At 61.2% G+C, this 57,671-nt stretch carries 32 protein-coding genes (2 of these 32 cut by a window edge); 6 read left to right on the forward strand and 26 right to left on the reverse strand.

The genetic code is table 11. The features are described 5' to 3' along the window. Nucleotides 1-357, forward strand: partial view of a hypothetical protein gene (locus tag ABIC75_RS01830; protein WP_354012160.1) — the 3' portion only. The gene continues 738 nt to the left of window position 1, outside the view; only the last 357 of its 1,095 coding nucleotides appear in the window; the start codon falls outside the window, past its left edge; its stop codon occupies nucleotides 355-357. A 31-nt stretch (nucleotides 358-388) separates the two neighbouring features. On the opposite strand, the gene ABIC75_RS01835 is transcribed toward ABIC75_RS01830, so the two are convergent. Genes ABIC75_RS01835 through ABIC75_RS01850 form a run of 4 tightly spaced genes read right to left on the reverse strand, consistent with a single transcriptional unit; the run spans nucleotide 389 to nucleotide 4,406 of the window. Further along, the gene (locus tag ABIC75_RS01835; RefSeq protein WP_354012161.1) at nucleotides 389-1,264 is read right to left on the reverse strand and encodes a TniQ family protein; all 876 of its coding nucleotides are present in this window, start codon (nucleotides 1,262-1,264) and stop codon (nucleotides 389-391) included. Then, on the reverse strand, nucleotides 1,261-2,166 hold the full coding sequence (locus tag ABIC75_RS01840; protein ID WP_354012162.1) for a TniB family NTP-binding protein: 906 nt from the start codon (nucleotides 2,164-2,166) through the stop codon (nucleotides 1,261-1,263). The genes ABIC75_RS01835 and ABIC75_RS01840 overlap by 4 nt, the downstream gene beginning before the upstream one ends. Before the next feature lie 10 nt (nucleotides 2,167-2,176). After that, nucleotides 2,177-3,949, reverse strand: coding sequence for a Mu transposase C-terminal domain-containing protein (locus ABIC75_RS01845; protein WP_354012163.1), 1,773 nt, complete (start codon nucleotides 3,947-3,949; stop codon nucleotides 2,177-2,179). After that, nucleotides 3,939-4,406, reverse strand: coding sequence for a TnsA endonuclease N-terminal domain-containing protein (locus ABIC75_RS01850; protein WP_354012164.1), 468 nt, complete (start codon nucleotides 4,404-4,406; stop codon nucleotides 3,939-3,941). Before ABIC75_RS01850 ends, ABIC75_RS01845 begins: the two co-directional genes overlap by 11 nt. Before the next feature lie 562 nt (nucleotides 4,407-4,968). Here ABIC75_RS01850 and ABIC75_RS01855 point away from each other — a divergent pair. After that, nucleotides 4,969-5,190: a hypothetical protein gene (locus ABIC75_RS01855; RefSeq protein WP_354012165.1), complete on the forward strand. Its 222-nt coding sequence runs from the start codon at nucleotides 4,969-4,971 to the stop codon at nucleotides 5,188-5,190. Nucleotides 5,191-5,437: 247 nt separating this feature from the next. Here ABIC75_RS01855 and ABIC75_RS01860 read toward each other — a convergent pair whose 3' ends face one another. The 7 genes from ABIC75_RS01860 to ABIC75_RS01890 form a co-directional block, all read right to left on the reverse strand. Next, a complete protein-coding gene (locus ABIC75_RS01860; protein WP_354012166.1) occupies nucleotides 5,438-5,848 on the reverse strand; it encodes a hypothetical protein in 411 nt (136 codons plus the stop codon). Between the two features lie 721 nt (nucleotides 5,849-6,569). Next, nucleotides 6,570-8,405, reverse strand: coding sequence for a hypothetical protein (locus tag ABIC75_RS01865; protein WP_354012167.1), 1,836 nt, complete (start codon nucleotides 8,403-8,405; stop codon nucleotides 6,570-6,572). A 102-nt stretch (nucleotides 8,406-8,507) separates the two neighbouring features. Next, nucleotides 8,508-9,338 (reverse strand): sulfotransferase family protein, encoded by an 831-nt coding sequence (locus ABIC75_RS01870; RefSeq protein WP_354012168.1) that lies wholly within the window; start codon nucleotides 9,336-9,338, stop codon nucleotides 8,508-8,510. 305 nt (nucleotides 9,339-9,643) lie between these two features. After that, on the reverse strand, nucleotides 9,644-23,053 hold the full coding sequence (locus tag ABIC75_RS01875) for an autotransporter-associated beta strand repeat-containing protein (RefSeq protein ID WP_354012169.1): 13,410 nt from the start codon (nucleotides 23,051-23,053) through the stop codon (nucleotides 9,644-9,646). A gap of 42 nt (nucleotides 23,054-23,095) precedes the next feature. Beyond that, nucleotides 23,096-24,913 carry a ShlB/FhaC/HecB family hemolysin secretion/activation protein gene (locus ABIC75_RS01880; protein ID WP_354012170.1) on the reverse strand — a complete coding sequence of 606 codons (1,818 nt, stop codon included), beginning with the start codon at nucleotides 24,911-24,913 and terminating at the stop codon, nucleotides 23,096-23,098. 558 nt (nucleotides 24,914-25,471) lie between these two features. Next, nucleotides 25,472-26,101 carry a response regulator transcription factor gene (locus tag ABIC75_RS01885; protein ID WP_354012171.1) on the reverse strand — a complete coding sequence of 210 codons (630 nt, stop codon included), beginning with the start codon at nucleotides 26,099-26,101 and terminating at the stop codon, nucleotides 25,472-25,474. 238 nt (nucleotides 26,102-26,339) lie between these two features. Then, nucleotides 26,340-26,810, reverse strand: coding sequence for a 2,4'-dihydroxyacetophenone dioxygenase family protein (locus ABIC75_RS01890; RefSeq protein ID WP_354012172.1), 471 nt, complete (start codon nucleotides 26,808-26,810; stop codon nucleotides 26,340-26,342). A 186-nt stretch (nucleotides 26,811-26,996) separates the two neighbouring features. On the opposite strand from ABIC75_RS01890, the gene ABIC75_RS01895 reads away from it, so the two are divergent. Further along, complete coding sequence (locus ABIC75_RS01895; protein WP_354012173.1) at nucleotides 26,997-28,040, forward strand: helix-turn-helix transcriptional regulator; 1,044 nt, start codon at nucleotides 26,997-26,999, stop codon at nucleotides 28,038-28,040. Between the two features lie 283 nt (nucleotides 28,041-28,323). Here ABIC75_RS01895 and ABIC75_RS01900 read toward each other — a convergent pair whose 3' ends face one another. The 6 genes from ABIC75_RS01900 to ABIC75_RS01925 all read right to left on the reverse strand — a co-directional run bounded on the left by ABIC75_RS01900 (nucleotide 28,324) and on the right by ABIC75_RS01925 (nucleotide 34,798). Next, nucleotides 28,324-28,584, reverse strand: a complete 261-nt coding sequence (locus ABIC75_RS01900; protein ID WP_354012174.1) for a hypothetical protein — start codon at nucleotides 28,582-28,584, stop codon at nucleotides 28,324-28,326. A gap of 195 nt (nucleotides 28,585-28,779) precedes the next feature. Beyond that, nucleotides 28,780-29,223 (reverse strand): hypothetical protein, encoded by a 444-nt coding sequence (locus tag ABIC75_RS01905; RefSeq protein ID WP_354012175.1) that lies wholly within the window; start codon nucleotides 29,221-29,223, stop codon nucleotides 28,780-28,782. Nucleotides 29,224-29,337: 114 nt separating this feature from the next. After that, on the reverse strand, nucleotides 29,338-30,150 hold the full coding sequence (locus ABIC75_RS01910) for a hypothetical protein (protein WP_354012176.1): 813 nt from the start codon (nucleotides 30,148-30,150) through the stop codon (nucleotides 29,338-29,340). Beyond that, a complete protein-coding gene (locus ABIC75_RS01915; protein ID WP_354012177.1) occupies nucleotides 30,150-31,211 on the reverse strand; it encodes a hypothetical protein in 1,062 nt (353 codons plus the stop codon). Before ABIC75_RS01915 ends, ABIC75_RS01910 begins: the two co-directional genes overlap by 1 nt. A 131-nt stretch (nucleotides 31,212-31,342) precedes the next feature. Then, nucleotides 31,343-33,625, reverse strand: a complete 2,283-nt coding sequence (locus ABIC75_RS01920; RefSeq protein ID WP_354012178.1) for a ThiF family adenylyltransferase — start codon at nucleotides 33,623-33,625, stop codon at nucleotides 31,343-31,345. 3 nt (nucleotides 33,626-33,628) lie between these two features. Further along, on the reverse strand, nucleotides 33,629-34,798 hold the full coding sequence (locus tag ABIC75_RS01925) for a metallohydrolase (protein ID WP_354012179.1): 1,170 nt from the start codon (nucleotides 34,796-34,798) through the stop codon (nucleotides 33,629-33,631). A gap of 118 nt (nucleotides 34,799-34,916) precedes the next feature. On the opposite strand from ABIC75_RS01925, the gene ABIC75_RS01930 reads away from it, so the two are divergent. Beyond that, a complete protein-coding gene (locus ABIC75_RS01930) occupies nucleotides 34,917-35,825 on the forward strand; it encodes a helix-turn-helix transcriptional regulator (RefSeq protein WP_354012180.1) in 909 nt (302 codons plus the stop codon). A gap of 247 nt (nucleotides 35,826-36,072) precedes the next feature. After that, a complete protein-coding gene (locus ABIC75_RS01935; protein ID WP_354012181.1) occupies nucleotides 36,073-38,589 on the forward strand; it encodes a UvrD-helicase domain-containing protein in 2,517 nt (838 codons plus the stop codon). Nucleotides 38,590-39,680: 1,091 nt separating this feature from the next. Here ABIC75_RS01935 and ABIC75_RS01940 read toward each other — a convergent pair. The 3 genes from ABIC75_RS01940 to ABIC75_RS01950 all read right to left on the reverse strand — a co-directional run bounded on the left by ABIC75_RS01940 (nucleotide 39,681) and on the right by ABIC75_RS01950 (nucleotide 44,751). Beyond that, a complete protein-coding gene (locus tag ABIC75_RS01940) occupies nucleotides 39,681-41,183 on the reverse strand; it encodes an alpha-L-fucosidase (RefSeq protein ID WP_436407864.1) in 1,503 nt (500 codons plus the stop codon). Between the two features lie 353 nt (nucleotides 41,184-41,536). Next, nucleotides 41,537-44,548 (reverse strand): TonB-dependent receptor plug domain-containing protein, encoded by a 3,012-nt coding sequence (locus tag ABIC75_RS01945; protein ID WP_354012182.1) that lies wholly within the window; start codon nucleotides 44,546-44,548, stop codon nucleotides 41,537-41,539. A 62-nt stretch (nucleotides 44,549-44,610) separates the two neighbouring features. Next, the gene (locus ABIC75_RS01950; protein ID WP_354012183.1) at nucleotides 44,611-44,751 is read right to left on the reverse strand and encodes a hypothetical protein; all 141 of its coding nucleotides are present in this window, start codon (nucleotides 44,749-44,751) and stop codon (nucleotides 44,611-44,613) included. Nucleotides 44,752-45,392: 641 nt separating this feature from the next. Here ABIC75_RS01950 and ABIC75_RS01955 point away from each other — a divergent pair. Next, nucleotides 45,393-46,760 (forward strand): alpha-L-fucosidase, encoded by a 1,368-nt coding sequence (locus ABIC75_RS01955; protein WP_354012184.1) that lies wholly within the window; start codon nucleotides 45,393-45,395, stop codon nucleotides 46,758-46,760. 116 nt (nucleotides 46,761-46,876) lie between these two features. Here ABIC75_RS01955 and ABIC75_RS01960 read toward each other — a convergent pair whose 3' ends face one another. The 6 genes in view from ABIC75_RS01960 to ABIC75_RS01985 are tightly spaced (at most 46 nt apart) and all read right to left on the reverse strand, a layout consistent with a single transcriptional unit that may run on beyond the window. After that, a complete protein-coding gene (locus ABIC75_RS01960) occupies nucleotides 46,877-49,462 on the reverse strand; it encodes a glycoside hydrolase family 3 C-terminal domain-containing protein (RefSeq protein WP_436407865.1) in 2,586 nt (861 codons plus the stop codon). 19 nt (nucleotides 49,463-49,481) lie between these two features. Then, entirely contained in the window at nucleotides 49,482-51,806 is a 2,325-nt protein-coding gene (locus tag ABIC75_RS01965) for a family 20 glycosylhydrolase (RefSeq protein WP_354012185.1), read from the reverse strand. After that, complete coding sequence (locus ABIC75_RS01970; RefSeq protein WP_354012186.1) at nucleotides 51,793-52,851, reverse strand: glycosyl hydrolase family 18 protein; 1,059 nt, start codon at nucleotides 52,849-52,851, stop codon at nucleotides 51,793-51,795. The genes ABIC75_RS01965 and ABIC75_RS01970 overlap by 14 nt, the downstream gene beginning before the upstream one ends. Continuing rightward, entirely contained in the window at nucleotides 52,848-54,473 is a 1,626-nt protein-coding gene (locus tag ABIC75_RS01975; protein WP_354013047.1) for an alpha-L-fucosidase, read from the reverse strand. The genes ABIC75_RS01970 and ABIC75_RS01975 overlap by 4 nt, the downstream gene beginning before the upstream one ends. Then, entirely contained in the window at nucleotides 54,473-56,614 is a 2,142-nt protein-coding gene (locus ABIC75_RS01980) for a glycoside hydrolase family 2 protein (protein WP_354012187.1), read from the reverse strand. The genes ABIC75_RS01975 and ABIC75_RS01980 overlap by 1 nt, the downstream gene beginning before the upstream one ends. 46 nt (nucleotides 56,615-56,660) lie before the next feature. Further along, on the reverse strand, nucleotides 56,661-57,671 hold the 3' portion of the coding sequence (locus ABIC75_RS01985; RefSeq protein ID WP_354012188.1) for a glucokinase. The gene runs 9 nt beyond the window's last position; the window shows 1,011 of its 1,020 coding nt (coding positions 10-1,020); the start codon falls outside the window, past its right edge — the gene reads right to left on this strand; the stop codon is at nucleotides 56,661-56,663.

The raw sequence follows: 57,671 nt of genomic DNA on the forward strand, positions 1-57,671 counted from the left end.
CTTTTTCGGTCCTTTGTACATGCCACGGTCGACCAGGTCACGGCACATCCGATGACGCGCCTGACGGCCAGAAAGCGACTCGTTGACTGGGTTAAACGTACGGGGCTACCGACAGAGGGAGTGACGCTTGAGTCCCCCCGCATGGGGCTAGCGACGGATCTCTTCCCTTTGGCCAAGAGCATGGATGATCTTTTGATCAGGACACGTTGGGGCAATCCATCATCCCTGCTCCGCGCCCTGAATGCACCGACAAGAAGTGGCGTCTATTCATCTGGTCAGGTTCAACTGACACCCAGCTCAACGGGGTATCGACGCAAGCCGGGGCTGGGCTCCCCCCAGCAGTCTTTCACCTTCTAGTGTCAGTCGGCTATCACACTTGCCCGACCCTTTAGGGGTCGGGCGGCCATAGAGGACAATAGCGCTCCGGTAGATCCGGCAGGAGCTGCCATCCGAGAAGCCATATCGCAGCGCGCCTGGCGCCGGGGTCTGCCAAGCTCTGAAGGTCGTCCCAGCGCGGCGTTTTCATCGCAGCCACAAGCGCGCAACGCGTATGTACGAACCGGCGCAACGTCGGCGGCACCATGACCCGATCGATCGACAGAGCATCACTACCCACGGGTTGGCCACGGCATGACTCGAGAAGACGCTGCTCGGCCGTGAATCGGTCGAGCAGCCATATGCTCGGCCATGGCGACGCGTTGAAATAAACGTCGTCGAGTGCGCGAGCCAGTCCATCGATCCAGTCGAGCAGTTCACCATCCGATCCGGACGGGCGTCTTGTGGCCGCGCGGCCCTCTGACTGGTGACTTAAAACAAGCGCCGTCACCCAATCGGTGTCGGCGCCCTCAAGGGCATGCGCGTACTGGAGTGGTTGGTTATGCATAGTGCATCGCGTGGCAAAGACGCGAGCCCAGGTCCGGCGATAGCCAAATGGACGACCGGCTGCATGGTCTTCCATCCAGCACGCCGGGCAAAATGCCCGGCGCGCCTCCCTGTTTAACCATCGGGGGCCAGTGTCTAATAAATGGTCTCGTAGCGACGCTGCCGAAACACCTAGTGCTCGCCCCACGCGCTGCAGAGCGGCCGCAGAAGGATGGTCCGGTGTACCAGAAGTGTCGAGCTCCTCGCCGTGCAGCCCCGCCCATAAGGCGTTTGCGTGAGTGTCGTAAAATGCGGCGGCGCGCCCCACGACGGACCACAACGTCTCATCGGGGCCGGGGCCCGGAACGAACCAGCGAGTACCTGTTGCCACAGAAGGCTTCATGCTGCCTTATCCAGCACGGTTTCTGCCTTCACCGCGGCCAGCGGTGGCTCCACATCGGCGCGCTCCAGCAATGTCACCGTGATGCATTCATCCCCCGTCTCCACCGCGTGTGCCGCGGCATAGCAGATGGTCTTAACGATGCGGTCCAGCACGCCACCCGACAACCTGATGATGGCTGCCATCATGGGCATGGAAGAAAGAAGCGATGGTTTGGCCAGAGGGAGAATGGCCTCCAGTGCATCCAGAAAGTTGACTAGGTACCCATCCTGCTTCCACACGGGAAGTTCGCGATAGCGGAAGCGCGCATTGAGGTGCTCATCCAGCTGCATCGCCCTGGGTGCTTCGGCAGTACCCAACGCCACGATGGGAATATGAAGCTCGTTCATAAGGAATTTGATCGTGTCCAGGGCGATACGCTGCTGCCTGGCCGTCGAAGTCAGAATGTCCTGGATTTCGTCCACCAATAGGAGCTTGACGCCGGCTGCCGCGCAGGTCTTTAGCACCATGCGCTCGCGATCACTGCCAACGTAATTCATCGCGTCGGGCACCTCGAGGGCACTCAGCATGCGGTTATAGAGTGTTTTGGCCTCCCTGGCACCGGTCATGCTTATAGTGAGGACGGGAAGGGTCGACGGTGCCTTTTCCGTTGCCGGCTGTGGAGGAAAGCGACGACGCACGGTGGTGGCGAGCATGGTCTTCCCTGAGCCAGGTTTTCCAGACACCACCAAGCCGCTTGCCCGCGTCTGCGGGGGCTGTAGGCAGAGAAAGGATATGTGGTCCATGATGGGCGCCAGTCGCTCGTGACTGATGAAGCGCTCTATCAGCATGCGACGAGCGCGTTCAGCGGGATCGAGGGAAAGCAGTGGCGCGATGTGCGGTGCGAGATGCGTTGTCTTTGTCATGGCGAAATCCTCAAATCCATTCTTCGACAATGAGTGCGGCAGTCTGGGGGCGTACGGCCGGTTGAATGGTTGCCATGGCCGGAGCCACCCTGTCGCTGGCATGTGTCTCGATGGACTTCTGCTTGGCCGCCACACGCCCCTGCCGGCGACGCGCTTTCTGCGTTTCTCGATGCGCCTGCGCTTCAATGGCATCACAGGTATCGAAGCCCTTATCCATCTCGCTGTTCATACGTGCCTTGGTGGCATCGTCCATACGGCGTAGTGCGGACAGGTCATTCGCAGCCACGCCGGCAATGGCGCTGGCGGTTACAAGCACCCCGTCGGGGCGTCGCACCCATACGCTGCCTCGACGGCGCGGGTCGTAGCGTACAATGACGCCCTCCTTCTGGTTGAGTAGCGGCCGGAGGCCGTCGTCCCAGTAGCGCGAGTTGTCTAGTTCAATGCCCGTTCGGCGCACCAACCGGATCACGTACGGAAGAAACGACATACGAAACTCGTCGGGATACGGGACCACAGTCGGCGGCCGGATGTACCCCTCGGCATCGGTATGACCCTCTTCCCACGCCACCCTCGGACTCACGCCCACGCTACGGTGGCGGCGAACGTGGTAGTAACGGCAGATCTTTTCCACGAGCCAACGTTGCAGCTCATCGAGCGTAAAACGCGCTCTCTTCTCGCTGTCGTAATCGGCGCGATCTTTGACATTGCTAAAGGTTGTACCAGGCACGAGATGCGCGATCTTCATGAGCGTACCAATCAGTCGCTCGATGTGCGCACCATAATGGGGCGTCCGCACAGGACGCCATTCGAGTTGGATGCCATGCTCTTCGCAGCCACGTTGCAGCGCCATGCTCCGGAAGTCCTTGCCGTTGTCCACTAGGATCCGCTCCGGCAAACCGTACATGGGCCACATGTCACCCTCTTCCTTCGGCAGGCAGGCGTGCTCGATGCAAAGCGAGACCGACACCGCCGATGGAGCGTCCATGCTGAGGTAGATGCCTAGCACGCAGCGGGTGGCTACATCGATGGCGACAGTTAGCCACGGTCGTCCCAGGACAGTCTGCCGGTCGTCCGTGAGCACGAGGACGTCGACGGGTGTGTGGTCGATCTGAATCAACTCCAGCGGACGATCCACTTTTAGCCGCCCGGGGCGGGGCTCCCAGATCTGTTTGGCACGCTTGGAGCCAAGTTGTGCTTTGCTCACATCCGGAGCCGACCGAGCCGCAATACGGGTTTCCACTGCTTTGCGCGAAGGCTCCGGAAGCGCGAGACGGCGGCAAAGGGATTGTGCACGCTCGACAATGTAGCTTGCCGGTGCCGGCTCTCTCTGCAGGAAGTACTTGTCGATCGCGTGCTGGATGACACGGTCGACCCCAGGCGCCATGTAGCTTCCACCTGGACGACGTCCTCTTTTTTCGCGAATCAGGCTGGATGTCCGAGGGTTCTTTAAATAGCGCGCCCGAGCGCGACGTATTTGGCGCACGCTGATGCGATGCCTAGCGGCAAGTTGACGCGCATCACCCTCCGGTAGCCCTTTTGTGAGCCAAGGACGAAGGTCCTTCGCCAAAGCACTGGCCCGCTTCCACTCAGCCTCTGGAACAAACGATGAGTCCGCAGCGGACGGTGTCTTAGTTATAGGCGTCAGTTGTGTGACGGCATACGACCGAATTTGGCCGTCCGCCATGTCGCGGGCGCGCACATGAGTGAGTGAATCGTAGCCATCAATCTCAACCACGCGTCCGTTGGCGACACAAATCTTTCCCGGCGTGAATTCATTCTTCATGGCCGAATCCTCCGACAACATCACGCTCCGTCAAACAAGCTGTTGCAAGGCCCAGGTGTCTGGCCACGCTGGCCAGTCGGTCGATAACAGCGGTATCCACACGCGACGCGGGCTTCACCTCGATGGCCGTCCAGTGATCGAAACCTCGGCGCCGAAGATGACGTGGTACCTGCTCGAACACCACCAGAAGGTCAGGCGTGTATCGACGACGCCGGCCGTGGTCTTGGTAGTGCAGCGTGAACGGTTGTGCGTGGATAGCCACCAGGTGAGGTTGGCGAGCGAGGTGGCGGACCACCTGGCTTTCCAGGCGACTCTCCACCGCAATGGCGGCTTTCAAGACGAACGGCACACGACCGCATACGTGAGAGGCACGAGACAACGGTATGGTGCGGCTGCCCCAGTCCAGTTTGTAGCTTTGCAATGCCGGTGATACTTGCAGAACGGAAGAATCGGACATATCGGGCTCCTGCTCGCGTTGGCGAGCGTCGACGTGGTCAAGCCCAATGCGCATAGCAACTGGGCGAGGACTCCCCTGCCCTGAGGTGATCTTGGTCAGCCTCAATGACGGAGAGGCTGGACGCTAGCGCCGTAGACAGGCGTAAAAAGATCGGAATGGTTTTGCGCTCGAGTGAAAGCGGCCATTGCGGCAGCTGCGCGGCAGGCAAAAAAGGATTCAGGCGCCGTCGTCTTGCGACCGATCTACTAGAAATGAAAAGTTCGCTGGGAGGCCGTCCGGAGGCGATCGGCGTCTTTGATAGTGGCGGCGTGGCGCTTCTGAGTCCCGTCGGGACTCATAATGACAACCTCTCGGTGTGCAACTAAGCGTTCAAGCGCCAAGCGGTACTTCGCACCGTCCGCTGGCGACAGATTACAGGTCGAGGCAAACAAGTCGCCAAGCCTGCACCTCGTGACCTGAATGCACCGCAGCTTGATGTAATCTGTAGCGAAATATTGGCTGGTATGGGTCGAGGAAGATGCCAGGCTCCCAGCTAAACAGCCGAGAGCCGTTGAGCAAAGACATGCCGCAATTCGCCATAGAAGTGGGTAGCGTTGAATGCTCAATCACCGTCCTGGAGCTTCCAGACGGCGCACTTTGGTATGCGCATATCGCTCGTGCTGGCTCGCTTCCGCGAGATATCAAAGGACGCGTTTTTGCCGCCGATCCAAATGAATTGTTGCGACAAGTAGTGCTTGAAGTGGAAGAAGCAGTGGTTTGGTTCTACGGAAATGCGGTCCACTGATCTCACTGAAAGCTAGGCATGCCTGGTACCGGCGGTGCGGCCACGTCTTCAACGAGAAGACTCTTCAGTTCATTCGGTTCGACTTAGGCCTGGGTTCATAGTAGAGCTGCACATCGCGTCCTGGGCCATTTCGCTCATCTTGCTTTGCTACGGCAGCGATCGAGTCACCTTCGACGATATTGTAGGGAACCCTTGCTGGACTCTTTCATGGGCGCACCAAACAATGGATCTGGACCAGGTACTCCGGTCAGCTCGCCAGAGCTTCTCGGGTGTTTGCGCACAACGTCTTTATATCGATCAAGGAGGTGATCATCCTGCCAGGATCATAAGACGAAAATCGGCACACTGCTTCCTGCGGCAGCTCAAACCTAGCCATCTCTGCCAAGCCACGCGCGGATTCGATTAAATCGGCTAATAGCTGCCGCCTTCGTGAGCCGGCTGGCAAACGACTCAGCTCTGCAATGCCCTGCTCAAGATCTTCGATCCAATCCAACAAAAAACGCTCAGTAATCGACGGCATACGCACTCGAATGTAAGGCTCACAATGTGCACCTCCTCTGTGCGTAACGGTGTCCCATATACCAAATACGTCACTTATTAACCGAAGGAAGACTCTCAGCTGCAAAAACGCCTCTATCGAGGACTTCAGCTTGGACATGCCCTATCAGAGCGTCTTGGTCGACGCAGATACCTGTCAGGAAGCCACGAAACCTACCTTGGCCGAAGATAAATGCTCGCCAAGCAACACCACTACCCTCAAGGCTATTGCACTCGCAATACACGGACAAGGTCTCGTTCCTGTCATCAACAATGTCGAACGTTGGCATGAACACCTCGCTACATCACCATGCGGAATCGTATGGACTGACGCGGTGCATCGACGACTAAAATACGCCCACCCTCATCACGAACACCAGGCAATCATCATGCCGGGTGGATTATTTTCGCGCGCTCTGCATAAGGTCGATGAAAGGAAAGCCGCGCAACGTTAGCCCATCGTCTCCGTCACGGATTGCCATATGACCTTCACGAGAGAGCAGCTAAGCGACATGTTCCAAAAGTTGGATGAGGAATTGAAGAGACTTGTGGCAGAGGGCCAGCCAGAAGAAGCCCTATGGGAGACGTTCGAGCGCATTGTCCAAGTGCCAGCGTCAGCGATTGACCATCGAGACCGGACCTGGTGGTGGGAGCAGCTCTACTCGACCATGGAGCAGCATGGCTTGACCGAGCTGAGCCGTGGCCGGGCTACACGGGAATTTCCCTGACCCCTTTGAAAGTGAGTCCATACCTGAGTTGGGGAGCAAGAACTGCACCTCTTCCCAGTCCTATTCTGTGACGATGCGCTCTAGATTGATGCCTAAGCTGTCAGGAGCCAGTCGCTACAGCAAAGTCTCCAGAGCCTTCCCGAAAAGCTCGGGTTGCCCCTGATAGAACACCTTCACTGCGTCGCTCCTCAGCAACTTCTGCCGCAAAACGATCCGCATCGCGTCATCGGTGATCAGTCGCTTGGCCGCCCTCACGTAATCGTCCGTCGACCTAGCGACCAGCCACTCCGGCAAACCGATGCGGGTAAACAGCGCTTCATCGATATGTTCCAGCACTTCGGGCCCGGTCTTGCACACACCCACCATACCCAGCGCAGTCACGTCCACAATGCCGTTGGTGTTGCCGAACGGAAACGGGTTCAGATACAGATCGCAAGCGTTGATGCGCGCCATGTACTCCGCATACGGCATGATGGGATGGATGAATGCATCGGGTAGAAAGCGGCAGATGAGATCGCGCGCTTCCAGATACACCAGTCCGCGTGCGACGCCCATAAAGAAATGAAACTCGAGCGGCTTGTCCACCTCGCGACGGATACGTGCCAGCATATCGATGAAGCCCGGATTCAACTTCATCGTGGTGGCGGCAACCGCTATACGCACGGTGTCGGGCTGCTCGCGCAGTGTGGGATCATAGGTACTGGTTTGTGCCGACGGAACGAACGGCATGGCAGCCTTCGGCACCGGCAGCAGCTTTTCGCTAAAGCAGCCTGGGTCGCCCACCCAGTCTTCCGGCAAAACGAAGTAGTCGATGAAGGGCGACATCGAGGTGGCGGGATGTCCATAGGAGACAATCTGCACCGGCGCCAATCGCAGGTTGGTCAGGTAAATGCTGTGCGGAAACATGCCAAAGGCCGGGTAATAGACGATGTCTGGCTGCAGCTCTTCGGCTTTGGCACGCACGAACGACACGGTATCACCCGTGACTTCCACATACTCGTCGAATACAGCCTTGCCCAGCGTATCTACCTGCCCTGCGTGACCGATGCCCACGACGTGGAATCGCTCGCTAGCTGCCTTGATCGAAGCTGAGTGGGTGCGGTAGATCGAATGGGAGCCTGAGAACCACTCCAGCACGACCATCAGCAGCGGTTTTTCACCGGCTGCGCGTGTTCTCGGCACATGTGTCACATCACGTATGCCCTGCTCCTCAAGCTTCTTACGCACGAGCCGGTTGATCGGCGCCTTGATCGCATGTCGACGCGGCGTGTCGGCATAGCTGCAATGCATGTAGACATCGTGCAGCACGCCGATCGGAAGTACATTCAGGTCATTGATCTGCTCGAGCTTTAGCGGCAACCATTCCAGTAGCACTTCGCGCTTATCGTGGGCTGCCATCGTGCCAAGGAAGCGCGGCGAGAGCAAAGCGCAGGCCAGCGCCACCGCCAGGTGGCGGTCATACGCCCACAAGGCCTCCATATCCAAAGGAATTTCGGAGTTCGGCGTATAGAGCAGACAGAACTTGGTCAGATCGCGATTGTTTACTTCCACTGCGCGCGCATTCGGCCCCTTGATGTTTAGGGCGCGTAAAATGTGATCTGCGTTCCGAAAGGAGCTGGCGGCAAACAGCGTCGCGATCCAGCGATGGAAATAGAGCAATTGCCGATAGCCATCGAGAGATAGGCCGAAGGCCGAGTCGCTGAACAGCGCCGAGAGCGCCGAACAGATGCGATTGATGACATGTGGATCCTGGTCCACACCCACCATGCTCGCCGTGGGCTGGGCTTCGAATCCACGGTCGAACCCGCCGTAGTTGCGATCCAGCATGGCCAGCAGAGCGACAAACTCCCTAGCCGCCTGCTCATGCTTGCGCGCGTAGCACGCTGATTCAAAGCGGCCGAGCGAGAAAAGCGGTTCGGTGGCTGCTGCCGTTGCTTGGGAACTACTCATGACACCCCCTTCTACCGGCACGGACACGATGCGTACCGAGACAAAAACCTTCCATTGGAAACGGGACGCCTCGTTCTTCTGACTCCCCAAAGGGCAGCAGGCTTAGATAATCCGCGCGCCACGCGGGTTATTGCCAGGCTGGTTCCAGAAACTGTCGCCCGCAAAGCGCTGGAACAGATCCTGAGGTAGGATGGTGGCCCTTGGCGCGGCACGCACTTTTCTGCCGACAGTATGCAGGCCCGGCGTGCCCAGCCGTTCGTCGCAGGCATCGCCTTCGTCGAACACGATATTTTCGAAATCGTGCTCAAACCACGGCTCACCGATGAAGTCGTACACTGCCGCCAGAGCCTTCTTGGGGTTGTTCGCCAGCGTGTCGTACTGTACCAGCAACATGCTTTGCGCTTGCTCCCCATAGAACGCTTCACGCAGCGCATCGTAAGCGAATCCCACCAGGCCGTCGGAACTGGCTAGCCCGGTGGCGCGCGAATACACCGTACCACCGGCGGTGAAATTGAAGATGCCGGACGGCTGCAATGGATTGCGGCGCACCAGGCGCTCGAAGCTATCGATGATCCAGTTCGTATCACGCACGCAGGCGATCAGCTTGGCCTGCGGAAATAGCTGGTGCAACGCCGGCAACTTGCTGCACCACAGACGGTTGGTGTCGAAAATCACCCGAGCGTTGCTTGTGGCGAAGTAGTTCGTTACCAGACCCCGCAGAACGCGTTGCCTCGCGTCGTTATCCAGGAACAGCGACGTCTCCAGCCGGTCACTCATTGCTTCGAGCAACGCCAAGAAGATGCCGCCCACCGGGCTGGTCATGCCAGCATGAAACCGCGGATTCTGCTTCAGAAGCGCCGCCAACAGCGTCGAGCCCGACCGCGGCAGGCCCGAAATGAAATGAAATGCCGGCTCTTCACTTTGCGTCTTCATCAAGTGCGGATCCTTTGTATCTGGATATCTGAAGCATCGATGGTCCTTTCACGACCACCGACAGGTACAAGTGGACTGAACTGAGAGTCCATCCTACATGACGCATCAATATCGGGATTTCATCCCGACCTATGACTATGCCTCACGTTCGCCATCTTCCAGGCACCCAAGCGTCTGGATTTGTGTTCCAACGCACCTCCCGGGCACCCATGAGTCGAACGATCTGTTCGCCCTCCCCTCCCTCAAGGAGAAAGGGGGGACTTCAACTAATTGCAACGCGTGCTTTCTTCTTTACCCATCGGCATTCAGATGCCCCGATGGGGACTGGCGCGTCGAGTGCATTCGCTTACCGGCATCGAATCCACACCCTCTGGCGTACGGATGCTGCCCTGCACGCAGTTCATGGTCATCGACGAGCCCGCCACCGGCACCTGGACCGGACCTTCCGTCGGCAACCCCCCGGTCAGTGCAACCTCCAGCATCTGGAACGATTCGGGGCTTTGCGTCACGGTCAGGCGCACGGCGGGATAGATACGGGTCATGTAGTGGGCGGCCCAGCGTGCGCCACGCCATTCGTCCACGTTGAACGGAGGCACCGTCACCGCCGCCACTGGCATGATTGTCCCGCGACTCGTTACGTAGCTGATCGCATAATCGCTGAGCGTATTGCCGTTACCGCTATTCAAACCGACTCCGCTGCTATCGACCACCAGGGTCGAGCCATTGGTACCCTGCACCTCCGGGCTGTCGTACGCCTGCTTCAGGCCCGTCAGTCTGTCGCCGCCCATCAGCCCGGTAATGTTGGTCACGGCCGCCCCGCTTGCCGTGGTGCCATCGAACACCTTGGTGTCAGTCGAGGCGGTCACCGTCACCAAGGCCGGCGTGATCGTGCCGGTGCCGGCGACGTAACTGATCGCATAGTCGGCGAGCGTGCTACCTATGCCGCCGGTCACAACCGCATGGCTGCCGTCGACCAGCAGCGTGGAACCGTTGGTGCCCAACACGTGGGAGTTGTTGTACGACTGGCTCAGGCCGGTCAGGCTGTCACCGCTCACCAGGCCGGTGATATTGGTCACGGTGGCGTTGCTTGCCCTGGTGCCGTCGAACACCTTGGTGTCAGTCGACGCCGTCACCGTCACCAAGGCCGGCGTGATCGTACCCGTGTTGTTGACATAGGTGATGGCATAGTCACTGAGCGTATCGCCGCTGCCGCTGCTCAGTCCCACGCCGCTGCCGTTGACCCGCAAGGTGGAGCCATTGGCGCCCAGCACGTGCGCGCTGTTGTACGACTGCGTCAGACCCGTCAGCGTGTCGCCACCCACCAGACCGGTGATATTGGTTACCGTGCCGTGGCTTACCGTGGTGCCGTCATACACCTTGGTATCGGTCGAGGCCGTTACCGTTACCGAGGCCGGTGTGATCGTGCCCGTGTTGTGGACATAGATGATGGCGTAGTCGCTGAGCATATCGCCGTTGCCGCTGCTCAGGGCCACGCCGCTGCTGTTGACCAGCAACGTGGAGCCGTTGGCGCCCAGTACGTGCGAGTTGTTGTACACCTGCGTCAGACCCGTCAGGGTGTCGCCACCCACCAGGCCGGTGATGTTGGTCACGGCGTCGCCGCTTACCGTGGTGCCGTCGAACACCTTGGTGCTCGAGGTTGCCGTGACCGTGACCGACGCCGGCGTGATCGTACCGGTGTTGTTGACGTAACTGATCGCGTAGTCGCTGAGCGCGCTACCCGCGGTGCCGGCCACGCCGGCGTGGCTGCTGTCGACCAGCAGCGTGGAGCCGTTGGTGCCCAGCACGTGCGAGTTGTTGTACACCTGCGTCAAGCCCGTCAGGGTGTCGCCGCCCACCAGACCGGTGATGTTGGTCACGGCCGCGCTGCTTGCCGTGGTGCCGTCGAACACCTTGGTGTCGGCCGAGGCTGTCACCGTCACCGAGGCCGGCGTGATCGTGCCGGTGTTGTCGACATAAGTGACCGCGTAGTCGCTCAGCAGGCTGCCGTGGTTGCCGTTCACGCCCGCCCCAGTGCCATTCACCACCAGCAGCGAGCCGTCCGCGCCCAGCACATGGGAGCTGTTGTATGACTGGAACAGCCCGGTCAGGTTGTCGCCCGACAGCATGCCCGTGATGTTGGTCACCGCTACATTGCTTGCCGTCGTGCCGTCGTACACCTTGGTATCGGTCGATGCCGTCACCGTCACTGCTTTCGGTGTGATCGTGCCATTGGTACCGGTGAGCGCGTTGCTGCTCAGGTAGTAGTTGCCGGCGTCCGCGCCGCCCAAGGTGATGTTATTGACCGTATAACCAATGTTGTTGCCCGCGTGCGTGGTGTTGAACGCGCCATCGCCACCGACGGTGACGGTATCGCCGGACAACTCTCCCGAAAGACCCACTGTCAGGCCGGTGATGTTCGTGGTGCCGTCATACACCTTCGACACGCCATTGGCCTGCGGCGCTAGCGCAATCCGGTCCACCGCCTGGTTGCCGACGTAGGTCGCCTGCAGGAAGTTGTTGCCCACGATGCTCGTGTTCGAGCCTGTCAGCCCGTAGTTGCCCGCGGCCAGGAAGCCCGCGCCGCTTAGCACCTCGCCGCTGGGCGTCACAGTAAACGTGACGCTGCCACCGACACTGTCGCTATACGTGAAGGTGTTTCCGTTGTGGCTCGTTTGCGTGAGCGTATGGATGACGTTGCCGCTATCCATGTACTGCGCACTGGTGACGGCGTAGCCCGGCGTCGTGCCATAGGCATTGTTCATGTTCTGGATGTGCACCAGCAACTCTTGCGCGGGCACGATCTGATAGTTGCCGTTGACGTAGCTGACGTTGTAGTTGCTGGAGGTATAGCCCGAAGCCACCAGCACGCCGTTATAGGTGCCGGCCGCCTCGTCGACGCCGACGCCGGTGCGCGTGATCGAGAGCGTGCCGCCCAGGTTGCTGGCGTTTTCGCCACCGACGAAGCCGGTGAAGCTCACGCCGTTGTAACCGGCCGTGTCGCTCTGCGTGACGATCTTGGCATCGTTGTTTGCCGTGACCACGAGGTTGGCGGTGCTGATCAACGCGCTGGCCGAGGCTGGCGAGGCAACGATGTAATCACTGGCCAGTCCCGCGACCTCGTTGCCGGCGCCCACGCCGCTGCCGTTGCCGCTGGCCGCCCCCGTGAAGCCGGCCAGACTACCCGTGCCACTCGCCACCACGTTGCGCGTGCCGGCGTTTGGATTGTCAAAAGCCAGATTGATACCCGTGACGCCCGAGGCGGCATCGTTGCCGACGAGGCCGGAGGGCGACAGCGTCACCGTGGAGGTCGTGCTCGTCGTGCCGTCATAGGTCTTACCCACGGCGTTGATGACCGTGGTGAGCACCTTCGGCGTGATCGTGCCCGTTGTGTTGAGGTAGCTGATCGCGTAGTCGCCCAGCAGGCTGCCGCGGCTGCCATTCACGCTCGCCCCACTGCCATTAACCACCAGCAGCGAGCCATTGGCACCCAGCGCGTGGGCGTTGTTGTACGTCTGGGACAGGCCGGCCAGGCTGTCGCCCGACAGAAGGCCGGTGATGTTGGTCACCGCTGCACTGCTTACCGTGGTTCCATCGTAGGCCTTGGTGTCCGTCGAGGCCGTCACCGTTACCGCCTGCGGCGTGATCGTGCCCGCCGTGCCGACGTAGTTGATCGCGTAGTCGCTCAGCAGGCTGCTGTGGTTGCCGCTCACGCCCACTCCGCTGCCATTCACCGTTAGCAACGAGCCATTGGTGCCCTGCACGTGCGAACTGTTGTATGACTGGAACAGGCCGGTCAGGTTGTCGCCAGCGAGCACGCCCGTGATGTTGGTCACCGCCGCACCGCTCGTCGTGGTGCCGTCATACACCTTGGTGTCCGTCGACGCCGTCACCGTCACCGCCTTCGGTGTGATGGTGCCGCCGCCGTTGGGATTGCTGATGACCGGGCTCGCCATGGAGACGTTCCAAGATTTGCCGCTGAAGCTCGCATTCAAGCTCAGCGATCCGGCCTGCACGGTCACGGTAAGGTTGTTGCCCGCGTGACTGGTGTTGAACACCGCGCTGGTGATGTTCAAGCTGCTGGTGTTGATCGCCACGGAGGTACAACCACCTGCCCCGCCGATGGATCCCAGCACGCTCGAAGAACCGAGATTCAATGCACTCAAAGCATTGTTGCTGCCGTCATAGGTCTTGCTGGCCGTGAAGACGCCCGAAAGATTGGGCTGCGTGCGCACATCGAAATTGCGGGTGCCTGCCGTCACGTTAGTCACGTTGCCAAGATTCGCGTTGTAGGCCAGGTAATCGATGGCGCCTGTGGCACCGACCACGGCGGTACTCAGCTGCGCGACGTTGTCGTTCCCTGTGTAGGCAGTGAAGGTGCCAGCATTGGGCAGAATGATCTGGGCTCCATTGGTGGTCAGCACGTCACCGGCCGTATCCGTGCCGGAGGGAAGCCCGGAGACACCTTGGGCACCGGCCACCAGCGTGACGTTGGCGCCGCTGGAGAGATTGGCGCTCAAGGTGAGATTGCCGGTCGTGTTCGCTGTCACCGAGCCACTGGCCTTCACGCCCGCCAGGGTGATGTTGCCGCTGCCTGAGATATTCGTGAGGTTGGCGGTGATGTTGGCTGCAGTGAAGCTGGTGCCGTTGGCCATCACAACCTGGGCTGTTCCGCTACCGACATTCAACGAGCCGCTGATATTGATCGCGCCGTTGTTAACGGTCGTCGTGCCCGTGTAGTTGCTCGCGCCCGACAGCGTCAGCGTACCCGGCCCTACCTGCGTGAGGTTGCCTGGACCGCTGATGTTGTTCGAAAGGTTCGGCGAACCGGTCACGTTGATGACGGCGGTGCTGCCCGCGTTGAGCACCACGCTGCTGTTGGCGCTTACGCTCAGGTTGGCGCCGGTCAAGGTGCTTGTGCTGGTATTGAAGGTCAGCTTGCCGCCGGCACCGCCCACGGCACCCGAGTTAGCGCCGGCGCCGCCAGCCACGCCGGCCGCTCCACCCGCACCACCGGTTGAATTAGTACCACGCCCGCCCGCTCCACCGGCTCCGCCGGTCGTTCCTGGTGTTCCCGACGAACCATTGCCGCCGGCATAGCCGTACGAACCGCCGCCGATACCGCCGGCACCGCCGCCACTGCCGGTGGCAATGTTGATCACCCCGGTCGTAACCAGGTTCTGGCCGTTGATCGTGACACTGCCGCCCGCACCGCCGACACCGCCGCTGCTGGGGGGAGCAGAGCCATTGTGATAACCCGTGCCGGCACCGCCGCCGCCACCGCCACCGCCGCCCGCGCCGCCATTGAGCGCGATGCCGCCGGCGCCTGCATTGATGGGGCCCGCCACGACAACGTCGCCACCCGCGCCGCCCAAGCCACCGGCGCTACCCGTCTGCATGTTGCCACCGTTGACGCCGCCTCTACCGCCACCGCCACCGCCGCCCGCGCCACCGGTAAGCGCGGTGCTTCCCGTGGCGGCGATGGTTCCGTACACCAGCACCGCGCCACCTGCTCCGCCCGTTCCGCCGACGATATTGGCCGTCGTCGTCTGGCTGGGCTGCGTTCCTCCCACGCCACCTGCTCCGCCCGTAAGCGTCACGTTGGCGGCAGAGATGGTGATACCCGCGTTCTCGATGATCGATCCGCCCGCTCCGCCCGCAACGCCACCGGCTGAACCGTTGGCACCGTTCCCACCCGTCGCCGATACATTGCCGCCGAGGTTGATCGACCGATCGATGGTGAAGTTGCCGACGACATTCGCCGTGAAGTCACCTGTACCGGTAATGCCCGCGGCATTCGCCGCCACCGTGCTTAGATTGAGCGCGGCGTCGGATCGATTGATCAGCAGATTGCTGTTGTCGGTGACGGCCCCCAGCCCCAGAGTGCCGCTTGTCCCGTTGTTGCCCACCTGCAGCGTGCCCGCCGTAATGGCCGTCGTACCGGCATAGGTGTTGTTGCCGGTCAGGACGGTCGTGCCCGTGCCCATCTGGGACACATTGCCCGTGCCACCGATCATCGCGCCGACCGTAGTGCTGCCGCTGAGGTTGAACACCAGGTTGGCGTTGTCGGTGATGTTGCTGGCCGTGCCAAGGCTGCCCGTGGTGCCGCCGTTGCCCACCTGCAAGGTGCCGGCGCTGATCGTAGTATTGCCGCTGTAGCTGTTGTTGGCGGCGAGCACGGTGGTGCCGGTGCCCGCCTGGGTCAGGTTGCCCGTACCGCTGATTGAACCGACCACCGTCGTGGTGCCGCTGACGTTGAAGGTGAGATCGCCGCTGTCGATGACATTGCCGGTGCCCAGGCTGCCCGATGCACCGCCATTGCCAATCTGCAGCGTGCCGTTGGTGATGTTGGTGGTGCCGGTATACGTGTTGTTAGCGGTGAGTATCGTCGTGCTGGGAGCGCACTGCGCGAAGCCGCATTGCACGATCGTCAGGTTGCCGCTCCCGCTTAGCAGGCCTGCTTCCGTCACCGTCAGACCCGGCGCGACGGTGATGTTGGCATTGCCGGTCAATGCCGTCGTGGTGCTGCCCAGGGTAGTGGTGTAGTAAGTCGTTGTGGTGCCATTGTTCAAGCTCCACAGATAACCACCGCCCAGGGTGATGTTGGTGTTGGTCGAAGTCAGCTCGCCACCCACCGCGGCCGTGGCGTTGGCGACCACCAAACCGTCGATTTGCAGCGTGGGCGTGCCCGCGTACGAAGTGTTCTGGGTATTGAAGACCGGGAACGGCGTGAACGATGTGTTGGGATTCGTCTTCGTGACGATCACATCGAACGTATTGCCAGCCAGATTGGTGCCGGTGGGTATGTTGAAGGTCGCGGCAGTGCCGGCGACTTCGTCCGCCAGCGCGGCGTAGGTGCCAGTGAAGCCGGCTACGTTCGTCAGGTTCTGCGTGGTGCCCAGATACACGTTTTCCAACGTGCCGCTGCCGCTGATGGCGTTGGCGATGGTCGTGTTGTCCGAGCGATCGAAAGTCAGGTTGGCCGCGTCAGCCACGCCGCCCGTACCCAGGCTGCCGCTGGTGCCGCCATTGCCGATCTGCAACGTACCCGTGGCGATGGTGGTCGTGCCGCTGTATGCGTTGTTGGCCGTCAGGACGGTCGTGCCCGTGCCCTTCTGGATCAAGTTGCCGGTGCCACTGATCGCCGCGTTGACGGTGGTGTTTCCGCTGAGGTTGAACGTCAGCGTGCCGTTGTCAGTGACGGTGGCGGCCGTACCTAAACTGCCCGTGGTGCCACCGTTGCCCACCTGCAGCGTGCCTGCATTGATCGTGGTGCTGCCGCTATACGTGTTGTTGGCTCCCAGCACGGTGGTGCCCGTGCCCGCTTGCGTCAGGTTGCCGGTACCGCTGATCGAGCCATTGACCATGGTCGTGCCGGTGGTGCTGAAGGTCAGGTTGGCGTTGTCGGTGACGTTGCCCGTACCCAGGCTGCCCGCCGCGCCGCCGATGCCGACTTGCAACGTGCCGCTGCTGATCGTCGTCGTGCCGGTGTAGGTGTTGTTGGCGGCGAGGATCGTCGTGCCCGTACCCACCTGGGACAGGTTGCCCGTGCCGCTGATGACACCTGGGGCCGTGGTGGTGCCGCTGAGATCGAAGACCAGGTTCGCGTTGTCGACCACCGCACCGGTGCCGAGCGTGCCGGTGGTGCCACCGTTGCCAACCTGCAACGTGCCATTGCTGATCCGCGTGGTGCCGCTGTAATTGTTGTTGCCGGCCAGCACCATGGTGCCGGGACCCGTCAGGTTCATGCCGGTGTTGGGTGCACTCGGTGCATTGACCAAGGTTCCGCTAACCAGCAGCTGATTTCCGGCCGCGATATTGAAGTTCGTGCCGCCAGACTGGTCCAGGGTGACGCCCTGCGCCGAGATCGTCGAGTTCGCGGTGACCGTGACGTTCTGGGTGAGATACCAGGCACCGTAGATTGCAGCGCTTCCCGTCACCGGCCCTGGGTTCGCGAGCGTTCCCCCATTCAGAGTCAATCGTCCCAACGTGTCTACCGTGCTGTTGCTGCTGGTGGTCAGCACCGAGCCGCTGTTGAGGATGATCGTGGCGCTCTGCGCTGTACCGACAAGTCCATTGTCGTTGGTACCAGCCTTGAGCGTGCCGCCGTTGTTGACGGTGATGGTCGTGCCATTGCCAAGTGCGCCGTATCCCGTGTTGCCGCCGTCGCCGACCAGCGTGCCGGCGTTGACCGTGATACTGCCACTGAAGTTGTTATTGGTGGAGGTATTGCCGCCGCCAATATCCACCACGCCCGTGCCGTTCTGCGTCAGCGTGCCGTTGCCGCTGAGGCAACCAAGGACCGTGATGTTGCCCGTCGTGTTGAAGATCAGGTTGGCCGTGTCGGTGACATTGCCCGTACCCAGGCTGCCGGTACTGCCGCCATTGCCCACCTGCAGCGTGCCGGCGCTGATATTGGTGGTGCCGCTGTAGTTGTTGTTGGCCGCAAGGATGGTGGTACCGGTGCCCACCTGGGACAGGTTGCCAGTGCCACTGATCGCGCCGCCGACCGTGGTGGTGGTGCTGAGGTTATAGGTGAGATTGCCGTTATTGACGATGTTGCCGGCACCGAGGCTGCCCGTCGTGCCGCCGCTGCCGACCTGCACCGTGCCGTTGCTGATCGTGGTGGTGCCGGTGTACGTGTTGTTGGCGGTGAAGATGACGGTGCTGGCGTTGCACTGCGATACGCCGCACGATTCCTGGATCGTCAGGTTGCCGCTGCCGCTGAGCGCGCCGCTCTGCGTCACCGTCAAGCCCGGCGCCACGGTGATGTTCGAATTGCCGCCCAGCACATAGCTGTTGGCATCCGTCAGCGTGTTGAAGCCGGTAGTCGTGGTGCCGTCGAACAGGCTCCACAGATAACCGCCGCCCAGCGTGATATTGGTGTTGTACGAGGTCAGCGTGCCGCCGACGGCCATGGTAGCGTTGCTCACCACCAGACCGTTGATTTCCAGAATGGGCGTGCCGGTGTAGCTGTTGTTGAAGACCTTGTACGGCGTGAACGAGCTGTTGGGATTGCTCGCCGTGATGATGGTGTTGAAGGTGTTGCCGGCCAGATTCGTCCCGTTCGGCAGACTGATGCCGGCAACGGCAGCGTTCACCTCGTTCGTGCTCACGGCGTAGGTACCGGTGAAGCCGGTGACATTGGTCAGCGTCTGCGTCGTTCCCAGAAACACATTTTGGAACGTACCGCTGCCGGTAAGCGGGTTGGCGATGGTCGTGCTGCGCGACAGGTTGTAGACCAGCGTTCCGCTGTCGGCGATGGCGCCCGTCCCCAGGCTGCCGGCGGCGCCGCCGTTACCCACCTGCAATGTGCCCGCCGTGACGGTAGTGGTACCGCTGTAGGTGTTGTTGGCGGCAAGGATCGTTGTGCCGGTACCTGCCTGCGTCAGGTTGCCGGTGCCGGTGATGGTCGCGCTCACCGTCATGTTGCCGCTGAGGTTGTACGTCAGCGTGCCGTTGTCGGTGACGGTGGCCGCCGTGCCCAGGCTACCGTTGCCGCCGCCATTGCCCACCTGCAGCGTGCCCGCTGCGATCGTGGTGCTGCCGCTGTAAGTGTTGTTGCCAGCCAGAACGGCGGTGCCGGTGCCTTGCTGGATCAGGCTGCCGGCACCCACGATCGAACCGCTGACCGTGGTCGTGCCGCTGGTATTGAAGGCCAGCGTGGAATTGGCATAACCCAGATACACATTGGTGGCGCCCAGGCCGCCCGACGTACCGCCATTGCCGATCTGCAACGTGGTGTAGCCGACGTAGGTGTACACGCTGGTGCTATAGGTGTTGTTGCCCGACAGGATCACCGTCGGCGCGGCGCATCCGATGGTGCACACCGGCCCGTAGCCAGGCCATTGCACGGTGAGCTGATTAGGGGTGCCGCTCAGCACGCCGCTTTCCGTCACGGTCAATCCCGGCGCCACGGCAATCCATGAATTACCGCTCAGCACGAAGTTGCTGCTGCTCGTCAGCGTGGTGAAGTTGGTTGTCGTGCTGCCGTTGAACAATTGCCAAAGATAACCGCCACCCAGTGTGATGTTGGTGCCGGACGAGGTCAGCGTGCCGCCGAGTGCCGCGGTGGCATTGGTCACCGTATTGCCGTCGATCTGCATCGTGGGCGTACCGATGTAGGCCGTGCTCTGCGGATTGAAGACCGGGAACGGAGTGAACGCTGTGTTCGCGTTCGCGCTGCCGGACAGCACGACGTTGACCGTGTTCCTGGATATATTCGAGTTGGTGGGTACGTTGAACGTCGCGGTCGACGCGCTGTTCTCGTCCGCCAGCACCATGTACGTTCCGGTGAAACCGGCTACGTTCGACAAGGTCTGGACGGTTCCCAGGAACGCGTTCTGCAGCTTGCCGGTACCGCTGAGCGCACCGGCTACCGTCGTATTGCCCGACAGGTTGAACGTCAGGTTCGCGTTGTCGGTGATATTGCCCGTACCCAGGCTGCCCGCCACGCTCCCGTTGCCGACCTGCAGCGTGCCAGCGGTGATGTTGGTGGTGCCGCTGTACGTATTGTTGGCGGCCAGGATGGTGGTGCCGCTACCGGCCTGCGTCAGATTGCCGGTGCCGGCAATCGTCGCGTTCACGGTCGTCACGGCATTGAGGTTGAACGTGAGATTGGCGTTGTTGGTGACGGTAGCCGCCGTGCCCAGGCTGCCCGTCGCACCGCCGTTGCCGATCTGCAGCGTGCCCGCGCTGATCGTGGTGCTACCGGCATAGGTGTTGTTGGCCGTGAGTACAGTGGTGCCCGTGCCCACCTGGCTCAGGTTGCCGCTGCCGCTGATCACCGGCGTGATCGTCGTGGTGCCGGTGGTGTTGACGATCAGGTCGCCGTTGTCGGTGACCGCACCGGAGCCAAGGTTGCCCGTTGTGCTTCCGTTGCCGACTTGCAGCGTGGTGCCCGCGTTGATCGTGGTGCCGCCGCTGTACGTATTGTTGCCCGCCAAGACGACCGTACCCGTGCCTGCCTGGGCTAGGCTGCCTCCGCCAGAGATCACATTGGCGATCGTCGTGGGGCTGCTGAGGTTGAACACCAGCGCGGCATTGTCGACCACATTGCCCGCCCCTAGACTGCCGGCCGCACCGCCATTGCCCACCTGCAGGGTGCCGGCACTGATGGTGGTGGTGCCACCGTATGTATTGTTGGCGGCGAGGACGACGGTGCCCGCCCCTGCCTTCGTCAGGTTGCCGGTGCCCGCGATCACCGTGTTGATCGTGGTCGTGCCGCCGAGGTTGAAGATGAGGTTGGCGTTGTCGGTGACGGTACCCGCCGTGCCCAAGCTGCCCGTGGTGCCGCTGTTGCCTACTTGCAACGTGCCCGCGTTGATCGTGGTGCTGCCGCTGTAGGTGTTGTTGCTCGTCAACACGGTGGTACCCGTGCCGACCTGACTCAGGTTGCCGCTGCCGCTGATCACCGGCGTGATCGTCGTCGTGCCCGTGGTGTTGAAGATCAGGTTGCCGTTGTCGGCAACCGCGCCAGTACCCAGGTTGCCCGTCGCGCCGCCGTTGCCCACCTGCAGCGTCGTACCTGCATTGATCGTGGTGCCGCCGCTGTACGTGTTGTTGGTCGCCAGAATCAGCGTGCCTGCGCCCATCTGGGTCAGGTTGCCCGTGCCGCTGATCAGGTTACTGATCGTCGCCGTGCTGCCGACGTTGACCAACAACGCCGCGTTGTCGATGACGCTGCCCGAGCCCAGACTGCCGGTAGTGCCGCCATTGCCCACCTGTAGCGCGCCCGCACTGATGGTGGTGCCGCCGCTGTAGGTGTTGTTGGCGGCCAGAATGGTGGTGCCTGTGCCACCTTGCGTAAGGCTGCCCGTACCGCCAATCAGGTTGCCGACGGTGATCGCGCCACTGAGGTTGAACGCGAGTTTGGCGCTGTTGGTGACGCTGCCCGTGCCCAGGCTGCCGGCCGTGCCGCCATTGCCCACTTGCAGCGTGCCCGCATTGATCGCCGTAAGGCCGCTGTACGTATTGTTGGCGGCGAGAACCGTTGTGCCCGTGCCCGCCTGGGTCAGGCCGCCGCTCCCCGAGATCACGCCGGCAACGAGCGCCGTGCCCGTGACGTTGAACACCAGACCGCCAGCGACGTTGTACGTGCCGACCAGCGAGGCATTGCCCGCCTGGAAGATCAGCGTGCCGGTCGTTCCCGTGACAGCAACACCCGCCTGATCGGTAATGTTGTTCTTGGCCACCAACTGGATGGACGTCGAGTTTAACTGCGCCGACAGATCCGCCATGCCGATGGTGATATTGGAGGTGACGTCGCTCGCGCACGACACGCCGGTCCAGTTCACCGGCGAAGGGCTAGAACTTCCATTGCCAATGACGATGTTGTAGGGATCGAGCAGCAAGGTGCCCTGCGCGCCACGCGGCGCCGTGGTGGTGACATTGCCGCGAAAATGGAGGTTTCCTTCGCTCGATGTTTCGACCCAGCCGCCGTTGCCGCCGAGCATGCCGCCGCGTGCCAGGATGGCGCCGTCGAAATCGGTCGCTTCATCCGACCACAGCACCACCGTGCCGCCATTGCCACGTTCCGTGGCCGACGCATCGATCGTGCTGTTGGCGTCCACATGGGTCATCTGCGCATGCGTTAGCGAACCCTCGCCGTGCGCCTCGCCACCGATCAACGCGGTGCCGCCTCCGGCGGCGCCGCTCACATTGATCGCAGCGCCCTCGATGCCGACGTAGGGGCCGGTGATGGTCACCGTGCCGCCCTGCTCGCCCGCGGCGGCGCCCGCCGCGCGAAGGGTGGCGTTGCTCACCGAGACCACGCCACTGTCACCGGCCGCCGGGTTGCCGCCATCGATCACGATCCGGCCGTTCTTCGTGCCGATCGAGTTGGCCTGGACGATGCCGCTGAGATTCATCACGCTGGTTTGCAGCATGTCCAGGCCGCGCGCGGTGAGCAGCACCTGCCCACCGTCTGCCGCGATCAGGCCCTGGTTCTGGATCAGCGCCCCCAAGGTGGACGCCGTCACGTTCACGCTCAGCTGGCCGCTGTTATCCAGCTTCAGGCTGACGCTGCTGCCCGACGCCAACGCCACCGTTCCGGTGGACGTGTCGATCGTTCCGCGGTTGATCACCTGCTGGCCGGCCAGCACCACGAAACCACCGTTGACCGCCTTCAACTGGCCCTGGTTGATCACCTGCCCCGACGTGCCGGCGGCACTGAAGGTGTAGGCGCCCTTGCTCTGCATGAAGGCAGAGGTGTTGATCGGCAAGGTGCTGGCGACCAGGCCGCCAACGCTCACCTGGGCCGTCTTGCCGAACAGGATACCGTTCGGGTTGACCAGGAATACCTGACCATTGGATCGCAGGTTGCCGTAGATCTGCGACGGGTTGTTGCCCAGCACATTGTTCAACGCTACCGCGCTGCTCGACGGCTGGTTGAACACCACCGTGTTGCCGGCGCCGATGTTGAAGCTATCCCAGTTGACCGCCAACCGCGAACTGTTCTGCTGCACCGTCATCGTGCTGCCGGACGTGCCGATGTGGCCCTGCCCGCCTACGATGTTGCCACCCGTTGGCAGGCTCTGCGCATGCAGTGCGCCGCCCATCATCAATGCCAGTGCCGCGCCCAAAGGCCGCACGGCCGGCATGCGATTCGACGATGCGCCGGTCGCACCCACCGCCGTACGGCTATGCGCGATCTCCGGCGCTACGACGACGCAGCGCAGGCTTTTGTTGTAGACAAGACGATACAGTTTGGCATTCATGTGTACGCGCTCCCGGTGCGATCGCACCGAAGACGTGGGACATCAGAAGAAGATTTGCGCCTGGAACCACAGCCAGCTGCGGTGGTCGCGCGTGGCGGTATCGGCGTCACCGCCGGGATCGCGTATCGCCCACATCAACTTGAAGTCGTAGCGGCGCTGGTGAAGCAGATCCGCACCCAGGCCGGTACTGCCCAAGCGGCGCTCCCGCGGCCCTTGATAGCCCGCCCACGGCGAGTGATTCACCTTCAACCAGCCGTCGTCGCGAAACAGCGAGAGCGTGAGGTTGTCGCCCCCCAGCGCAGCCAGCGCAAACGAATCGCGAAGTTCCAAGGTGACGGCTGCCCCTTCATCGCCTGGGGCTTCGCCAACGGGATAGCCACGCACAACGGCCGGACCACCCAGTGTGAAGTCCTCGACGGAGTTGAGATTGGTGCTGGCCCATTGGCCCTGCAGCGCGCCGTACAAGCTGATCCGTTGCGTGTTGTTCGCCAGATATCCCAGGGTCTGGTCACGCGAAACGCTCACGTCCAGCTTGTTGAAATGGCCCGCCGCATTCGGCGTATCGACCGCCCGCAGGCCATCGCCATAGCTGATCACGCCGCGCGTGAACGACACCATGTACTGGTTCAGACCACCGCCGCCCAGCGTGTCGATGGCATCGCCATACAGGCCGAGGGTCCCGCTGGTGTCGCGCGTATGGTAAGTCTCCGCCAGTACGCTGTCGGACAACCGTTTGACGCCAAAGCTGGCTCGCAACCACAGATGCTTGTACGGAGAAAGCAGCAACGGGTAGGACACGTAGGCGTTGATTTCGTTGCTGCCGCCATGAGCGTTGGTGGCGTTGAACGGCGCGCCGAGCCGATATAGCAGGTGCGTGTAGTTGGCGCCGACACGCCAACCGTCGTAACCCACCGGCAAGCTGTAATCGATGACGCCATTCAAGGCACCGCGCCCGACCGTGCCATCCAGCCCCCAGCGATCGGACAGCGCGATATCGGCGGCCAAGAGATCTCCGATACCTAGCGGGCTGTTCCAACGCAGGTCACCCGTCAGGCGAACGCGCCCGGTGTACTCGTTGCCATAATCATCCACACCCAGCACGCCCGTGACGCGCTGCCCCGGCACCGCATTCAGCGTGAAATCCGTGGTACCCACGGCGTCGCCGGGCGACAGCGTACCCGACGCACTCGCCACGCCAGGCAGGGTCGCGACGAGACCGACCGCGCGATCCGCACGGGCACGCGTCAGCGTCGCGCCTTCACAGGCGGTCGAACTGCCGCCACAGAGTGCTTCGTCCACATAACGTTGCACGCGCGCCGGATCGTAGCCACCGTCTTGGCCCGCGCGGGTCTTGTCAAGCTTGCCTTCGAGCACGGCGATCGTCGCAACACCGTCTTCAACCGTCTGCTTCGGCACATAGGCCACCGCCACAAAATAACCGCGTTCCCGGTAGTAGCGGGTCACCGCAACGGCAAGGGCATCGAGTTGCGCCATCGTCGCCGACGTACCCTCCAGCTGCCCGATCTCCGGGACCGAATGGCGCAAGCTCGCATCGTCGACATGCGCATTTCCCGAGAAATGGATCGCCTTGACCAACACGGTCGCCGACGATGTCGACGACTTCTGCTCGGTGGGCGCGGGCGACGTGACGCCCTGATTTCGCCCTTGCACGGCCGGGGACGCCGGCGCTGTCTGCTGCAGCAATTGGCCGGCGTTCGGGCGCGTGGTTTGCGCCTGCACGGACGTGGCCATCAACATGGCTGCCGACAACGTCGTCCATGCAACGGTGACGCCGCGAAAATTGATGCGCGTCAGTGCAGCACGCATGCCCGTCGCGTACTGCTTCGTGGCGATATCCATCCCCATGTCCCCTGTTTAAAGTGCGATAGATCTAACCTTTCACATGCATCGCCGTCGCCCCTTACATGGCGATGGACTCTACCGTCGTCTCGCAAGCCCACGCAGATTGGGGCACCTTGACTTCAAAGCTACGTACAGGTCTGGTCCGGGCCCATCGGAAGATTCCTATAAATCAAAAGAAAGCCGCCCGTGCGTGCTTTTAGCGCGCGAATATCGATCCGCTCAGCCGGATAACCGAAACCCCGGAATCGGGGGCGCATACAGGGGGGGGAGACCGTGCGAGATGCGAGGCTGCTATAGGCCACAACGTGATCCTTCACGACTGGAAACAGCCTGAGCACGGAAATGCTCGCTGGCCTGGATACCACGGCTGTATCCAGGCGGCAGAACGATGGAGCTAATGCGGCCAGGAAGTTTTCATGCACGACGTGATGGTTCCGTGAACCGACACCTGACACAAAAAGGCGACGAGCGCCCTTGCAGGCACGCGCAACACCCATAGCAACTAGCGGCGACACGGGTAAAAGAAGAGCCACGAGGTACCTCCCAGGCCACGGATCAGAGCATCCCGTTGAATCTCGCGTAGTCGAACAGCTCCTTGTCGCTTTCGATGCCTAGTTTTCGCATGGCGTCGCGCTTCTGCTGACTGACGGTCTTGACGCTTCGCCCAGTTCGCCGGCTGATCTCGGACACCGTCAGGCCAAACGAAAACATCCGAACGATTTCACTCTCACGGGCTGATAACGACACCACTTCGCTCGCATCAAGCTGCTGCGGCAGCCGCTTGCGGACGTTATCTGCCACATAGATACGCCCAGAGCGCACCGCCTCAATGGCGAGGCACAAGTCCTTCGTCATCGAATGCTTGTCGACGAGACCTCTGACGCCAAGGTCCAGCATGCGCTGCAAAAGGCCACCGCTTTGGACCATGCTGAGAACAATGATATGGACGTTCGGATAGGTCGCCCGGATACGCTTCAGCATGCCTAATCCGTCTTCGCTGGGTTCTGCGGTAGGCATGCTGAAATCGGTAATGAGCAGGTCGCAGGGTGAGCCCGCGAGGGCTGCCATGACCTGCATACCGTCACGGGCCTCGCCTACGATGCGAAAGGCGGCGTCATATCCATGCAGCGTGGCCTTAAGGCCTACAAGAACGACGGGGTGATCATCGACAATGACGATACGCATGCAATTCAATGCCTTGAAGATAGTCCGTTAAAACTAACGCACCCCTGATAGGGAGCACTCCACAAAGCTTGCGGCCAAAATCACACCACGCCGCGACTGGCCTTCCCTGCAATGATCCCCGCTGCTGAGTGGCAAACCGCACTGACACGTGTAGCACGTAACTCACTCAGTGACCCGATCTGCGCCCGTGCCAGCCCCATTTCCCGGGGTGAGTGTTCGCTCCACTCATGCGGCCAGCTCAACAGAAGGCCGTCAGGTCCCGCGGCGCGATCCCTGCGCGCTCGCAGAAGGCGAGATAGCGTTGCAAGCCGGTCTTCCAGTTTTCGATGGCCAGCACCTGCCCTTCTTCGCCGAGAAGGACCACGTCACCCACCACGATGGTCAGCGCGAGAACATGCCCTTCCTTGGAAATCGCCTCGGGTGTATGGGCTGAGGCAGCTGTCTCATAGACCACGCTACCGGGACCGGCAATCCAGTCGTGCTCTTTATATTTCCAACGCCCCACGATCGTATAAACAATGACCGTGCCCGAGTGATGATGCCGCGGAAGCTCCAGACCCGCCGGCACCTTCATGAGGACAATCATCTCGCCGCGAATGGGATCCAGTTTGAAGTACTTGAGGTACACATCATTCGAATAGGGCGCGAAAGGCACCCAGGGGAGCGCTTCGTCGTCGATAACCGTGGTCCGGACGTGCTCGTGATACATGGGTGCCTCTGGTGGCAAGCATGATGGCGGCCGACTAGAATCGGCCGAGCGCGACTCCCTATGACCGGAGTGCTTCCTTAGACGCCATAGTTAGCGGGAAAGCCTGCGTCGCGCGATGTCCCATAACGACATCTGCCAGTCAGTTTTCGACAAGCCGCCGCACCCAGGCCGCCAGGAGGGATAGCCATGAACGCTGCTCGCAAGGTCCCGGTCCGATACCTGGTCCTGTTGCGCGACTGGCTAAGGACGCAGGACGTGGATACCGATGCCTTGTTGCGCATGGCTGGCATCGACGCCGCGAAGTTCGATCGCCGCGACGCCACGCTGGAACCCATGGAAATGGAGGCATTCATTGCCAGCGGGCGCAGGCTTACCGGCCGCAGCGACTTTGGCTTCGAGCTGGGCCGACTGATCAAGATGACATCCCACGACCTGCTTGGCTACGGCATGCTCAGTTGCGGAAGCATCGACGAAGTCCTGCGACTAGTGGCGCGCCACTACCACCTGATGACCGAGACGTTCACCCTTCGCTATCAACGAAATCCGACCGGCACGGGTGAAGCGATCTATACACCGGCCATGGCGATGCCGGTGGAGACGTTGCATTTCTATCTCGAGGCATTGGCCGTCGCGCATGACAACCAGCTTCGCCTCATGCTTCCGGAGGAATCCAGGGAAACGTACGACATCTACGTTTCCATGCCACCACCACCGCATCATGTGCGTTATCTAACGCTGGCGCCGACCCGCTATCATTTCGACGGAAACGCCCTCCCCGGTATACGGGTGGTCATGGGTGCCTCCGTACTGGATCACCACCTGCCCTTTGCTGATGTCCATGTGGTAAGGGACGTCGAAAAACGTTGCAGCGATCTGGCGAACCGCCCCCGCGCCGCCGGCATGGACTGGGTGCAGTACCTGCGCATGATGTTTCTCCAGGTGGAGGGAGACCCGCCAACGCTGGAGAGTATCGCCCGGAGCAATCGGGTGTCTCCCCGCACTATCGACCGTTATCTGCGCCGAGAAAATGTAAGTTTCCGGGAGCTTCTGCATCAAGTTCGCCTCGAGCGAGCTTGCGACCTGTTACAGCATTCTCCGAGTACCGTAGCTCAGATAGCGCAGCGACTCGGGTTTAGCGATGCCGCCAATTTCAGCCGTTCCTTCCGCCGCGCCGTTGGAGTCTCCCCTGCAGCCTATCGACAGCGTGCACTGAAGAAGGTGTGTGGTTAGTACGGAAGGCGTGATACAACGGTCCACTGTCTTGGGGAGACAAAGCCTTGTCCAGTTCGCCTTGAATCTGAGCAATTAAGCTCGTGTCATCGAATCCGATCCCGTTCGATCGCCCATAGAAGCTGCGTTTCGGAGCGTCTTCACGAACAACCATCGCCCTCCAAGTAATACCAGCGGGGTCAGAGAAGATAGTGACCGCGCAATCTGCACCATCGACCCGGATATTGAATTGCGCCACAGCTAGTTCCCCTGGTGGGTGCTTCACCGCTTTACTCAGCCTGGATCAGTTACCCATTCCTTCGTGAATTAATAGGGCAAGGGCAATCGCACTGGCGATGGCCTTAGCCATCTCACGAACCATACCTTCCGTGAGATGGAAGCCGGTATCTCCGTAGCGATCCGGCAACGTGCCAGGTTCGTATGGGAGGCGAAAAATGCCCCAGGTGCCTATCCAGACCTGCACGCCAGGCAAATCGACCTCTGAGGCCGAAGCGCGTATTAGGCATTCGTCCACGACATATTCATCCGTGGCCACTAACGACACGTGGGGCTCCCGGCGGGCGCCATTTATGGGGTCCGGCCGGTCATTGGCCAGGGCGAGACAAGGTTACAGGCCGTGCTCCCCTGCATGGCCCTGCGTAGGGGCCTGTTTGGACCGCCAGGAAAGGACCAAATGACCGTCGGTGCGGTGGCACGTGTCCGACAGAATATTTTCTCGCTCTACTGCGAGTCTCAGTACTTAGTCGTTAAGACGCCGGACGATCTTCGCCACGTCGAAACGTTGGCACGGCGTCATGCAGGGACCTCGAGGGCCGCTGACGAAGGAAGCCCTCCCAAGTTCATGTTCCGCTTGCCGGGAGAGAAATCCGGATCCCCGCTGCCTAAGGCGTTCCTCCAGCAAGCTGATTTCATTTCTTCGATGGGGCGCGATGTCATTGGGCTTCTCAATGAGCTTCCCGCATTCAGCACGTTCATGCCATCCGAGCACGACTTCCGTCGTGGCCGCAGTCATTGCGCTGCGATCTTCAGATCCGGCATATGACTCCATGGCCACATAGTCAGCGAGGTGATGCAGGCCAATTGCTAAAACCATGGCATGCCGCAAGCTCTTTGGCTGAAGCTGATACTCCATCCAGGCCGGCAATACGAACAGCTGGTAGAAATCGAGCGCTGGCTTCGGCATTGCCAGAATCCTCGCGGGAGGTATCTAACATCTGAGGAAACCACCCTGCCTACGCGCTGGGTTGGTTTGATATATGAAGCGAAGCCGTCGAGCACATCGGGCAGAGGTTGTCGCTCAGGATTGCCCTGGTGTCGGGTTTGTCTTGTCCATCTTTGAAGAACCCTTGCGTGCGGCTGTCTTCTTGGTGGTGCTCCTCGATTGTGTCAAGAAGGACTCGCAGCTAAGAATCAATTCACGGCCGTAAGCTTTAGAAGCGTCCCAAACAGCGGTGCGACTCACCGCTAGAAGCATGTACGCGGCATGTGCTACCGCCACGACCAAGACCACCATAGTTCGGCTTCCTTGCGGCGTGTCGCTGTGCCACGACAGACGCCACAAGATGAATATGCAACCCGCCACGACGATCATGTTCAAGCACAGCGCTAACAGTTTGACGCCAAGCAAATTTCGACGAAAACCGTAAGTAATGTTTTCCCCAAACAAGATGGGAAACTTCTTCGTGTCACGAGTGTTTTGACGAAGCCAGTTACCACACTGAGCATAGAAGGCGTCTGCGGCGGCTTGGTCTGCACTCTCTTCTGCCGGGCTTGGGGCCGCCACAGCCAGTTTTCCCTCTAGAAACGATCGATATCGGTCTTTTGAGCCAGCATCGATGGTGCTGTCGTTTCGGCGGAACATGATGATAGAAGGCATGCCTCCGTGTTCAGCGTAGAGCTTGCCCTCTATCCCGCGGCCACGAGCGCGCGAGAAGTCCGCGATGGCAAACAGGAGAACGAGTATCCCCAGCGTTGCAATGAGGTTTGAAAGCCCAAATGACTTCCAAGAGATTAGGAGCGAAAGTGCAGCGAGCGCGGGAGCTGCAGCGATGATCGCGGGAAACAGCCTGGCGCGTATGGAGTAAGCGTCGAAGAACTTAAAAAGATCCATCAGAGTCCCTCCACTTCGTCAGCAAACTGCTCCGGAACTGCGGGAACCATGCCGGGATGCCCGCCGCCGCCGTAGTGCGATATCCATGTCGTGCGGGTGCTGTAGACCATGAAGCCTCTGCGCATGAAGGCGTTCTTGACTTGCCCGCGCGGGTAGTCTTGCTTGTTTGAACCAACCGAGCAGAAAGCCGTTCCGACGACTGCCCCTTTCGGTTGCCTTGGCCCAAGCCACATGTCCAACACTGAGGGAGTTACGTTGTGCCTGCTTCCATGATGAGGCACCTGCACGAACGTGGGCCGATCCAATCCGAGCTGAGCACCGAAGTTACCGGCCTCAGCTAACCCGATGGGTCCCACGTCGGCTGTGAGCAGGACGCCCTGGCTGCCCAATAGGCCATACTGCACCACGCAACTTTCATTTGATGCCGACGTCACGGCGTTTTTCGCGAGGGTTTCCACGTCCCATTTTTCTTCAAGTTTCTTCTTCGCAGCCTCGACCAATGATCGAAACAGACCGAAGCTTTGCGACTCAGCAGATTCGGTCGAGTACCTTTCGGGTGTCTTGCCAAAGTCAGGAATCGAATTGATATATCGGGCTCTCGTGGGCGCGAGTACAGTGAATGCGCCAATTTTTACTCCCTGAAAGACCTCGTGGATATGGGTCCCTTTCTGAAGAGCAAGCCTCTCAAGTTCCACCAGATACGGGTGTCGGTCCTTGATGTCGTCTATCAGACCTTGCAGCGTAAAGTTGCCGTGGAAGTGGTCAAGAATTTCCGCAGCATATAGCCACGGCCGGTTCATCCATAGATTTTTTACATCGAACTTCTCCATCACACCAATAAGGCCAGTGGCATGGTCGTCATCGGCATGCGACAGAACCATATGGTTGATGTGGTAGCCAGGGTAGAACTGGTTGATGTGATTGATGATGGTTTCGGCCGTCGCAGTACGCCCCCCATCGACCACGTGAAGGTAATAGCCCTCGGTGTCGTCACCGTAGCGGACAACGATTGCGTCTCCGGAACCCTCCCCTATAGGAAGAAAATCGATCTCATAGTTCATTGCCGCTCTCTTCCTGTTCTGGAGTGGAAAGGAAATACGTTTCGTAGCAATCGTTCATGCGAGCACCCGGGCTGATCCTCGCGGCGCACGGCGCCGCACTGATGCGATAAGTAATTGAGTCGCAATCCTGCCTAATGTGATTCGCGCAACGTAATGGTCAGACTCCCCTTGTCGCCGGCGATGACCATGATGGCCGGGACGCCGTCTGCGGAAAGGGTTTGAGCCAAGTCGTCCACCAGCTTTAAGTCAGTCTGACTTGGCCTGGCGGAGGCGTGACGGGGGTGGGAATGCCAGTCGCCAACGTAGTCCACCATGCCGCGAGTTCGCGTAACACAACGCAGGCGAAGATCTGCGACGCCCTCCTTCCCCCGAATAAACTCTCTAGGAGTTGCAACGCTGTCCAAGGGAGCGTGATAAGCGTCGACAAGATAAATGGTGCGAGCCTTGTGATCGGTCACGCCGACCAAGATGCCGCCCGTTTCGTTGGGAAGCGCCAGAGCCCTTAGCGATTGCAGGTGGGATTCCAAGTCGACGTCCCAGTAAATAGTCCACCCGACAGCGGAAGACTGCCGCACTTCGCAAGGAGGGACGTCATAGCAGTGGACACTGCCCGCAGACCCATCCAACGACCATACGCGGATAGCCGCTGAACTTGCCTCGGCTGCGCGCTGCAAGCCCTGGTTCAGCAGCGCACCGTGCAGCGTGATTCGGGTAGCGGACATGACCAGCGAACGATCCCTGCAGCCTGCCCCCACACGTATCTCGGCTGTGCTTTGCAAATGAGCTTCGCCCCATTCCTGTCGTAATACGGCGCGATAGTACTGGGCCTCAAGCGCCGCTACCCTCAAGTGCTTAGCCGCGTCCTCGATGAGAAGCACAGAGCTGCCGCCGGAAGGTGTAAGGAAGACTGATGCAGTCCGTGGAACGTCTTGCAGTGACCAATCGCGCGGTACCTCGAGAGAGGTCGTGGCATCGATTAGTAAGTCGGCGCTCGCAATTGCAGCGACGAGCGCTTCGTGCTCGCAGTCATTGGCCTTTCCTCGGATCGTCTGCAGTTGCGGATCCCTCTCGCCGAGGGCGGACTGCATAAGCGCACCGACCACTTCCGATTTCGACCGTCCCACACTGATGTCAAAAGCTTGATGGCGAACAACGTTGTGTGGATCGAGCATGTCGGGGTCGACCAGTGTCCAGGATCCCCAACCCTCACGTGCCCATAGGAGCGCGAGGGTGCTACCTAGGGCTCCGGCACCTGCGAGCAGGCCCCGAAACTTGCCGCTCCCCTCAGGCAGACCGGACCAGCCGCGAGCGGCCGCGCGATCTACTCGATGGCGGACATGCATTTGTGTAACCCGAATGTCTCGCCAGTCGCTCGAAGGAGTGACTGCCAAGGATGATGCTTGCCCTACATCCCCTTGAAGAGCGACGGCGCGGAAAACGTGTCCACCCGGCTGACCTTGGTAGAGGACGCCCATCGCAAGCCCCAGACGAGCCAGGTCTGTCTCGACCAAAAACGCCAAAACATCGAGCCGCTCGGTGACCCCATCGCGCAACCGAGGGATCCGAATCAGCATCAGGATGTTGATCCGGCTTTCGGCAGCAGTCACTAGGAGGCCCTCACCGGCCGCCAACCGATACAGTTCTTCAATCAACGCCGGAAACACAGACGTGCCCACCTGTACCAACCGATCCTCGAGGTCACCAAGCGTTTTTGGCAAGTACTGAACGGGCGGATGTGTGACGCCGGAAATTTCGAACGTTAGGAGTTGCAGGGGTGGTGTTACGCCCGGGGTTGATTCGTCGACATCAAATGACGCCGCGAGTGTCACTCGCTCCGCAGTTTCGCTGAGCAAACGCAATCGCAACGTTTTGTTTTGATCCTGGATGGCGTCACCGAATCCGACCGGCAACAGCACTCGCCAGCCAGAATCAAAGAACAGCTGCTCCAATGCCTGATCACGAGCATGCAGTGTTCCATCGGCCGTCTTTTCTAGCCACTGCAATACCCGCGTCAGGAACTGGCCCGGCGTCCAGGTACGCTCCAGACTCGACCATGGGACGTCATAAAGGCATAGCGAGCGGAGCTCGCCTTGAAGTACGCCGTTTTGATGCAGCGTTTCTGGAAAATCGCTGCGGAGCGGGCGCGCCTCGAAGGGCATCGATGCGCCGGGGCGATGGACTAACGCCAAGCGTTCTCGCGGATGAATACCTACATCGTTCCGGGCGGCGACAGTACCGTCACCGATGTCCACGACAATGGCGTGCCAAGACTCCCCATCAGGAGCGCGACGCAGCTCTACAACGTCAACGTCGGGATGCTTCTCGCAGGCTCGCAGCAGCGCAAGAAAGGGAGAATCCACAGGCAGGGAGGCCACATCGCCGGATAGCGGCAGGCCGCATTCAAGGAATGCCATGGATCATCCCGCTCGTGGCGCCGCCGCCGCGGTCACTGCGGCCACACCACGGGCTCGCGCTTCCTTTCGCCGGACACCAGACGCGGAAATTTCCATTTCCAAGGGTTCGGGAGACCTCGCATTTGGCTCTTCCCCTGTGCAATGAAATATACCGCTGTGATCCCCAAGAATTGCCTTGTATTCGCGCTTGGCACGAATGCACGGCGGATCGGAATCGTCGTCCTTGATCGGTTTGGAGCTAGCCACAATCCTGGCACCGAAGCGCGCCTGACCTAGGGCGGATCGTGCGTCGGGAGAAACCTTGACCTTTTCCCCAAGCCTGGACCAACTGTCGTACGAAAGGGAATGCCATGAACAGTGGTGAGGTGCGAGCAGGAGATCGTAAGCCAACACATCTGGCGTCGCCTTGTAGCGACTCCACAGGCGCTCCCAGATCGCAACTTCCGCATCACCGGCAGTCAGGAAGCGGCAGCTATCCGGATGTAGTGCGGATGACGCGAGCTGCATATTGAGGATGGTGCTGGAGTGATTCTTCGACAGTAGCTCCTCATCGTCATCATCCTGCCTGGGCATTGGCGCGAGTAGGTGTGCCTCGAAATAGCTGCTCCAGCGGCCGTTGATTGTGCGAAATTTGTCGCCGGTCTTGATCAAGATTGTGCCGAGATCGTCAGTCTTACCATTCTCATCCTCACCCAAGATCAGCACGCGCTCGCCATCGATCAATAGCTTGCCATCGCGGAAGCGCTGCACGCGCCGCTTAGCTTCCCGATTGAAGGCTTTGGCGTCCGCACACAGCGTGTGATTCTTGGAGGCGCGACGAAAGACCATGGGCGATGACCATATCTCGCGGATAACAATCTTCTTCTCCGCATCCGGCTGGTCATCGGACGGATACTCGTCGATGGGGCCCAAGTGGAAATGCTTCTCCAGCCCGGTGCAGTGATCTTTGTCCGGATGACTTAGCAGAAATGCGTCCACATAAGGGCGCCCCTTTGCGTCGCGCGGCAGGCGATCGCGAAGATCCTTAGCTACATCGCGCGTGTCGTCCGCATCATCATCGGCCGCTACGCGGATATTGACGTCCACCAGCACGTGGGTGGCAGGCTCATCGGCAAGGCGAATCAGCGCCATGTCGCCGCAGCCCACAGGGAAAAACGTGACCATCGCACTCATTCAGCCATCCTCACGCGGTTAGGGCGGCAGAAGGGCCGGCCGCGTGCTATGATACGTCTAATGGTTATATGGATACAATCATTAGTCACGTTATATCTTGCGCTTTTCAGGTGTTTGCATGAAAAACAATGAGTTGGAGTCAGTGAGATCGCCTCGTGGCCGCTGGGGCCAAGACCGTCGACTGGAATTCATCGATACCCGGCTCGCCTGGGAGGGACGACTGAATCGTTCGGCTCTTACGGACTTCTTCAGTATCTCGATACCCCAGGCTTCGCTGGATTTGGCTAAGTACATGGACTTGGCTCCGGCGAACATGCAGTACGACCCGTCGCAGAAGACCTATGTGGCTCAAGCATCTTTTAAGCCGGTCTTCGCCGAGGCGACTAGCGATCGATATTTGGCGGAACTCTATGCGCTGACACTGAAGGTGCTGTCGCCCGACCTTAGCTTCTTGGGCGCAACTCCCGAGACCGACGTGGTTCGCCATCCGGCGCGATCGGTACCGGAGAACTACTTGCGCCAAACACTCTCCGCTATCCGTGAACAGCGGACGCTACAAATCCACTACCAGGCCGTTAGCCACCCCGACCCCTCCGAGCGCTTAATTAGTCCGCGGACACTCGGTTACGATGGTGCGCGATGGCATATACGCGGCTATTGCCACTTACGGCGCGCATACCGCGATTTCGTATTCGCGCGTATTTTGTCGCTCTCGCTCGGCGACCCTTCCGAAGATCCGGTTCCGGCGGACGAGGCCTGGGACCAGGAGTTGGATGTAATCATCGGTCCGCATCCTGATTTGAGCGAGGGGCAGCGGCGGGTTATTGCGCTTGACTATGGAATGACTGGCGATCAGCTGAAGATCCCGACTCGCCAGGCGCTGGTGTACTACTTGCTCAAACGCCTCGGCGTGGCTTCCTCGGTGCCAAGGCCCGCGGCCGAACAACAGATCGTCTTGCTGAATCGTGAAGCGCTTGTAGCCTACGTTCCTGAGTTGGCAGATCCTTCGTCGGGCACAGGAAAGTGAGCCGGCAGCGCTGATCGCAAACGGTAACGATTTTGTTGCCCGCGTCTACAGAAGACGGCTTCTGCATTTGTGCAGAGCATCGCCGCTGTATCCCCTGGGCGCACTGACGTGCCATGTGCTTCGCTGGTTCAGTTCGATGGTGCACGCAACGGAGCCGATTCGCTCATTTGGCAACTACAGATTACTCACATCCCGCCGATACAGGCGTAGCAGTACTACGTGATTAATGCCACAGGGAGTGACGGTTTTGAGTTTGTCTGCAGCGGTAGGCGAAAAGGTCAAGAAGACAGTCAAACAGTGGGCAATCAAGCGTCTCTCATCCGAAATTGGAGCGATGCTACAGAGCGCTCGCGAAGAGAGCGCTCGAAAAGCCAGACAAGATGGGTACGGCAAGGGCTATCAAGAAGGACAGGAAAGTGGCCGCACCGAGGGCCACCAAAAGGGTTACGAAGATGGCTACCAGGCCGGCTTAACGGCTGGCTCGTCGGTGTTCACGTTGGTCGATGAGCGCACGCCGTTTCGCCCCAAATTCATGGAAGACACTCTATACGGCCCCTCCAGGTTCCCTGTAACCGAAGTCTCCATGGAAAGAATGCGTGCCGAAGTACGCGCTGCTGTCGACGCAAAAATTCTTGCGGAGCCTACAGTCGATCAGTGGCGGATGATTTTTGCGGATCACCCGTCAACCTGTGTCTCAGCCGGCGCAGGGTCGGGCAAATCGACAACCCTGATCCTCCGCGTGGTGTTCATGGTCCAACACATGGGTATCCGGCTGGACCAGGTGACCGTGGTCTCATTTACGAAGGCCTCGTGCGAGGAACTCCGCGAGAAACTCGCCCGTGTTCTTGGCCATTGGCAGAGGAAGGAGATTGACCCCGAGTCCCTCCGACCCAACGTCTCGACCTTTCACTCACTGCTTATACGCCTAACGCGAAAGGCCATGCCAGGCCGTCAGTTCTTTGAGATCCTGGACGATAGGGACGAAGTGTCCGAGGAGGAGATCGCCACTATTGAGGTTGACAATCCTCTGATCGCAACCGATCTCTCAGAGCCGCAAGCGACGCTATTGGACACCGCTTATCGAGCTGCCTACCGGGACGATCGTCGATTTCGCCGCCTCGTTTTCCAGCTGCTGGCGTACTCTCTGGAAGACAGGAACCCTCACTCAAAGAAAGCGGCGAGCAATTATCCCGCCCGGACCATTCGTTCGGCGTCGGATCGCGACGCTCAGCTATCAGATACCTTGAGTTCTTCATGGGCTGCTTTGGGCTGGCCGCTCCCCTCGGACTGCGGCGTCGAGAATGAGCGAATTCAGGCTTTCTCCGTAAACGGATACCCCTTCTTTGCTGACGCCCGAATTGGTGAAGACGGCCCACTTATTGTCTTGGCCTGCCCCAAGGGTGCTGGTGAAGGCCTGTTTGGACCGCCAGGAAAGGACCAGATGACCCTCGGTGCGGTGGCACGCGTCCGACAGAATATTTTCTCGCTCTACTGCGAGTCTCAGTACTTAGTCATTAAGACGCCGGATGATCTTCGCCACGTCGAAACGTTGGCACGGCGTCATGCAGGGACCTCGAAGGCCGCTGACGAAGAGAACCCTCCAAAGTTCATGTTCCGCTTGCCGGGAGAGAAATCCGGATCCCCGCTGCCTAAGGCGTTCCTCCAGCAAGCCGGCTTCATTTCTTCGATGGGTCGCGATGTCATTGGGCTTCTCAATGAGCTGCCCGCATTCAGTACGTTCATGCCATCCGAGCACGACTTCGCGACTGCGCTTGGGATTTTCTGGGGATACTTCGAGAACACCCTCAATGATGCGGGCGTCATCACCTTCGACCGGACGTTCATGCAGGCGGCGTCGCAGATCGACACGATGCATGTTGATCCATCCGTGTTGTCGAGAATGCGTCACCTCTTGGTCGATGAGTTCCAAGATATTTCGCCCTTGATTGTCGATTGGCTGACGGCCGCGCAAAGACGCCTTCGAAAGCAAGCGCCCAATCGGCCCATCAGCATCATGGCCATCGGCGACGACTGGCAATCGATCTATAGCTGGCGAGGCAGCTCGCCCGAGCTATTTATGAATTTCGGGGCATACTTTCGTTCTGATTCTAAGCTCGGTCCATCGGGACAGCTTGAGATGGGAACAAATTTCCGAAGCACCAAAGAGATCGTTGACGATGCAACGCTTCTGACGGAGCGCATTGTCGAAAAGACAGACAAGCACTGTGACTCACCACATCTCGGAACAGACTCCGATCATGGTGTCCGCATCATTCAGTACGGAAAGAAGCCAGTGAAGGACGGAACCGATATCAATGAGTGGCTTGCGAAGAAACTGGTTCCAATAATTTATGAGCAGTATGAGTACGCAGTGTCAGTTGGCGGCGATCCTTTGGAGCGAGTAATTGTTATGACGCGAAGCAACTCGACGCGTCGCGCGCTTAAAAACGCGTTGGAGAAAAGGATCGGTCTCAGGCTGATGACATATCACCGCGCCAAAGGATTGCAGGCGACCGTGGCCATCATGGTTGGCGACTGTAGCCCGGGCGAAACCCATCCATTCCGAAACGCGGTGTATGAGAGCAGCGGACGCTTCCCTATCGGAGTGACATACGACAATGCACAGGCTGATGAGGCTCTCCGACTCGCGTATGTTGGTGTCACTCGAGGGAAGCGCCGGGTTCTATGGGCCGTCGAGAACCTTCAGTCGTCGTACTCCGCCGAGGCCTATGGAAGTCGCGGCGTCACCATGCAATTGCCATGAAACAAGCGCTGACAACGACTTAGCTCGCCGCTGTACAAGCTGAGAGTTTCGGCCTCAGCCTCGACGGCTATGAAATACTGAAGTGTTTGTCGGCGATCGATCCCGAACAGGCATTCGATTTCAAACGCTGCGGACTCCGCACCCCAGGGGCCCATTTGCTCCCCGTTTTCGTATTGCTCAAGCAGCCGGGCCACGCGCCCGGCTATTGCGCGGCTAATTCGCCGGCGGCGACCTCGATTCTCGCGGAGGCGTTCGGTACACGGCTTATCGATTACAGGATGGGACGTAGCAAGTTGCATGAAAGCCTCTTATTTGAAGTGAAGACCGGAGCAATAGATTCGTGACAGTCGGCACCAGCCAGGGGCTAAGAGCCTGGCGAACACGACGGTGATTGGATGGCGCCCGCAGGACGCGCGCGGGCACGAGAAGATGAAGGTCACCATGACCTCCAAGGGAATGGCGCCGGTCAGATTCACTGCGTGGTCTAAGCGATCGCGATAAATGTCACTACCTGCTAGGCGCAGACGGTTCCGACAAGGTTGGTCACCAGGGGTCACTGGCCTTGGCGGTAGATGGCCTAAGGAACAGGTGCATAGCTGGCCGGAGCGACCTCTGCAGCTAGCCTGGCGACAACTTCCGGGGCGGGCCACACCTGGCTAGGGCGGGAATGCGGAGTCGCGCACATCACGCCAGAGAGTTGTCGGCGTTGGGGCCGCAATAATGATTGGCCTTGCCGCCATTCTTGCCATCCCTAATTAGGCAGGCGAGGCACCAAATTATGCGTCTCTGCATAATTATGCGGAGTTGCATAAAATCGCATAAATTCACTGAATCAATGACATAGGTGTGCGCTGCTTTGACGGCACTGGGCCGCTAAATGCGCTGGATAGGTGTCGCCAGGTGACCATCTTTGGAATCGCCGATCACGGGCCGGGTCCGCATGCTATTGTTTTTGCTATTCTTTAGCTTCAGCGATGGCTTGTGACGCCAATTAGGGGCACCGACACCTGAGCCCGGCATCAGCACCGCGGCATTCCCTGCTTCTTGGATACGCAAATCGGCTTCCCGCACGGGACTAGTAGTTGCCCGCTTTACCGTCCGACTCCCGCCATCTCGATGCGATACACGTAGCCTCGCGGCCCGGGCGGACGCTTCGGCAGCTCAAGGTGCAAACCATCGGCTTTCTGCTGGAATGCGATCGATGTGCCTGTAGCCAGCAAGGTTACTTTTCGAACCGCCATGGATGGCGTGATGGAATGAATCAGCGCCTGGCCATTCGCGGGCCATTCCATTTCGATGGCGTAGAGCTGGCCATCATGGGTAGTGAATCGGAAGTCGTCGGGCGTATAGGGTTTGGTCTTGGTGTCCTGCATGGTGCCGGCGGCGACCTGGGTTGGGCCTTCGCCGAAGCATTGCCATGGACGTGAGCCGTAGATGGCTTCGCCGTTTGTCTTCAGCCATTGGCCCACGGCCAGCAGGATGTTCCTGGCTTCGTCGGGAATCGTGCCATCGGCTTTAGGACCGATGTTCAACAGCAAGTTGCCGTTCTTGCTCACCACGTCGGCGAGCAGCTGGACGATTTCGTCGGGTGACTTGTAGGAGTCGCCTTCGGCATAGCCCCAGGAGTCCGGGCTTACGGAGGTTTCGGTCTGCCATGGCTGTGCAAGGATATCGGCGGCCTGCCCTCGCTCGATGTTCAACGTGCCGGTGCCGGGCATCATGTTGTCGAGCTTGTAGTTGAGCACCACGCCCTGATCACGCGAGGCGGCCTGGTTGTAGTAGAACGCGGCAAACTCGGCGAGCGCACCGCGAAAGCGCGGCTGGCCTACCCACCAATCGAAGTACATCAGATCCGGGTGATAGTCCTGCACGATTTCGGAAGAGCGCGCGAGCCAGTCGTCGAGATAGGCGTCCGAAACGAAGGTCCAGTCCACGTCTTTGCCGTCGGCACCCTTGGCTCCTTCGGTGGGATGCGCCGGCCCATAAAGTGCGGCGTACTTCGGATCGTTGACGTCCGAGTCGAAGCTGCGGCCGTATTCGTAGAACCAATCGTGTTCCGCGCGATGGGACGACAAGCCAAGCTTCATGCCTTGCGCGCGAATAGCCTTGGCGAGCTCGCCGATCACATCGCGATGCGGCCCCATTTTCACGGCCGTCCAGTCGGATAGCTTGGAGTCGTACATGGCGAAGCCGTCATGGTGCTCGGCCACCGGAACCACGTAGCGCGCACCTGCCGCGTGGAACAACGCGGCCCACGCCTGCGGATCGAAATGTTCTGCCTTGAATCGCGGGATCAGATCCTTGTAGCCGACCTGCGGCATCGCTCCATACGTGCTCACCTGATGCAGGTAGTAATTGGCGTACTCGCCGCTGCGTTCGTACATGTGGCGCGGATACCACTCGCCCTTGTACGCCGCCACGGAATACACGCCCCAGTGGATGAAGATGCCGAACTTCGCATCCTGGTACCACGATGGCGTGCGATACGCGGTCAGGCTCTTCCAGTTCGGCGACACGGCGCCCTGCCAGGCCGCCTTATGCGTTTGCGCAAGCACGGCTTGACGCGCGCCATCGAAAGGACGGTTCGCTTCCACCCATTGGCGCTCGATCGTGGCTGCGTCTGGCGGTACGAAACGTGATGGCGGATCGCTGGCGATGGCTGCCGTTGCACATAGCGCGCAAGCCACACCTAGCCAACGGTGGTTACGCCGTGACACGGAGGAAGGTCTGGCAAAACGCGCAAGCCCAGCGAAAACGGTGTTTTCGCGAGAGTACTTCTTCCGGAACGGCATACGCCCCACTCCTTGATTCACACCGGAAGGCGCCAGTCGTGCGGAGTGCGCCTCCCCTGCCCTTGCGAACCTGAGTGGGACGACCTCGGCGGTACCGAGGCCGTCCCGTCAGACCCGGGGGGAGTCATGCCTGAGACAGGCAGGGAAACACGGTCTTACTTGAACTTGTAGTCGAACGTCAGGAAGATTTCGCGACCGTTGTATTCATCGGCGGTCTGTCCGGTGGTGACGAACTCGAAGCCGCCGGCGTAGTACGGAATCGCGCCAACCTTGTCGAAGATGTTGGATACCGTGAGCTTCAGCGTGGTATCCGGGTTCATCTTCCAGCCGATCGCAGTGTTCCAGGTGATCCACACCGGCGTGCGACCGCGGTACGTGGCGGAATCCACGGTCACCGGGTTGCCATCCTGCGTTACCTGGCACACGCCCGTGCTGATCGACTCGCTGCCATTCTGCACGTTGACCATGCCCGGCTGGATGCCGTTGGGCAACACGACGCAACCGGCGTAGTTCGGAGCGCGCATGCTGCCGTCGCGCACGCCGGAGATCGACACATCCCAGTCGCCCTTGGTCCAGTCGGCGATCCAGGTCATGCGACTCGCGACGTTGTTGTAACGCGTGTTCTGCAACGGATCGGAAGCCAGCACGCGCTGCTTGTACGAGAGGTTGTCGGTGTAGTTGATGCCGGCGCGGAAGTTGCCGTAATCGTCGGTGTGGATCTTGTAATCCAGCGACGCGTCGATGCCGCTGACGTACAGCGATGCCTCGTTGATCGGGCCGGAGTTCTCCGAAATGATCTGGCCGGCCGCGTTACGCGTAACCATCTGCGTGACCATCTGGCAATACGCTGAACCCGGCACGTGCGCCGTATACGGCGACAACGCCGAGGTGCCGTTGGCCTGCAGGCCGGTCAAGCAACCGGCTTCGTCGACCAGCACGGTGTCCTTGTCGAGGTACTCGATGGCGTTGTCCACGCCCATGTGCCAGTAGTCGGCCGACACCGAAAGACCCTGCACGCCCGGAATCTGCCACACGAAACCATAGGTCCAGGAATGGCCGGTCTGCGGTTCAAGCAGGCGGCTGCCGTTGGTGTTCAAGTTGTAGTACTGCGAGGTCGGGCGCTGCACCAGGCTGCACCACGTGCTGTTGGACACGCCGGACTTGATGGCGTTGATGCACTGCAGAGGATCGAGGTAATCACCCACCGGCGACGTGGAGCCGGTCAGGTAGATGGCCTGCATGTCCGGCGCCTTGAAGTTGGTGCCGTAGCTGCCGCGAAGCAGCAGGCCGTCGTACGGGCGGTACTCCAGGCCCGTGCCCCAGGTCTTGGCCACGTCCGCCTTGCTGGCATCGTTGTACTTGTCGCCGCGACCGGAAATGGTCCAGGTCAGCGAATCGAGAATCGGCACGCGGAACTCGGTGCCCAGCGAGAAGCGCTGACGCGTGCCGCCGCCGGTGAGATACGCGCCGAACGGATTCTGGAACGTGCTCGGATCGGCAGAGCGCGGGTCCGGCGAAAGCAGGAAGCCGTTGTGCGCGGCTTCGAGCACTGCAGCCCAACCCACGGACTCGTCCACCCACGGCAGCTTGAACAGATCGCCGTTGATGCGGAACTGCGCCTGATCCAGCCACGACGACGACGTGTTTTCGCCGTTGACCGCGAATTGGCCGTACTGCTGCGGCGTGATCGGATTCCACCACTGCTGCCAGTTCATGTTGTAGATCGGCAGGCCATCGGCCGTGGTGCCCTGCTGCTTGCCGAGGAAGAAGTTGTTCATGCCATCGATGTTGATGCCCGTATAGTCTTCGCGCACCGTGTACTTCTGGCTGTTGAGATTGAAATCCCAGTTGAAGCGGTTGTCGAACAGGGTGCCTATCAGGCCAACCTGCAGGTTCCAGTTCTGTTCGCGGTCATGCGTATTGGCCGCCGTGCCCATCTCCTGCGCGGTCAACTGGCGGATCGCCTGGTTGATCACCTGCCCCGTGCTCTGATCGTAAAACTGGCCGGTCACTTCCACCGGCAACTGGGTGTTGGAGATGCCGGTGGTGTCGTAGAGAGCGGCCGAACCATACAGCTGCAAGCCATTGCTGAAGTCGTACTCGCCGGCGATATAACCGTTCTGGCTGCGGCTGCCAGGCGTCAGCACCCAGTTCTGGAACAGCGCGGGCTGCGAGCAGTAGTAACCGTTGTTGGTCACGCTGGCGATCTGCGTGCCGTTGGTGGTCACCGAGTGCGACTGGCTCAGCTGCGAGTTGGTGAACTTCGAGCAAGTGCCGGCCGGCGGCGTGATGTACATGCCGTTGGCATCCGTCGCCGAGAGCGCAATCGCGCCAGCCGCGTCGTACTGATAGCCAAACATGCGCGATGCCGGGCCCCAGGCGCCATAGCCTGCATCGGACACCGAATCCTGATACGGACGATCCTTGCCCCACAGCGCCGTGCGGTTGGACTGTTCGAGGTTGTAGAGGATGTGCCAGTTGCTGCCGGACTTGCCGCCGAAGAAATTGATGTCGCCGTAGTTGCGGCCGCCACGCGTGGCGCCGCCGCCAGTGATCTGCAGTTCGTCACCCTGGTAGTTCTTCTTCAGGATCACGTTGATCACGCCCGCCACCGCATCCGAGCCGTAGATGGACGAAGCGCCGGAAGCGAGAATTTCGACATGGTCGATCATGCCGATGGGAAGGTTGTTGTAGTTCTGGAAGTTGCTCTGCTTGTTCAACGGCTGCGGGTAATCCACCACGCGATGGCCATCGATCAACAGCAGGCTGAAACCGGGGCCAACGCCGCGCAGGTTGACCGAGCGCGCATTGACCGAGCTGGAGCCCCACGAGGCCGGATCCGACGTCTGCTGGCCCACCTGCGGCAGCGAATCGAGGAATTCCCACAGCGTGGTGAAGCCCTGGTCCTTGATCTGCTCGGCCGTGACGGAGACCACGGGCGCCGGGCCTTCGACTTGCGCGCGCGGAATCATCGAGCCGGTGACCGTGACGCCCTGCAGGTCGACCGTCTTGTCCGGCTTGCTGGACGACTGCGCGCCCGGTGACGACTGCTGCGCGGATGACGGATCACCACCGGACGCCGCGGATTGTGCGAAAGCGAGCGGCGCGAAAAGGGCCAGCGCCAGGGAACTGGCGAGTACGCTGCGTCGCAAACGAATGTTGTTCATGGTTGACTCTCCCCGAAAAGCTTCAATGTTGTGATTGCTGTTGAGCCTTGCGCTCGCCTGCTCTATTCACTTCTTTGTGCGCTGTATTCGCTCGCCTGCGCCGGTCCGCTCTCGCGGTCCCTGATCCGGAATAGACGCTTCATGCCGTCCTGCTCTTGATGACGCTGCGCGATGGCCTGACGACGTTTCTGCAGGCCGTCCATTCGCGATACCCTTTGTTGCCCTCGTGCCATCCCCGCGCGCGTTGCGCTCCCTCAAGTCGCTGGAACCGCACAAGCCCAGCCTGGATAAGGACCTGCGCTGTCGCGCAAGTGCGTTCGCCAACACCACGGCAGACTCATGCCCCCGCATGCCTGCACGCCCTTGCTGCCCCACTCCGCATCGGTCCCGCCGCTCCCGTCGCAAGAAAGAATTTATATACGAACTAGAGGTTCATATTTGATTGGAAATACCGTTATAAAGCGAAACTAGATCGATGCAAGTTGCATTGCAACAAGCAAATGCCGAACAACTGCCCAGGCAATGATTTCGCTTGGATATGAGGCGAATGGCCGCTCGGCTGAAGCTGTCTTGATGCTTACAGATTCGCTCCCAACGGGTCGCGGCGTTGCGGGGCAGCGACGGGCGGCAAGCTCTTGCGACGTAGCGTGCATCGCAGTGCCAGCGTGGCTTTGGCGCCAGCGCGACGCGACAAAAAGACAAAGCCACAACGGAGAGAAACTCGTGCAAGTTTCTCCTGCGTGATGACGCTTTATGTCGTTGACACCGAAACGATCACTGCCCTTTAATGCATCTCCACTCACGGACGTCTTTACGTCCAAACACTTTCTGTCAAAGGTGGTGCATGAAGCGCTTTCTACCAGCTGCCCTCGGCGCCGCTCTCGCCATGGCCTTCGCATCGACCGTCTCGTCGGCCCAAGAGGCAACGGACATCACGCCCTCGCCCCAGCAGATTCACTGGCAGGACCTGGAGTTCGGCGTAATCGTCCATTTCGGCACGAACACTTTCCTCGATCGCGAATGGGGCGACGGCACCGCCGATCCCAAGGTTTTCAATCCCGACCATGTCGATGCGCTGCAGTGGGCGCGAGCCAGTCGCGCGGCGGGTGCGCGCTACATGGTCATGGTGGCCAAGCACCACGACGGTTTTGCGTTGTTTCCAACGGCGCAGAGTGACTACTCGGTCAAGAGCAGCCCGTGGATGGGCGGCAAGGGTGACCTGGTTCGTCTTGCTTCCGACGCCGCCCGTGCTGAAGGGCTGGAGTTCGGCGTGTACCTGTCGCCGTGGGACAGGCATGAGCCCCGCTATGCGGAGCCGCAAGCCTACGATGCGTATTACCGCGCGCAGGTAGAGGAACTGGCGCAGCACTATGGGCCGCTCGTCGAATGGTGGCTGGACGGCGCGGGCAGCGCAGGCCATGTCTACGATTTTCCGCGCTACATCGAAACGCTGCGCACCTACCAGCCCAATGCCATGGTGTTTGCCGACATGGGCTTGTTCGAGTACGGCGACCTTCGCTGGGTTGGGCAGGAGGATGGTTACATCCGAGGCGAGAACTGGAACGTGATCGATCGCCACGGCTACCGGCGCTGGCGCCCGGTGGAAGTCGACACGCCGCTGCACGACCTGCACTGGTTCTGGCATCCGAATGACGAGGGCACACTCAAGAGCGTGGCCAAGCTCGTGGATACCTGGGAGAACAGCGTCGGACGCGGTGGCCAGTTGATGCTGGGCATTGCGCCGGATCGCCACGGCCGACTCCCCGACGCTGACGTCGCTCGCCTCGAAGCCTTTGGCAAGGCACTGCGCGCGCGTTATGGCGACGCCAGCAACCTGGCACGCCACCATGTGGGTACGGACGAGAACATCGAGGCAGCGCTGGATGGCGACAAGAATACGTTCTGGTCCGCGCCGGCGGGCTCCCGGCATGCCACGCTCGAAGTGAATTTCGGCCACCCGGTGACGTTCGACCGTACGCTCACCATGGAATGGCTCGATGACGGCCAGCACGTGCGCAAGTACGCCATCGAAGTGTTCGACGGCAAGGCGTGGCATGCAGTAGCGAGCGCCGAAGCCATTGGCCACATGAAGATCGACGTGTTTCCGCGCGTCACCGCGCAGCGCGTGCGATTGAACATACTCTCCAGCGTTGGCGATGCTTCCATCCGCGAGTTTCAGGTGTTCAACGCGGGCCCGCTCCCTTCGAACTGAAGGGCGGCCGGCCCGCAACGCCGAACGCGCGCCCGATGCGGCATGACCGCGACGCCTGCGCGGCAGTCGCCACAAGAGCAAACATTGCGCAGCGAGCATGCCATTCATCGGCATGCTCAGCGTGGCACGTCGGCGTGGCCCGTCACGGTGAACGTTGCAGGCAGCTGCCCCGCCGAGGGCTGGTGGCCGCCCGCAAACAATGCGTAGCGCCCTGCCCTGACGGCACGCGTGCCGTCGGCATCCACCAGGCTCAGTGCGCGCGCATCGAGATGGAATGACACGGTCCGCTGCTTGCCTGCTGCGAGTGAAACACGCTGGAACCCCACCAGCGCCCGACGCGGCGCATCGGGCGCGTCAGGGTATGCAAGATAGAGTTGCACCACCTCATCGCCGCTTCGCGTTCCGGTGTTGCGCACACTCACTGCAACGTCGAGTGAGTCACCCGCCTTCAGGCTTTGCGCGGACAGCTCGGGCGCATCGTAGGCGAACGTGGTGTAGCTCAGGCCATCGCCGAACGCATACAGCGGTTCGCCCTTGAAGTAGCGATAGGTGCGGCCCTTCATCGTGTAATCGATGAACGGCGGAAGATCGCGCACGTCGCGATAGAACGTCACTGGCAGGCGGCCAGCGGGACTCATGACACCGGCAAGCGTTTGCGCCACGGCCAGCCCGCCCTGTTCGCCGGGATACCACGCCACGACGATGGCGTCCGCATGCTCACTCGCCCAGTTCAAGGCCACGGCACTGCCACTCATCAGGACGACTACCAGCGGCTTCTTGCTGGCCGCAACGGTTTCAAGAAGTTTCTGCTGCGAGGCAGGCAGACCGATATCGGTGCGGTCGCCACCCATGAAACCTGGCACATCGACCTTCAGCTCCTCGCCCTCCACACCCGGCGACAAGCCCACGAAGGCGACCACGGCGTCGGCGTCGGCAGCCGCACTTGCTGCCTCGGCGAGCTGCGCATCCGCGGGCGCCATCCATTCCAGATGGATGCCCTGATCCTCGCCGCTGTGTTCCCATTCCAGGCGCAGATCGTGCGGATGCGTGTCGTCAAAATGCAGCTTGACCGAAGGCGGCTCATCGCCACCCGTGCTGCCGGCAATCAATTGGCCATCCAGATAAAGACGCACGGGATCGTGCCCGCGACAGTCGAAGCATCGATCCATCCGCACGGCCAGGGTGTAATCGCCTGCACCAGGCGGCAACAGCTGCCCGGTCCAGCGCACCGCGTAGCGGGACGCATCGAGTCCGGCCGCAGGTGGCGCGTGATCCGTATCCATGTCCACCTTGCTGTCGAATCGCGTGAACGCCGGCTTGCCGGAGATGCGTGCATCGCGAAAGTACTCGCCCTTGAGGCCGCGCGTGACATGCATCCCATCGCCTCGCAGCGCGGTCTCGGGAATCGGAACCGTCACGCCCTCGGCGAGCGTGGCGCCCTGCGCGTAGCGCACGTTTTGTTCGCCCCATAACGCGCGCAGGCCATCGAGTGGTGTCACAGGCTGCCGCGCCGTGCCGTGATAGTTAGCCTCCAGCACGGACAAGGCATCGGCGTTGGGCCCCACTACCGCGATGCGGCCGCCGGGTTTCAGGGGCAGCGTGTTCGCGCGATTCTTCAGCAGCACGATGGATTCGCCCGCTGCGCGCAATGCCAGCGCGCGATCCGCCTCGGCATCGTCCCGTGGCGTTGGCGCGGACGCGTCGAACATGCCAAGTCGATAGCGCGCAGTGAACAGCCGGGTCGCTGCCACGTCGAGGTCGTGCTCGCTGATCCTGCCGTCTGCGAGTGCGCCACGCAGGTCCGCATAAGCCGAACCGCAATCCAGATCCGTGCCCGCACGCAACGCACTGGCGGCCGAGCCCGCGTTGTCCTTCTGGTAGTGATGGAACATCGTCATGTCGTCCACCGCATCGCAGTCGGACACGACAAAGCCCTGGAAACCCCAGTCGTTGCGCAGGCGTTCGCCAAGCAGCCACGGCAAGGCGCAGACGGGAACGCCATGAATGGCGTTGTAGGCACACATGATCGAGCCCGCACGACCGTCGACAACCGCGGCGCGGAATGCCGGCAGATAGGTGTCTTCGAGATCGTGCGCGGACACATCCACGTCGAAGCCATGACGGCCTGGCTCCGGGCCGCTGTGCACGGCGAAGTGCTTTGGCGTGGCGATCACCGTGGGGTGCGCCGGGTCGTCGCCCTGCAGCCCTTCGATGAAGGCCACGGCAAGCGTTGCCGTCAGGCGTGGATCCTCGCCATAGGTCTCCTGGCCACGCCCCCAGCGAGGGTCGCGGAAGATATTGATGTTGGGTGACCAGATCGTCAGGCCGTTGTAGCGCCCATGATTCTTGTCAAACCCCGTGGCGAGGAACTTGTCGCGCGTCTGCGTTGCGACCACCCCGCCCACGGCGTGAAGCAAGGCCGGATCCCAGCTCGCCGCAAGACCGATCGCCTGCGGGAACACGGTCGCCTCGCCAAAACGCGCAAAGCCATGCAGCCCCTCGCTCCACCAGTCGTACGCGGGAACGCCAAGCCGCGAAATCGCCGGCGCGGCACTTTGCAACTGCGCGATCTTCTCCGCTGGCGTCATGCGCGCCACCAGGCTGCTTGCGCGGTCAGTCGCTTCATCAGCCAAGGCGGAAGTCGCCAGCGACGCGCCGAACAGGAGCGCCGCCAACCGACCGGCCCGATGCCATCGCTTCATTCGCATGTGCTCCGCCAGGTCATGGTGTTGCGCGAAGCGACGCGGGAGAACTCAACGAGACACGACTGAGGCCCGTCATCGGCCCCTGAATCGGCGCCGTCGAGAAGATGCACAGGTCGTGCGTACCGCCATGCGCAGCAACGGAAGCGGCCACATGGTAGGTGCTGCCCGGCACGCCCTTCGCAGGCAGAGGCATGCTCGCCGCCAACGGACCATCGCACGTGTCGAGGTGAACTTCGAGCTCGCCTGCTGCCGTGTGCGATGCACGCGCCACCACCTTCGAGGCGTCATGTGCCAGGCCGTAGTTGCGGGCGAGCCATGCGCCATCGATGTCGATCGAAGAGACATCGTCCAGCGGCACCTTCGCCACGCGCCAACAGCTGTTCATCACATCAACGTTGTAGACCGGCGCAGGCGAGGTGGCGTCGGGCAGCAGCGGCACGCGCAGGCCCAGGTCACCTTTCGGGCAGCCTTCAAGCGCGCGATCGCCATAGCTCGCAAGCGTCCGCGCGTCGAAGCGTTGCGTGCTTACGCGCGCCAAGGGCGTTCCGTCAGCGGCAAACGTCGTCGCGCTGATGGTGACGGGAAGCGTCGCTTCGATTGGCTCGTGGTAGGCAGGCGAGCTTGCCACCGGCATGGTTCCGTCCGTGGTGTAGCGGATGGTGACGGACGATTCCTGCGCGGCAAGCGTGACACGAACCTTGTCGGCGGTTTCATTCAGGCGCTGCGCACGCATATCGACGGCGAACGCGCTGTCGGCGTAGTCGATGCCCATGCCCCGGTAACGGGCGAACTGCGCGGGAAGCCTTGCGATGAAGTTGTCGTAGTGCCGCGCGTTCGCCGGCGTCCAGGCGGCCTCGGCCAGGGCGTCCAGTCGAGGAAACGCCGCATGCTGGATCTGCCAGGGCGCAGTGAGGTACTCGGTCCAGATATTGGCCTGCGCTCCCAGCACGTGCTTCGCCTGCGCGGCAGACAACTTGGGCGACACAGCTTCGAACGCATAGACGCTGGCGAGCGTCTGCACGCCCAGCCGTCCGGAAGGCTCGTCGTCGAGGTGACTCTGCAGGTTATCGAAGTAGAGCGTCGGTGCCGGCGACAGCACGACATCATGCCCCAGCTTTGCCGCATCAATGGCGCCCTGTGTGCCGCGCCAGGACATCACCGAAGCGGACGGCGGCACGCCGCCCTCAAGGATTTCATCCCAACCGATCAGTCGACGTCCATGCTGTGCCAGGTATTGCCCCATGCGCTCGATGAACCAGCTCTGCAGCGCGTTCTCGTCCTTGATGCCCAGCGCGCGCATGCGTGCCTGCACGGCCGCCGATGCCTTCCATTGGTCCTTGATGGCTTCGTCGCCACCCACGTGGATGAAGGTCGAGGGAAACAACTCCATCACCTCGTCCAGCACGTTATGCAGGAAATCGATGGTGTGCTCGTCGACGTTGAAAAGGTACGGATTGACGCCCCAGTTGATCGACACCGGCGGCTGCTCGCCGGTAACGCCAATGTCCGGGTAAGCCGCCACGGCGGCCTGTGCATGGCCGGGCATGTCGATTTCCGGCACCACGGTAATGTGACGCGCGGCGGCATAGGCGACGATGTCCTTCACCTCGGCCTGGGTGTAGTAGCCACCGTACTTGCTGTCGCCATCACCCGGCGGCCGACGCCATGCACCGACCTGCGTGAGCTTGGGATAGCGGCGGATTTCCAGGCGCCAGCCCTGGTCGTCGGTGAGATGCCAGTGGAAGACGTTGAGCTTGTGCTGCGCCATCGCATCGAGCAGTTGCTTGATCTCCGCCGGCTGCTGGAAATGCCGCGCCGAGTCGAGCATCAGGCCTCGCCACGCAAATCGCGGCCAGTCGGCAATATGCAGCGAAGGCACCGAGACGGCGCCCTTAGCCGCATCCGGCGTCATCAACTGCCATGCGCTGATCGCGCCGTAGAACAACCCTGCCGCATCCCTCGCGGTGATGCGCATGCCTTGCGCGTCGACGTCAAGCACATAGCCTTCCGCTTGAGTGACGCTGGCGGACGCATCGCTACGGATGACGATGCCGCCGCGAGTCGTGGCCGCCGCATCCTCTATCACCGGCAGCGAAAGCCCGCGCGTTCGCGCGAGCAGGTCCGCCAGATATCGGGCAGCTTCGCTTGCCGCGCGATCCCCCGGCGCGACATGGATGACGGCGGCCGCGCTGATCGCATAGCCGCCCTGTCCCAGGCTGACCTGCGCGGGAAGCGGAATGATGGATGGCGCAGCCGTGGCGTGGGCATCGACGGCGAGCCCCAACAGGCTCGCCAACGCCAGCGCCATCGTTGCCTTCAATCCACGCTTAGCGCACCGCATCGGGCAACGCCTCCCAGATCTGCGGATCCTCGGCACCAATCACCCAGGCGCAGAAGCCTTCCAGGCCGTATTGCTTCACCACGTCGTAGCGGTCGCGAAACGCGTGCGCATCCGGCAGGAACACCCACTCGCGCATCTGGTCGCGATAGAAGTAGAACCACGACTCGTGCTCCACCGGATCCCACTGCATGGTGGCGTTGAATTGCTTGGCCAACGGGAACGATTCGTCCGCATCGATGTATTGCGCGGAGATATTGGAGTGTTCCTTGCCGTCCTCGCCCACGGGGTCGCCGGCAAACCAGTGGTAGCCGTAAAGGCCGATGCCGAGCGAAAGCTTTTCTTTCGGCACCACCTTCAGGGCGTATTCGAGGTTCGCCATCACCCAAGGCATGCCCGCCACCGGACCCGGCGTGGTCCAGCGCGTGTGCTCGTCGTACGTCATCAGACAGACCAGATCCAGCGCCTGTCCCAGCGCCTTGAGATCGTACGCACCTTTCCAGTATTCCCAGATCCATTTGGCGAAGGGCCCGCGGCCCGAGTAACCCGGCGCGTTAGGCACCACCGCCATGGAAAGCTTGAGGCCGTGCTTGTGCAACGCCTCGGCAGTCTGCTGCGTCAGCAACGTCAATGCGTCGCGATCAGTCCATGCAATGTTCTCGAAATCGAACTGGAAGCCGGTGAAGCCGTACAGCTTCGCCTGTTCGATCATGCCGCTGATCATCGCCTTCTTGGCGGTTTCATTGATCAACAACTCGTGGAACTTCTTGCGGTCGCCACCCGCCGAAATGATGGGCATCACCGGCACATGGTGCGCCTTGGCGAGCTTGAGCACATAGAGGTTCGGTGCACCCGAAACCAGGCCGTTCTCGTCCACGCCAAACCAGGTGGGCACCAGCAGATCGACCTTGTCGATGTGTGCTTCGAAAGAGTTGATCGATTTCTGTACTTCGATCATGTAGAAGAGCGCGGTTGGCGCTTTTGCAAAGGCGCCGGTCGACGCACATGCAAGACACAGCGAAAGGGCCAGGGACATCCATCGTTTCATGGCGCAGCCTTGAGTGAACGGGGAGTGGAGAAGGTGATGCGATAGACGTACGCATCGCTGCCGATTGGTCGGGAAGGAAGGCGCAGGTGCAGGCCGTCGGCATCCTGGGTGAACGGAATCACGCGGCCATCCGCCACGGATTCGACACGAGCGACCTTGTCGTCCGGCTTGATCGAATGGATGGTGGCCTGGGCGTTGCCCGGCCAGTCCAGCTCGATGGCGTAGAGCTTGCCGTTGCCGGTGGTGAAGCGGAAATCCTCGGCGGTATATGGCCTGGTCTTGGTGTCCTGGAAGGTGCCGCTCACCACTTCGGTGGGGCCTTCGCCAAACGTGCGCCACGGCTTGCTGCCATAGATCGCCTCGCCGTTCGTCTTCAGCCAGCGGCCGATGCTGCGCAGCGTGTCCTGCGCGCCTTGGGGAATCGTGCCGTCGGCGCGCGGCCCGACATTGAGCATCAGGTTGCCGTTCTTGCTGACCACGTCCACCAGCAGATGGATGATGAAGGTCGGCGACTTGTACGTGTCGTGCTCGATGTAGCCCCAGGAGTCGTTGCTGATCGAGGTGTCGGTTTGCCAGTGAGCGGCGTGGATGTCATGCAGTTGTCCGCGTTCGATGTCCAGCGTGCCGGCGCCATCAGCGAAATCGCCCAGCTTGTAATTCACCACCACGCCGTCGCGCTTCGCGCCCTCGTTGTAGTAGTACGACAGCAGCGTGGGCAGCGTGTTGCGGAAGGTCGGGTGACCGATCCACCAGTCGAAATAGATCAGGTCCGGATGGTATTTGTCGGCCAGCTCGGCGGTGCGCGCGAGCCAGTCGTCGAGCCACGCCTGGGAGACGTAGGTCCAGTCCTGCGCCAGGTTCTCGTCTTCCTTGCTCAGATGCGCCACGGCCGGGCCGTACAATTCCGTATTGCGCGGATCGTTCACGTCTGAATCGAAATGGCGCCCGCCATCGAAGAACCAGTCGTGCTCGGCGCGATGCGAGGACACGCCAAAGCGCATGCCCTGCCCTCGCACGGCGCGCTCCAGTTCGCCGATCACGTCGCGCTTGGGGCCCTTCTTCACTGCCGTCCAGTCCGACAGTGCCGAGTCGTACATGGCGAAGCCATCGTGATGTTCCGCCACGGGCACGACATAGCGCGCACCGGCGTCATGGAACAGCTGCGCCCACGCCTTCGGGTCGAAGTGCTCGGCCTTGAACATCGGCACGAAGTCCTTGTAGCCGAAGGTCGATTGCGGGCCATACGTGGCGACATGATGGGCGAACTCTTTCGTGCCCTGCTGGTACATGTTGCGCGAATACCATTCGCTGCCGAACGCGGGCACCGAATACACGCCCCAGTGAATGAAGATGCCGAACTTCGCATCGTCGTACCACGCGGGCGAGCGATATTTCTGCAACGAGGCCCAGTCGCTGCGAAACGGCCCCTGACTCGCCGCCTTGGCGACGCGATCGAGTATCGCCTTTCGTTGCGGCGCGAATTTGGCGCTGGCCTGCTGCCATGCCTGATCCTGCGCGGCGGGCGGCAAGGTATCCGCCGTGGGTGCCGTGGCCGACTGCGCCCACGCCGATGCACACAGCAACCAGCTTGCAACGAGCGCGCAGCGCGCGGCCGGTTTCATCATGGCTGTTCGTCCTTGTTCGGGAGGAAGTGGGCGCTGCCGATGTTCAACGGGTGGTAGTCGCTGGCCACGCCGCCGGCGCGCACGCCGTCGGGCCGGATGATGTCCACCAGAAGGTGCACGGCAGCGCCCTTGCCTGCGGCTGGCCACGCGCCCTCGATATGGACGGGTTGCGCGAGGTCGCGCAGCACTTCGTCACCGTGCGCGAGTTCGTGGCCGCGATCGTCGATGGCGCGCCAGTGGGCGACATAGTTCTGCATGGAATACGAGGGCAGATGCGTAGCCGGATAGCCGCTCACCGTAGCCTTGAATCCGCGCAGCCCGCCGGCATCGACCTCCCATTGCGTCGCCACCGACAGTGGTTCGTTGCGCGCTTCGTAAATCGCGTAAGACGGCCGGCGCTGCCTGTTCTCGTCGACCAGACCGTGGTCGACATAGCCTTCCGTCTGGCCCGCCCATAGGTTGCGATGGGACTTGTAATCCTGATACGTCCAGAAGATCGCACCGGCAATGAAGCTGCGCCGCTGGATGGCATCCATCTGCTGGAGCAGGTTCTCGCTGCGCGCCTTGTCCGCCGATGCACTGTCATGCGAGAAAACGCCGGGATAGCCGAACTCGGAAATGATCACCATCTTGTCGGGATAGGTGCGGTCGACGAAATCCAGCCACGGTTCCACGTCGCTGCCCGAACCGCTCCATGATCCGAAATAGGCGTTGGCCATGATGAAGTCGACGTCGTGCATCACGGGCGCCTCTTTCCATGGCTTGATGCTGATGTCGGCATCAGCAAAGGTCACATAGCGGCCCGGATCGATCTCGCGAATCAGCGAGGCCATCGCATCCACATAGGCGCGGCCGCCGGGCATGGAGGCGTCGCTTTCGTTGCATACGCTCCACGCGAAGATGCTGGCGTGGTTGCCGTCCTGCTCGATCATCTCGCGCATCATGGCCTTGGCGAGCGCGAGCAGCTTCGGGTTCTTGAGCTGCGCCTCGCTGAATTGCCAGACCGGGATTTCCGGTATCAGCAGGATGCCGTGCCGATCGGCAAAGTCGAGTACGGCGTCATTCTGCGGATAGTGCACCGGCCGCGTCAGTGTGGTGTGCAGGGCGGCCATGTCGGACCAGTCGCGGCGTATCGTTCCCGTCGACTCGGCCAGCCCTTCCCACGGTGAATCCTCGTGACGGCTGACGCCGCTCAGTCGCACCGGTTTGCCGTTGACGTAGAGGCGGCGGTCGCGAATGACGATGTCGCGTAGCCCGAACGACTCGCTGCGCGAGTCGAGCACGGTGCCGTCGGCAGCGTGCAGTTGCGTCACCCATTGGTAGAGCCGCGCGTCGCCGACGTTCCACAACTGAGGATGCGGCAGGTTGACGGCAAGCGTGACGGCGACGGGCTGTCCTGCGCTTGCCGTGACGTCACGCTGCGCCTGAGCCACCGCCTTGCCGTCGGGATCGACGATGCTGGCAGTCACGCTATAACGACTGTCGCCACCATCGACGTTTTCGACGAATACGTCGCTGCTCACGCTGGCTGCATCGCCGCCAAGCTTGCTCGTGATGCGTTGCCGCCGGATCAGCGCGTGATCGGAGACGGTGAGCCACACATCGCGCACGATGCCGCCGTAATGCCACCAGTCGTACCACACGCTGCCGCTGCCGGCCTGCCGCATGGCGTAACCGGGAATGGTGGCCTCGCCGGGGAGGTTATCCAGGCGCACGGCGATGAGGTTTTCTCCCGCGCGCAACTGCTTGCCGATATCCAGCGCATACGCCGTGTGCCCGCCCTCGTGGCCACCCACTTCCACGCCATTGACCCAGACGCGGCTGCGATAGAACGTGGCGCCGAAGTGCAGTTCGACATGCGACGCAAGCATCGACGCAGGCGCCGTGAAGCTCTTGAAATACCAGGCGACACCTTCGTAGTCGTCGTCCTCGCCGATGTTCCAGGTGTGCGGCACATCCACCAGCCGCGTTTCCGCCGGCGTCGCGGCGGACCAGCCGGCGGCGAGGCCCGCGTCGGCGGCATCGGTACGGAATCGCCAATCGTGATCCATGTCGATGCGCACCTGCGCGTAACTGGCCACTGACCACAGCAACATCGACCACAGCACCATCCGCACGCGATGCAACTTCGATCTCATTCCCTGCCCCTGCTTCGTCGGCATGAACCCGGCGGAAGATGTCGTATCAGCGCCCCAGTCGCCAGTTCGCCGCACCCAGAACGCCCAGCCGTCCGTGCTCGACGACAACGACGGGCGTGTTGTTCAAGAACGCGCGCATCACGCCCTTGTCCCGGAACCGTTCGGTGAATGGCCCGGAGCGCAGGATGCTGGTGATTCGCGCGAGAAAACCGCCGGCGAGACAAACGCCGCTGCTCGCGTTGAAGGCGATGGCCACGTCGCCGCAGAACGCGCCGAGCCAGCGACAGAATTGATCGACGGTTTGCGTGGCGAGCGTATCCATGCCGGCCAGCGCCAGGGCGGTGATCTCGCTGGGGTCCGTAAGCGTCGCCGGCATGCCTTGCACCACCGCGAGCGCGCGGTAGAGGCGCAGCAGGCCCGGCCCGCTGAGCACGCGGTCATAAGGCACGTAACCATCTGCCGGCCCCAGCACCGCGCGAATGGCTTGCTCGATGCCAGGGCGAGCGGCCAATTCCATATGCCCTGCTTCGGTATGCAGCACGCGAGCCGGTCGGCCCGGCAGCCACAATGCGGCGCCCAACCCCGTTCCGGGACCGATCACGGCCACGGCGCCATCGGGATTGCCAACGCCATCCACAATGGCCGTGCTGTTCTGTTCCCCGAAATCGCCAACAGCATGGGCGAACGCTTCGAAGTCGTTGAGCACGTCGACGGACGCGAAGCCGCCTTCAATGCACAGATCCTCCAGCAGGACGGGCCAGGCCAGGCTCTCATTGATCACCACACCTTGCTCGACGAATCCCGCGCAGGCCAGCACCAGCACGTCCGGATACACGTCGTGCTCGCGACAGAAGCTGCGGAGAATGCTCGTCAGCGAGGCGTGCTCGGCGCAGCGATACACCTTGTAGAGGACGATCTCCGGCTTGCCTGTCGCCGCGTCGGGCACCACCAGGCCGATGCGCGCATGGGTGCCACCGAGATCTGCCGCGAGAAAAGGCGGCACCAGGTGCGACTGCCGCCCGATGGTGCCGACGATCTGGCCACCTCTGTCCCGAAG

It is taken from the genome of Dyella japonica (assembly GCF_040545895.1).
Taxonomy (GTDB): domain Bacteria; phylum Pseudomonadota; class Gammaproteobacteria; order Xanthomonadales; family Rhodanobacteraceae; genus Dyella; species Dyella japonica_D.

Excerpts from the sequence above, each read along its gene's own strand:
- ABIC75_RS01835 (WP_354012161.1), bottom strand. The coding sequence starts at position 1,264 with ATGAAGCCTTCTGTGGCAACAGGTACTCGCTGGTTCGTTCCGGGCCCC.
- ABIC75_RS01840 (WP_354012162.1), bottom strand. The coding sequence starts at position 2,166 with ATGACAAAGACAACGCATCTCGCACCGCACATCGCGCCACTGCTTTCC.
- ABIC75_RS01845 (WP_354012163.1), bottom strand. The coding sequence starts at position 3,949 with ATGAAGAATGAATTCACGCCGGGAAAGATTTGTGTCGCCAACGGACGC.
- ABIC75_RS01850 (WP_354012164.1), bottom strand. The coding sequence starts at position 4,406 with ATGTCCGATTCTTCCGTTCTGCAAGTATCACCGGCATTGCAAAGCTAC.
- ABIC75_RS01855 (WP_354012165.1), top strand. The coding sequence starts at position 4,969 with ATGCCGCAATTCGCCATAGAAGTGGGTAGCGTTGAATGCTCAATCACC.
- ABIC75_RS01860 (WP_354012166.1), bottom strand. The coding sequence starts at position 5,848 with ATGTCCAAGCTGAAGTCCTCGATAGAGGCGTTTTTGCAGCTGAGAGTC.
- ABIC75_RS01865 (WP_354012167.1), bottom strand. The coding sequence starts at position 8,405 with ATGAGTAGTTCCCAAGCAACGGCAGCAGCCACCGAACCGCTTTTCTCG.
- ABIC75_RS01870 (WP_354012168.1), bottom strand. The coding sequence starts at position 9,338 with ATGAAGACGCAAAGTGAAGAGCCGGCATTTCATTTCATTTCGGGCCTG.
- ABIC75_RS01875 (WP_354012169.1), bottom strand. The coding sequence starts at position 23,053 with ATGAATGCCAAACTGTATCGTCTTGTCTACAACAAAAGCCTGCGCTGC.
- ABIC75_RS01880 (WP_354012170.1), bottom strand. The coding sequence starts at position 24,913 with ATGGATATCGCCACGAAGCAGTACGCGACGGGCATGCGTGCTGCACTG.
- ABIC75_RS01885 (WP_354012171.1), bottom strand. The coding sequence starts at position 26,101 with ATGCGTATCGTCATTGTCGATGATCACCCCGTCGTTCTTGTAGGCCTT.
- ABIC75_RS01890 (WP_354012172.1), bottom strand. The coding sequence starts at position 26,810 with ATGTATCACGAGCACGTCCGGACCACGGTTATCGACGACGAAGCGCTC.
- ABIC75_RS01895 (WP_354012173.1), top strand. The coding sequence starts at position 26,997 with ATGAACGCTGCTCGCAAGGTCCCGGTCCGATACCTGGTCCTGTTGCGC.
- ABIC75_RS01905 (WP_354012175.1), bottom strand. The coding sequence starts at position 29,223 with ATGCCGAAGCCAGCGCTCGATTTCTACCAGCTGTTCGTATTGCCGGCC.
- ABIC75_RS01910 (WP_354012176.1), bottom strand. The coding sequence starts at position 30,150 with ATGGATCTTTTTAAGTTCTTCGACGCTTACTCCATACGCGCCAGGCTG.
- ABIC75_RS01915 (WP_354012177.1), bottom strand. The coding sequence starts at position 31,211 with ATGAACTATGAGATCGATTTTCTTCCTATAGGGGAGGGTTCCGGAGAC.
- ABIC75_RS01920 (WP_354012178.1), bottom strand. The coding sequence starts at position 33,625 with ATGGCATTCCTTGAATGCGGCCTGCCGCTATCCGGCGATGTGGCCTCC.
- ABIC75_RS01925 (WP_354012179.1), bottom strand. The coding sequence starts at position 34,798 with ATGAGTGCGATGGTCACGTTTTTCCCTGTGGGCTGCGGCGACATGGCG.
- ABIC75_RS01930 (WP_354012180.1), top strand. The coding sequence starts at position 34,917 with ATGAAAAACAATGAGTTGGAGTCAGTGAGATCGCCTCGTGGCCGCTGG.
- ABIC75_RS01945 (WP_354012182.1), bottom strand. The coding sequence starts at position 44,548 with ATGAACAACATTCGTTTGCGACGCAGCGTACTCGCCAGTTCCCTGGCG.
- ABIC75_RS01950 (WP_354012183.1), bottom strand. The coding sequence starts at position 44,751 with ATGGACGGCCTGCAGAAACGTCGTCAGGCCATCGCGCAGCGTCATCAA.
- ABIC75_RS01955 (WP_354012184.1), top strand. The coding sequence starts at position 45,393 with ATGAAGCGCTTTCTACCAGCTGCCCTCGGCGCCGCTCTCGCCATGGCC.
- ABIC75_RS01960 (WP_436407865.1), bottom strand. The coding sequence starts at position 49,462 with ATGAAGCGATGGCATCGGGCCGGTCGGTTGGCGGCGCTCCTGTTCGGC.
- ABIC75_RS01965 (WP_354012185.1), bottom strand. The coding sequence starts at position 51,806 with ATGCGGTGCGCTAAGCGTGGATTGAAGGCAACGATGGCGCTGGCGTTG.
- ABIC75_RS01970 (WP_354012186.1), bottom strand. The coding sequence starts at position 52,851 with ATGAAACGATGGATGTCCCTGGCCCTTTCGCTGTGTCTTGCATGTGCG.
- ABIC75_RS01975 (WP_354013047.1), bottom strand. The coding sequence starts at position 54,473 with ATGAAACCGGCCGCGCGCTGCGCGCTCGTTGCAAGCTGGTTGCTGTGT.
- ABIC75_RS01980 (WP_354012187.1), bottom strand. The coding sequence starts at position 56,614 with ATGAGATCGAAGTTGCATCGCGTGCGGATGGTGCTGTGGTCGATGTTG.